This is a genomic window from Bradyrhizobium sp. SPXBL-04, from assembly GCF_051853035.1.
Lineage (GTDB): Bacteria > Pseudomonadota > Alphaproteobacteria > Rhizobiales > Xanthobacteraceae > Bradyrhizobium > Bradyrhizobium zhanjiangense.
In genome coordinates this window covers 623,128-680,798 of sequence record NZ_CP182472.1, presented here as the reverse complement: position 1 = coordinate 680,798, position 57,671 = coordinate 623,128, and the positions used below count along the sequence as shown (strand labels likewise).

At 64.7% G+C, this 57,671-nt stretch carries 45 protein-coding genes and 1 pseudogene (2 of these 46 only partly in view); 31 read left to right on the top strand and 15 right to left on the bottom strand.

The annotated features are described in order from the left end of the window. The 6 genes from ACNJX8_RS03085 to ugpB form a co-directional block, all read right to left on the bottom strand. On the bottom strand, positions 1–1,288 hold the 5' portion of the coding sequence (locus tag ACNJX8_RS03085) for a dipeptide ABC transporter ATP-binding protein (RefSeq protein WP_439362061.1). 551 nt of this gene lie to the left of the window's left edge; the window shows 1,288 of its 1,839 coding nt (coding positions 1–1,288); its start codon is at positions 1,286–1,288; the stop codon falls past the left edge of the window. Between the two features lie 103 nt (positions 1,289–1,391). Then, positions 1,392–2,291: an ABC transporter permease gene (locus ACNJX8_RS03080; RefSeq protein WP_439359578.1), complete on the bottom strand. Its 900-nt coding sequence runs from the start codon at positions 2,289–2,291 to the stop codon at positions 1,392–1,394. A 215-nt stretch (positions 2,292–2,506) separates the two neighbouring features. Further along, positions 2,507–3,520, bottom strand: coding sequence for an ABC transporter permease (locus ACNJX8_RS03075; protein WP_439359577.1), 1,014 nt, complete (start codon positions 3,518–3,520; stop codon positions 2,507–2,509). Positions 3,521–3,735: 215 nt separating this feature from the next. After that, positions 3,736–5,358 (bottom strand): ABC transporter substrate-binding protein, encoded by a 1,623-nt coding sequence (locus ACNJX8_RS03070; RefSeq protein ID WP_439359575.1) that lies wholly within the window; start codon positions 5,356–5,358, stop codon positions 3,736–3,738. Positions 5,359–5,659: 301 nt separating this feature from the next. Next, positions 5,660–6,619 (bottom strand): aminoglycoside phosphotransferase family protein, encoded by a 960-nt coding sequence (locus tag ACNJX8_RS03065; RefSeq protein WP_439362060.1) that lies wholly within the window; start codon positions 6,617–6,619, stop codon positions 5,660–5,662. A gap of 425 nt (positions 6,620–7,044) precedes the next feature. After that, complete coding sequence (ugpB, locus tag ACNJX8_RS03060; RefSeq protein WP_439362059.1) at positions 7,045–8,367, bottom strand: sn-glycerol-3-phosphate ABC transporter substrate-binding protein UgpB; 1,323 nt, start codon at positions 8,365–8,367, stop codon at positions 7,045–7,047. A 204-nt stretch (positions 8,368–8,571) separates the two neighbouring features. On the opposite strand from ugpB, the gene ACNJX8_RS03055 reads away from it, so the two are divergent. The 10 genes and pseudogenes from ACNJX8_RS03055 (at position 8,572) to ACNJX8_RS03010 (ending at position 20,155) form a co-directional block, all read left to right on the top strand. Continuing rightward, complete coding sequence (locus ACNJX8_RS03055; RefSeq protein WP_439359573.1) at positions 8,572–9,567, top strand: TRAP transporter substrate-binding protein; 996 nt, start codon at positions 8,572–8,574, stop codon at positions 9,565–9,567. Positions 9,568–9,573: 6 nt separating this feature from the next. Further along, the gene (locus ACNJX8_RS03050) at positions 9,574–11,649 is read left to right on the top strand and encodes a sensor histidine kinase (protein ID WP_245473418.1); all 2,076 of its coding nucleotides are present in this window, start codon (positions 9,574–9,576) and stop codon (positions 11,647–11,649) included. Further along, entirely contained in the window at positions 11,619–13,364 is a 1,746-nt protein-coding gene (locus tag ACNJX8_RS03045) for an ATP-binding response regulator (RefSeq protein ID WP_128940876.1), read from the top strand. Before ACNJX8_RS03050 ends, ACNJX8_RS03045 begins: the two co-directional genes overlap by 31 nt. 10 nt (positions 13,365–13,374) lie before the next feature. Next, positions 13,375–14,109, top strand: coding sequence for a response regulator (locus ACNJX8_RS03040; RefSeq protein WP_128930856.1), 735 nt, complete (start codon positions 13,375–13,377; stop codon positions 14,107–14,109). A gap of 498 nt (positions 14,110–14,607) precedes the next feature. After that, a pseudogene (locus tag ACNJX8_RS03035) lies at positions 14,608–15,218 on the top strand (sigma-70 family RNA polymerase sigma factor). A 490-nt stretch (positions 15,219–15,708) separates the two neighbouring features. Beyond that, complete coding sequence (locus tag ACNJX8_RS03030) at positions 15,709–16,407, top strand: cytochrome c biogenesis CcdA family protein (protein WP_439359568.1); 699 nt, start codon at positions 15,709–15,711, stop codon at positions 16,405–16,407. A gap of 31 nt (positions 16,408–16,438) precedes the next feature. Further along, entirely contained in the window at positions 16,439–17,002 is a 564-nt protein-coding gene (locus ACNJX8_RS03025) for a thioredoxin family protein (RefSeq protein WP_091887228.1), read from the top strand. A gap of 102 nt (positions 17,003–17,104) precedes the next feature. Continuing rightward, entirely contained in the window at positions 17,105–18,079 is a 975-nt protein-coding gene (locus ACNJX8_RS03020; RefSeq protein ID WP_439359566.1) for a hypothetical protein, read from the top strand. Between the two features lie 390 nt (positions 18,080–18,469). Further along, positions 18,470–19,063, top strand: coding sequence for a L,D-transpeptidase (locus ACNJX8_RS03015; RefSeq protein ID WP_128930850.1), 594 nt, complete (start codon positions 18,470–18,472; stop codon positions 19,061–19,063). 54 nt (positions 19,064–19,117) lie between these two features. Further along, a complete protein-coding gene (locus ACNJX8_RS03010; RefSeq protein WP_439362058.1) occupies positions 19,118–20,155 on the top strand; it encodes an amino acid ABC transporter substrate-binding protein in 1,038 nt (345 codons plus the stop codon). Positions 20,156–20,417: 262 nt separating this feature from the next. On the opposite strand, the gene ACNJX8_RS03005 is transcribed toward ACNJX8_RS03010, so the two are convergent. Continuing rightward, the gene (locus ACNJX8_RS03005) at positions 20,418–21,557 is read right to left on the bottom strand and encodes an acyl-CoA dehydrogenase family protein (RefSeq protein ID WP_439359564.1); all 1,140 of its coding nucleotides are present in this window, start codon (positions 21,555–21,557) and stop codon (positions 20,418–20,420) included. Positions 21,558–21,733: 176 nt separating this feature from the next. Beyond that, positions 21,734–22,933, bottom strand: a complete 1,200-nt coding sequence (locus ACNJX8_RS03000) for an acyl-CoA dehydrogenase family protein (RefSeq protein WP_439359562.1) — start codon at positions 22,931–22,933, stop codon at positions 21,734–21,736. A gap of 136 nt (positions 22,934–23,069) precedes the next feature. Here ACNJX8_RS03000 and ACNJX8_RS02995 point away from each other — a divergent pair, with 136 nt between their 5' ends. Beyond that, the gene (locus tag ACNJX8_RS02995; protein ID WP_439359561.1) at positions 23,070–23,615 is read left to right on the top strand and encodes a carboxymuconolactone decarboxylase family protein; all 546 of its coding nucleotides are present in this window, start codon (positions 23,070–23,072) and stop codon (positions 23,613–23,615) included. A gap of 90 nt (positions 23,616–23,705) precedes the next feature. Further along, a complete protein-coding gene (locus ACNJX8_RS02990; protein ID WP_439359559.1) occupies positions 23,706–24,200 on the top strand; it encodes a VOC family protein in 495 nt (164 codons plus the stop codon). Positions 24,201–24,445: 245 nt separating this feature from the next. Here ACNJX8_RS02990 and ACNJX8_RS02985 read toward each other — a convergent pair whose 3' ends face one another. Next, on the bottom strand, positions 24,446–25,702 hold the full coding sequence (locus ACNJX8_RS02985; protein WP_439359557.1) for an MFS transporter: 1,257 nt from the start codon (positions 25,700–25,702) through the stop codon (positions 24,446–24,448). A 144-nt stretch (positions 25,703–25,846) separates the two neighbouring features. Continuing rightward, the gene (locus tag ACNJX8_RS02980; protein ID WP_439359555.1) at positions 25,847–27,094 is read right to left on the bottom strand and encodes an MFS transporter; all 1,248 of its coding nucleotides are present in this window, start codon (positions 27,092–27,094) and stop codon (positions 25,847–25,849) included. A gap of 189 nt (positions 27,095–27,283) precedes the next feature. Here ACNJX8_RS02980 and ACNJX8_RS02975 point away from each other — a divergent pair, with 189 nt between their 5' ends. After that, the gene (locus ACNJX8_RS02975) at positions 27,284–29,353 is read left to right on the top strand and encodes a prolyl oligopeptidase family serine peptidase (protein WP_439359554.1); all 2,070 of its coding nucleotides are present in this window, start codon (positions 27,284–27,286) and stop codon (positions 29,351–29,353) included. Positions 29,354–29,364: 11 nt separating this feature from the next. Here ACNJX8_RS02975 and ACNJX8_RS02970 read toward each other — a convergent pair whose 3' ends face one another. Continuing rightward, positions 29,365–30,039 carry a DUF938 domain-containing protein gene (locus tag ACNJX8_RS02970; RefSeq protein ID WP_439359552.1) on the bottom strand — a complete coding sequence of 225 codons (675 nt, stop codon included), beginning with the start codon at positions 30,037–30,039 and terminating at the stop codon, positions 29,365–29,367. Positions 30,040–30,299: 260 nt separating this feature from the next. Here ACNJX8_RS02970 and soxX point away from each other — a divergent pair, with 260 nt between their 5' ends. The 11 genes from soxX (at position 30,300) to ACNJX8_RS02915 (ending at position 40,040) form a co-directional block, all read left to right on the top strand. Further along, on the top strand, positions 30,300–30,653 hold the full coding sequence (gene soxX / locus ACNJX8_RS02965; RefSeq protein ID WP_128930841.1) for a sulfur oxidation c-type cytochrome SoxX: 354 nt from the start codon (positions 30,300–30,302) through the stop codon (positions 30,651–30,653). Between the two features lie 22 nt (positions 30,654–30,675). After that, positions 30,676–31,167 carry a thiosulfate oxidation carrier protein SoxY gene (soxY, locus tag ACNJX8_RS02960; RefSeq protein WP_439359550.1) on the top strand — a complete coding sequence of 164 codons (492 nt, stop codon included), beginning with the start codon at positions 30,676–30,678 and terminating at the stop codon, positions 31,165–31,167. A gap of 11 nt (positions 31,168–31,178) precedes the next feature. Then, positions 31,179–31,490 (top strand): thiosulfate oxidation carrier complex protein SoxZ, encoded by a 312-nt coding sequence (soxZ, locus tag ACNJX8_RS02955; protein ID WP_128930839.1) that lies wholly within the window; start codon positions 31,179–31,181, stop codon positions 31,488–31,490. Then, the gene (soxA, locus tag ACNJX8_RS02950) at positions 31,490–32,353 is read left to right on the top strand and encodes a sulfur oxidation c-type cytochrome SoxA (RefSeq protein ID WP_164934866.1); all 864 of its coding nucleotides are present in this window, start codon (positions 31,490–31,492) and stop codon (positions 32,351–32,353) included. Before soxZ ends, soxA begins: the two co-directional genes overlap by 1 nt. Then, positions 32,350–32,658, top strand: coding sequence for a hypothetical protein (locus tag ACNJX8_RS02945; protein WP_439359549.1), 309 nt, complete (start codon positions 32,350–32,352; stop codon positions 32,656–32,658). Before soxA ends, ACNJX8_RS02945 begins: the two co-directional genes overlap by 4 nt. 141 nt (positions 32,659–32,799) lie before the next feature. Next, positions 32,800–34,551: a thiosulfohydrolase SoxB gene (soxB, locus tag ACNJX8_RS02940; RefSeq protein WP_439359547.1), complete on the top strand. Its 1,752-nt coding sequence runs from the start codon at positions 32,800–32,802 to the stop codon at positions 34,549–34,551. Continuing rightward, positions 34,548–35,006, top strand: a complete 459-nt coding sequence (locus ACNJX8_RS02935) for a DsrE family protein (protein ID WP_128956068.1) — start codon at positions 34,548–34,550, stop codon at positions 35,004–35,006. Before soxB ends, ACNJX8_RS02935 begins: the two co-directional genes overlap by 4 nt. Before the next feature lie 274 nt (positions 35,007–35,280). Continuing rightward, positions 35,281–36,318 (top strand): MBL fold metallo-hydrolase, encoded by a 1,038-nt coding sequence (locus tag ACNJX8_RS02930; protein ID WP_439359544.1) that lies wholly within the window; start codon positions 35,281–35,283, stop codon positions 36,316–36,318. Positions 36,319–36,403: 85 nt separating this feature from the next. Beyond that, positions 36,404–36,574 carry a hypothetical protein gene (locus tag ACNJX8_RS02925; RefSeq protein WP_439359542.1) on the top strand — a complete coding sequence of 57 codons (171 nt, stop codon included), beginning with the start codon at positions 36,404–36,406 and terminating at the stop codon, positions 36,572–36,574. A 332-nt stretch (positions 36,575–36,906) separates the two neighbouring features. Beyond that, positions 36,907–38,115 carry an MFS transporter gene (locus ACNJX8_RS02920; RefSeq protein ID WP_439359540.1) on the top strand — a complete coding sequence of 403 codons (1,209 nt, stop codon included), beginning with the start codon at positions 36,907–36,909 and terminating at the stop codon, positions 38,113–38,115. 206 nt (positions 38,116–38,321) lie between these two features. Beyond that, positions 38,322–40,040, top strand: coding sequence for an N-acyl-D-amino-acid deacylase family protein (locus ACNJX8_RS02915; RefSeq protein WP_439359538.1), 1,719 nt, complete (start codon positions 38,322–38,324; stop codon positions 40,038–40,040). 213 nt (positions 40,041–40,253) lie between these two features. Here the strand turns inward: ACNJX8_RS02915 and ACNJX8_RS02910 are convergent, their stop codons facing one another. After that, positions 40,254–41,579 carry an MFS transporter gene (locus tag ACNJX8_RS02910; protein WP_439359536.1) on the bottom strand — a complete coding sequence of 442 codons (1,326 nt, stop codon included), beginning with the start codon at positions 41,577–41,579 and terminating at the stop codon, positions 40,254–40,256. Between the two features lie 146 nt (positions 41,580–41,725). Between ACNJX8_RS02910 and ACNJX8_RS02905 the strand changes: the two genes are divergently transcribed. From ACNJX8_RS02905 to ACNJX8_RS02890, 4 genes are read left to right on the top strand one after another with little or no spacing between them, the layout of a single operon-like run. Then, positions 41,726–42,379, top strand: coding sequence for an ABC transporter ATP-binding protein (locus ACNJX8_RS02905; protein ID WP_439359534.1), 654 nt, complete (start codon positions 41,726–41,728; stop codon positions 42,377–42,379). Beyond that, entirely contained in the window at positions 42,376–44,838 is a 2,463-nt protein-coding gene (locus tag ACNJX8_RS02900) for an FtsX-like permease family protein (RefSeq protein ID WP_439359532.1), read from the top strand. The genes ACNJX8_RS02905 and ACNJX8_RS02900 overlap by 4 nt, the downstream gene beginning before the upstream one ends. Next, positions 44,828–45,910 carry a lipocalin-like domain-containing protein gene (locus ACNJX8_RS02895; protein ID WP_128930828.1) on the top strand — a complete coding sequence of 361 codons (1,083 nt, stop codon included), beginning with the start codon at positions 44,828–44,830 and terminating at the stop codon, positions 45,908–45,910. Before ACNJX8_RS02900 ends, ACNJX8_RS02895 begins: the two co-directional genes overlap by 11 nt. 27 nt (positions 45,911–45,937) lie before the next feature. After that, positions 45,938–46,324: an MAPEG family protein gene (locus ACNJX8_RS02890; RefSeq protein ID WP_128930827.1), complete on the top strand. Its 387-nt coding sequence runs from the start codon at positions 45,938–45,940 to the stop codon at positions 46,322–46,324. Positions 46,325–46,494: 170 nt separating this feature from the next. Here ACNJX8_RS02890 and ACNJX8_RS02885 read toward each other — a convergent pair whose 3' ends face one another. The 3 genes from ACNJX8_RS02885 to ACNJX8_RS02875 all read right to left on the bottom strand — a co-directional run bounded on the left by ACNJX8_RS02885 (position 46,495) and on the right by ACNJX8_RS02875 (position 52,351). After that, positions 46,495–47,685, bottom strand: a complete 1,191-nt coding sequence (locus ACNJX8_RS02885) for an ABC transporter substrate-binding protein (RefSeq protein ID WP_439410308.1) — start codon at positions 47,683–47,685, stop codon at positions 46,495–46,497. Positions 47,686–47,996: 311 nt separating this feature from the next. Further along, positions 47,997–51,155, bottom strand: coding sequence for an efflux RND transporter permease subunit (locus tag ACNJX8_RS02880; RefSeq protein ID WP_439359529.1), 3,159 nt, complete (start codon positions 51,153–51,155; stop codon positions 47,997–47,999). Continuing rightward, positions 51,152–52,351: an efflux RND transporter periplasmic adaptor subunit gene (locus ACNJX8_RS02875; RefSeq protein WP_164934868.1), complete on the bottom strand. Its 1,200-nt coding sequence runs from the start codon at positions 52,349–52,351 to the stop codon at positions 51,152–51,154. Before ACNJX8_RS02875 ends, ACNJX8_RS02880 begins: the two co-directional genes overlap by 4 nt. A 642-nt stretch (positions 52,352–52,993) precedes the next feature. On the opposite strand from ACNJX8_RS02875, the gene ACNJX8_RS02870 reads away from it, so the two are divergent. The 3 genes from ACNJX8_RS02870 to ACNJX8_RS02860 all read left to right on the top strand — a co-directional run. Beyond that, positions 52,994–54,148, top strand: a complete 1,155-nt coding sequence (locus tag ACNJX8_RS02870) for an iron-containing alcohol dehydrogenase (RefSeq protein ID WP_439359526.1) — start codon at positions 52,994–52,996, stop codon at positions 54,146–54,148. A 19-nt stretch (positions 54,149–54,167) separates the two neighbouring features. Then, a complete protein-coding gene (locus ACNJX8_RS02865; RefSeq protein ID WP_439359524.1) occupies positions 54,168–55,718 on the top strand; it encodes an AMP-binding protein in 1,551 nt (516 codons plus the stop codon). 387 nt (positions 55,719–56,105) lie between these two features. Continuing rightward, positions 56,106–57,671: the 5' portion of an ABC transporter substrate-binding protein gene (locus tag ACNJX8_RS02860; RefSeq protein WP_439359522.1), read on the top strand. Its footprint extends 33 nt past the window's final position; 1,566 of the gene's 1,599 nt are visible here — the first part of the coding sequence; the start codon lies at positions 56,106–56,108; its stop codon lies off the right edge, out of view.

The window sequence follows — 57,671 nt, the reverse complement described above, 5'->3', positions numbered from 1 at the left end:
AGCTGGCAGGCGCGATGCCGCCGATGTTCTCGCCGTCGAACTGGATCAGGCCCGAGGTTTGGTCCAGGAGGCGCATCACCATCATCGACGTCGTCGATTTGCCGCAACCGGACTCGCCGACGAGGCCAACGCTCTCGCCGACGCCAATCGAGAAGCTGATGCCGTCGACGGCGCGGAACACGTCCGGCTCCACGGGCGGCTTGCGGCCGAACAGTTTTCCGAGCAGGGCGGCCGCGCCCTGGCGGGGGTATTCCTTGACGAGCTTTTCGACGAGGAGGAGGGGCTTCTTCTCCCTCTCCCCGTTCTTCACGGGGAGAGGGTCGGGGTGAGGGGCTGCTTCCACGACCGCGGTGCTTGGAGAGTCCCCCTCACCCGCCACGCTCTGGCGCGCAATTGCGCTGCCGAGCGTGTCGGCCTCTCCCCGCACGCGGGGAGAGGCGAAGGACGCCGCCCCCGCGGCATCCTCTTCCGGCAGCAGATCCCGCAAGCTCACGCCGAGCCGCGGCGTCGCGCGCATCAGCTTCTTCGTATAGGGGTGCTGCGGATGGGCAAAGATCTCGGCAGCTTTCGCGGTCTCGACCACGCGGCCCTTCTCCATCACCACGACGCGATCGCAATAGGCGGCGGCCAAGCCGAGGTCGTGGGTGATCAGGATGGTCGACATCGCGCGGCGCTTGGTCAGCTCGACGATCAGATCCATCACCGCCTTCTGCGTAGTGACGTCGAGGCCGGTGGTCGGCTCGTCCGCGATCAGCAGTTGCGGATTGCAGGCGAGCGCGAGCGCGATTACGACGCGCTGGCACATGCCGCCTGACAGCTCGAACGGATAGGCGTGGTAGCGCTCGCGCGGGCGGACGATCTTGACCTGCTCCAACGCTTCGATCGCTTTCTCGCCATGATCGGCGACCTGGGCCTGCTGCACATGGGTGCGCAAGACGTCCTCGATCTGGTCGCCGACCTTGCGGATGGGATTGAGCGCTGCGCGCGGGTTCTGGAAGATCATCGAGACTTCGCGGCCGCGCAGATCGCGCATCTGGTCCTCGGTCGCGGCTTTGACGTCGATGCCCGAGAACATCACCGAGCCCTCGGCGATCCGTCCCGCGCGATCGAGGATGCGCATCACCGCATAGGAAGTCACCGATTTGCCGGAGCCGGACTCGCCGACGATCGCCAGCGTCTCGCCCTTGGCGACGGCGATGTCGACGTGCTGCACCGCCTTCACGATGCCGCGGCGGGTCGTGAATTCGACGGTGAGGTCCTGGATGTCGAGCAGGGGCTGGGCGGTCAGGGGTGCCTCCCAAACAAAAATGGCAAAAACAACCCCATGCACAGTAGAACGGGATTGATTTCATTGGGGAATTTCTGCGGCAAATTTGGACCTACGCTAGCCATCACGTCCTCCGCTGGGGATCGACGATGTCGCGCAGGCCGTCGCCGAGGAGGTTGAAGCAGAACACGGCGATCATCAGCGCGAGGCCGGGGAATAGCGCGATCCACCATTCGCCTGAGACCATGAAGCCCGCGCCTTCGGCGACCATGATGCCCCATTCGGCGGTGGGCGGGCGGACGCCGAGACCGATGAAGGAGAGGCCCGCGGCATTGAGGATGGCGTAGCCCATGGTCAGCGACATCTGCACGATCATGATCGGCATGATGTTGGGCAGGATATGCACCAAGAGGATGCGGAATTCGCCGTTGCCGGAGAGGCGCGCGGCCTGCACGAAGCCGGCATTGCGGCGGACATTGGCTTCGGCGCGCGCGACGCGGGCATAGAGCGGGAAGTTCACGATGGCGGTGGCCAGGATGATGTTCTGCACGGTGTTGCCGAGCGCGGCGACGATGCCCATCGCCAGCACGAACAGCGGGAAGGCCATGATGGTGTCGGCGATGCGGCCGACGATGCGGTCGGTCCAGCCGCCGAAATAGCCGGCCGCGATGCCGGCGAGCCCGCCCATCAGGAACACCAGCGCGACGGAGGCGATCGCGATGAAGGTGTCGAGCCGGGTCGCGACGATGACGCGGCAAAAAATGTCGCGTCCCAACTGATCGGTGCCGAACCAGTGCGCCGCCGACGGCGGCCGCAACGTCGCGGCGGTGTCGGAGGCCAGTGGATCGTAGGGTACCACATAGGGACCGAAGATCGCGGCGGCCAGGATCAGGATCAGCAGCGCAAAGGCAAAGCCCGTGACCTTGTTTTCGCTGAGGACATAGCGCGTCTGTTCGAGGATTGCCGATAGCCCCGAGGTACGCGCGGGACCGACCGGTTCAACAGCAGGCGCAACGGAGCTCATGAGATCACCCGGGTGTTGTTTGATCAAACCAGCAAGCCGCGGGAGCGCCTTATCTCTCCCGCTTGCGGGGGAGGTCGGCGCAACGCGCCGGGTGGGGGCTCTCTCCACATCGGGGCTCTCGCCCGCGGAGATACCCCCTCCCCAACCCTCCCCCGCAAGCGGGAGAGGGGGCGGACCTTCGTCGGAGTTTGCATAGGACGAAACCTCATCATGGTTCAGCCCTCCACCCGTACACGCGGATCGATCACGCCATAGAGGATATCGATCACGAGATTGAGCAGCACGTACATGACAGCCATGGTCAGCACGAAGCCCTGCACCGGCGCGAAGTCGGACGAGATCAGCGCTTCCACCGCATAGGAGCCGATGCCGGGCCATGCGAACACTTTTTCGACCAGCACGTTGGCGCCCAACAGGAACGAGAACACCATGCTGAGCGTGGTGATGACGGGCAGCATGGCGTTGCGGAAGGCGTAGGTGACGATAACGGTCGACGGCGACAGCCCGCTGGCGCGCGCGGTGCGGACAAACTCCGAGGCGAGCACCGCCAGCATCGAGGCGCGCGTCATGCGCGCGATCGGCGCCAGCGAGAAGATCGCGAGCGTCGTCGCCGGCAGGATGAGCTGGCTCAGCGCCGAGCGGAACGCCTCGACGTCCCGCGCGATCAGGGTGTCGATCAGATAGAAGCCTGTCACCGTCGGCGGCGCGCTGTAGAACACGTCGAGCCGGCCGAGAGGTGCCGGCGACCAGCCGAGCCGGAAATAGAAGACATAGACCAGCACGAGGCCCGTGAAGAACACCGGCAGCGACACGCCGGCCGTGGTCGTGACCCGGCAGAGATGGTCGACCCATGAGCCCGGCCGCGTCGCCGCCAGCACGCCGAGCGGGATAGCGATCACGATCGAGACGATGAGGCCGAGCAGCGTCAGCTCGGCGGAGGCCGGCAGGCGGTTGCGGATCTCGGTTGCGACCGGCTGGCCCGTGGTGAGCGAGTTGCCGAAATCGCCATGGGCGAGGTCGTTGGTATAGCGGAAGAACTGCTCGATCAGCGGCCGGTCGAGGCCAAGTTTTTTCCGGATCTGCTCGACGGCTTCCTTGGTTGCGGCGGGACCGGCGAAGTAGGCCGCGGGGTCCCCGGGCAGCGCGCGCGTCAGCAGGAAGGTGACGATGACGACGCCGATCAGCGAGGGAATCGCGAACATCAGGCGCTTGCCGATCATGGTCAGCATGGGGTGCTCCGCGGGCTTGCTTCGCCTCTCCCGCTTGCGGGAGAGGCCGACGCGCTCGCAGAGCGCGGCGGGTGAGGGCTCTGGCCGAGCGGGGACACCCTCCGCAATCGCTGCCAATCCCAAAGCGGAGACACCCTCTCCCCAACCCTCTCCCGCAAGCGGGAGAGGGAGCCCAGTGCCGATGCCGATGCGTCGCTGACGACCAGCATGCCCTCTCACCCCTTCGCCATCGCGCGATAATCCAGGCGGCGGTGGAACCAGTATTGGTAGCCGCTGATGTTCTTCTGCATCGCGACGTTGACGAAGGGCTGATACAGCGGGATGCGCGGGATGTCGGCGTAGGCGAGATCGACGAAGCCCTTCACGTCGGCGTCATAGGCTGCCTTGTCGCCAACAGCCGCAGCATTGCGCGCGCCGTCGATCAGCTTGTCCATCTCGGCCGACCTGTAGCTCATGGTGTTAAAGACGGAATTGTTGCCGTGATAGCACCAGTAGAAAAAGTACTCGGGGTAATCGAGCCAGCCCGAGAACACGTTGGTGAAGAGCGGCATCTCCTTCTTGTTGAGCTCGGTGCGCCAGTTGGCGCCGGGTACCTTGTTGATGGTGGTCTTGATGCCGAGCTGCGCGAGGCTCTCCTGCACCAGCACGCAGAGCGGCTCGTTGACGCCGGCAAAATTGAGGTCGAACGAGATCGTGGTCTCGAAACCGTTGGCATAGCCGGCTTCTGCCAATAGCGCCTTCGCCTTCTCCATGTCCGTGTTGTATTTGTGCGGCTGCGGCCAGGCGACTTCGGTCGGCTTGTCTTTGGCAGCGCCGAACATGCGATTGCCGAGGCCGAACAGCACGGCGTCCATGATCTTCTGGTAGGGCAGCGCGTAGGCGATGGCCTGCCGCACCTTCGGATTGTCGAACGGCGGCTTGGTCACGTTCATGCCGATATACTGGATGCCGTTGGAGAACGGCAGCGACACCACGTTGAGCTTGCCGTTCGCCTTCATCTCCTGGAAATCCCTGAACGGCAGCTCATAGGAGATGTCGGCATCGCCGCGTTCCAAGAGCGCGCGGCGATTGCCGGCCTGCGGCACCATGCGCCAGATCACGCGCTTGATCTTGGGCAGGGGACCGCCGACCCAATCCTCGTTGCGCTCCATCACCACTTCGGTGCCGGCGGTCCACTTCGTCACCTTGTAGGCGCCGGAGCCCGCGGTCTGCTGCTTGGTGAATTCGAGACCCCAGGGGTCCTTCTCGCTGGCGTTCTTCTTCACCAGCTCGGAATTGACGATGCAGGGCACGATGACCGCGAGATCGGGAATCGTCAGCCTGTCCTTCTTCAGGAAATCGACCCGCACGGTGTAGTCGTCGATCACGACGAACTGCTCGGGCTTGGTCAGTGAGCCCGCACTCATCTGGAAGGTCGGGAAGCCGCCGACACTGACGGCGCGGTCGAGCGACCATTTCACGTCCTTCGCCGTGACCGGCGCGCCGTCGTGGAATTTGGCGTTCTTCTTGAGCTTGAAGGTGACCGACATGTCGTCGATCCTAAAGTCCTCGGCGAGCTCGCCCTTGAACTTGTCGCGATCGTAATAGGGCACGCCGCCGGGACCGCTCTTCATCTCGTGGCTGATCAGGCGGTCGTAGCAATTCCACGACACCTCGTAGCCCGGCACGTTGGTGCCGACGCCATGGATGTCGAGATTGTTCGGGCCGCCTTCCGAGACGATCAGCAGCGTCTCCGAACGCGCATCGGCCTTGGCGGAGGAAACGACCTGCGGCATGGCCGGAAGCGCCGCGCCAGCGGCCAATCCGGAAACGGACTTAAGGAAATCGCGGCGCTTCATGAAATCGCTCCAACACAAAGTTTTTGGTTGGAACCGGATTCGCAAGGTTCGTGCCAAGGGTTAGTGGAGCGTTGCCCAGCGTGCTAATCCGCTGAAATCGCGGACGAAAGGTCGGATTTGCGGCCTGAAGGACGACAGCCCAAATCATTATCATTGCATACAAAGCGTGGCATTTGCTTATTATGTAGGCTATTCGATATAGCGGCTCATTTGGCGGGCACGCCTCCCTCTCCGCTGTCGTCCTGGCGAAAGCCAGGCGCTGCGCTTGTCCAGGACGACACCAGTGGTGGACGACCGGCGATCACCCCGGCCAGATCAGCTCCTGCAACTCGACCAGATCGCCCGCCATGTCCTGCCAGCCCTCGATGCAGATGTGGCTGTTGAGGTCACTGGCGCGGTGCAGCAGCATCAGGGCCATCAGGCGGCGCTTCAGATCGAAATCCAGCTTTGCATAGCCGAAGCCTTCGAGCAGGCTGTGCACCCGGCCCGGCCGGCCCGCCGCCATGAAGGCGCTGGGGCCGAGCAGATCGTAATCGCGCCATCCGGCCAGCACGTCGCCGAAATCGAACAACCCGGCGAGCGACCATTGATCGTTCCGGCAGGCGAGCAGGAAGTTTTCCGGAATGTATTCGCCGATCAGGATCACCGGCGGCGTATCCAACGGAATGAGCTTTGCGGCGTCGCGCAGGAGATCATCGAGGCCTTTGAGGAATTTCGGCGCAAGGCCGAGACGCGCGTGCCGCGCCTTGCAGCCCTGCATCTGCTGGCGCATGAAGCCGTCCCAGCGCGGCTCGATGTGCACGAGCTCTCCGAGCGGCGCGCGCTGCACGGCCGCGATGGTCTCGCCGATCTGGCGCAGCACGCGCTCCTTCTGGTCTTCCGCCAATTGCGGCCACACCTCCGAGCCGAGCATGCCGGCAAGGCGCGTGATGATCAGATAGGGCCAGCCGTCGCGCTCCCCTTCGGCGACGATCTCGGGAATCGGTAGACCGAGATGGCCTTTCAGTTGCGCCAGCGACCCACGCTCGGACACGAATTGCGCGCGCAAGAGCGGCGGGAAGATTTTCAGGATGAGGCCCTCGCCGAGCCCGACCACCAGATTGGTGCCGGTCGCAAACACCTGCGGCGCGCTGGCATCGAGGTCCTCGCCGCGCGCGATGTCGAGCGCGATTCCCAGCCATTGCGCCGGGTCGGAGCGCCAGGCGCGAAAGCTTTTAGCGTCGGCGAAGTGAGGCAGTTGTTGCGACGGCGTGAAGGTCATCTGCATTCGCGCATCGAAGGCAGGGTCAGCTTTGGTTGGCTCTGTGCAAGCCAAAGAGGTGCACCTCTCCCGCTTGCAGGAGAGGTCGGCACGTAGTGCCGGGTGAGGGCTTTCTCCTCTAGGTGATTGTCCCGATGCGGAGGCACCCTCTCCCCGACCCTCCCCCGCACGCGGGGGAGGGAGCGCACCTCGTTCTGCGCCACGGCCAAACTCACCGCTAGCATCGCATTGGCGCGATTGGCATAAGCCAGGAACGCGGTGCACCTCTCCCGCTTGCGGGAGAGGTCGGCACATAGTGCCGGGTGAGGGCTTTCTCCTCTAGGTGATTGTCCTGATGCGGAGGCACCCTCTCCCCAACCCTCCCCCGCACGCGGGGGAGGGAGCGCACCTCACGCGCGGTCGCAGCGATGTCTAATCGCGACATTCTACCGCTCGGGACTGGCGCGCTCGAACTGGCGCAGCAGCTTGTTGCCGCGCTCGACGGCGGAATCCAGCGCTGCTTGCGCGCTTTTGTGGCCGGCGAAGGCCTGCTCCAACTCGTCCTCGATCGCGCCGCGAATCAGCACGAAAGAGCCGAGCCGGACGCCCTTGGAGTTCTCCGTCGGCGGATGCAGCGTGATCTCCTCGAACGAGATCGCCGAACCAGGATTGCGCTCGTAGAATCCCTGCGACCGTGTCAGCTCAAAGGCGGCGCGGGTAACAGGCAGATAGCCGGTGTTCTGGTGCCAGGCAGCCTGCACGCCCGGCTGCGACAGATAGGCGAAGAACCGCGCCACGCCCTTGTACTCCTCGCGCGGCCGGTCGCGCAGCACCCACAGCGTGGCGCCGCCGATGATCGAATTCTGCGGCGCGCCCTTCACGTCGGGCCAGTACGGCATCATGCCGTAGCCGATCTCGAATTTCGAGTTCGCCTTGATGTCGGCCCGCGTCGCCGAGGAGCCGATGAAGATGCCGCATTCGCCTTTCTGGAAACGCGGCTCGGCCGCTTGTCCGCGGCCGCTATAGTCGAACAGTTTTGTCTTTTGCCACTCGCTGAGCTGAGCGATGTGTTTGACGAGAACCGGATTGTTGATGGTCAATTCCGCGTCCAGCCCGGCAAAGCCGTTCGCCCGCGTCGCCAGGACTAAATTGTGGAAGGCGGAGAAATTCTCGACGTGGATCCAGGACGGCCAGGAGGTGGTGAAGCCGCAGACCGCACCGCGTTCGCGCAGGCGCTTGGCAGCTAGTCCCAATTCCGGCCAGGTCTTCGGCGGCGTCTCCGGATCGAGGCCGGCATCGCGGAACATGGTCTTGTTATAATAGAGGATCGGCGTCGAGGAATTGAACGGGAACGACAATAGATTGCCGGCCGCATCGGTGTAGTAGCCGGAGACGGCGGGAAGGTAATCGCCCAGCGAGAATGGCTCGCCCTGGTCCCGCATCAGGCTGAACACGGGATAGATCGCACCCCTGGCCGCGGTCATCGTGGCGGTGGCGACCTCGTTGACCTGGACGATGGCAGGCTGGCTGCGCGAGCGGAAGGCGAAGATCGCTGCCGTCACCGTCTCGGTGTAATTGCCCTTGTAGCTGGGCACGATGCGGTAGTCGGACTGCGAGGCGTTGAAGTCGGCAGCGAGCTTGTCGAGCTGCCGGCCGAGCTCGCCGGACATGGCGTGCCACAGCGCGATGTCGGTGGCGGCACGCACTGGCGCGGCGATGGTGACAGCCGCAAGGACGGCGACGGCCTGCAAAAAGCGCAATGCTGAAATCACGATGGCTCTTCCCGTGTCGCACGACTAAAGGGCGGCTGCCTTGCTTAAGGCGCGGCATTGGCAGTTTCAACCGGGAATGCGCGGCGGCCGCGCCGCGCAATCGGCCCGACGCCCGGAGCGGGATGGCCTTCCCTTTACCATTTGCTAGATTGCGTTGAACCTTTTCCTTCCGCCATAGACTCCACCACTGAGGGGTTGAGTGTGCCAGTGTTGAGCCGTGCCGAACTCTCGCGGACCGGGGTGATCTTCGTCGCGCTTCTGCTTGCCGTCTGTACGACGGACGCGGTCGCACGCGAATTTCGCGCCGCCGACACCCAGACCGAGGATTACCCGACCGTCCAGGCGCTGCGCTACATGGGCGCCTTGATCGCCGAGCGCACCGGCGGCCGGCACGAGATCAAGGTGTTCCACTCCCGCCAGCTCGGTGAGGAGAAGGAGACCATCGAGCAGACCCGGGCCGGCGCCATCGACCTCAACCGGACCAACGTCGCCCTGATCGGCAATTTCGTCCCGGCGATGAACGTGCTGGCGATGCCGTTCCTGTTCCGGTCCATCGAGCACATGCAGAAGGTGCTGGACGGGCCGATCGGCAGCGAGATCTTGAACAGCTTCGAGCCCTATGGCTTCGTCGGGCTCGCCTTCTACGATTCCGGCGCGAGGTCGATCTACAACAGCGTCCGGCCCGTGAGGAGTGTCGCGGATCTCAGGGGATTGCGGATCCGGGTGCAGCAGTCGGAGTTGATGAACCAGATGATGCGCGCGCTCGGCGCCGAACCGGTCGAGCTGCCTTACGGGCAGGTGCTCACCGGGCTTGCCAACCACCTGATCGACGGCGCCGAAAACAACTGGCCATCCTTCGTGACGACAGACCATTACAAACTTGCCGGCCACTACGCGCTCACCGAGCACACGATGAGCCCGGAAGTGCTGGTGATCTCGCTGAAGGCCTGGAAAAGCCTCTCGGCGGAGGAGCAGACGATCTTCAAGGAGGCCGCGCAGCGCTCCAGCCTGTTCATGCGCGAGAAATGGCGCGACCTCGAGGAGCAGTCGCAGCGCAAGGCCCAGGAAGCCGGCGCCACCATCATCAAGGACATCGACCGCAAGCCGTTCGAGGAGGCGATGGCTCCAATCTATGCCAAGGCCGGGCGCGATCCGGCCGCGGCCGCGCTGATCGAACGCATTCGCACGGTGGAGTAGAGCCTCTTGGCCGGGCTTGGACACAGCGAGACCACAGAGAGGCCGCCCGGCCCGATCGGGCGGCTGCGCGCGCGTCTCGTCGGCGCGCTGCGGGCGGTGCCGATCCGCTGGCGCATCCTGTCGATCGCGGCGCTGAACTCCGCCGTCGTCGTGGTGCTGGTGGCGATGATCTGGAACGGCGCGCAGGTGCTGGGCTCGGCCTGGGACGACGTGCGCCAGGTGCGCGAGTCCGACCGGATTCTGGCGCTGCTCGAAAGCGAGACCGGGCGTCTGCAAAACCTGATCCATCGCTACATCAACCAGCCGAGCCCGGACCTGTTCGCCGAGATCCTGCTGCTGCGCGAGGCGGTGCTGGGCACGCTGACCAACCGCGCCACCAAGGATCCGATGTTGTCGGGCTCGGTGGAGGAGCTCGAGCGCACCACCGACCGCTTCCTCAACGGCTTTGGCGAGCTGCGCAGCGTGCAGGCCACCATCGCCAAGACCTATGAGGAGCAGGTGCAGGGCCCGGCCAAGGACATGGCGGGCCTCTATTCCATCATCGAAGGCGCCACCGGCCATCGCGACGCGCTGATCTGGCCTTCGCTGGGAAAATCCCGCGAAGCCTTCACCGCGATGCTGGTCGCGGCCAATTCCTACTATCTGTCGCTGTCACCGGGCGCGGCCGACGACGCGCGCCGCAACACCGAGACGATCGAGAAGACCATCCCGGTCATGATCGATCTCGCCGACAACGACCTCCAGCGCATGGCCTTGCGGCGGCTCGCGGACCGCACCGCATCCTTGCGCGAGGGCTTTGCAAAGCTCTCCGAGCAGCTGGCGAGCCGCACCGATCTGTTGCGCAACACCATCGACGCCAGTCAGGCTGAAGCGATCGGCGCCATCGACGACCTCTCGACCAAGATGCGCCAGCGCGAGCAGAAGGCGCAGGCGACTTTTGATCGCACGCTGGCCGATATTTCCCGCCGCGTGCTGTCGATCGCGGTGATCTTCCTCGGCGTCATCCTCACCGCCGGCGTGATGATCGCACTGTCGATCCGCCTGCCGCTCCAGCAGCTCATGGCGGCGATGCGCGCGATCACGCTCGGCGACCTCGACCGCGAGGTGCAGGGCACCAAGGCACGCGACGAGGTCGGCGCCATGGCGCGCGCCGTGGAAGTGTTCCGCGAGAACGCGATCGCCAAGCGCCAGACCGAGGACGAGCTGCGCGCGTCGAAGGAGAAGGCCGAGAGCGCGCTGCTCGAGCTCAACACCGCGCAGCAGAATCTGATCGACGCCGAACGGCTCGCCGCGCTCGGCGGCCTCGTTGCCGGCGTCGCCCACGAGGTCAACAACCCGATCGGCATCAGCCTGACCGTTGCATCGAGCTTTGCCCGGCGCAGCGAGATCTTCGAGGCTCAGCTCAAGGGCGACGGGGGCTTGCGCCGCTCGCAACTCGAGGAGTTCGTGCAGTCCTCGCGCGACGCCTCGCAGCAGCTCGTCGCCAACCTGCAGCGCGCCGGCGAGTTGATCCAGTCGTTCAAGCAGGTCGCGGTCGATCGCTCCCATGCCGAGCGGCGGCAGTTCTCGCTCAGTGAAGCCACCGACCAGATCATCGCCAGCCTGCGCCCGGTGCTGAAGCGCTCGCCGATCACGCTTCAGGTCGACGTGCCCGAAGGGCTGCTGCTCGACGGCTATCCCGGCTCCTACGGCCAGATCCTGACCAACCTCTTCCTCAACGCCGCCAACCACGCCTTCGCCGACGGCCGCGCAGGCACGATCGCGATCTCGGCCCGGCCGCGCGGGGCCGACGACATCGAGATCAGCTTCGCCGATGACGGGGCCGGCATGACCCCGGACGTGCAGCGCCAGGCCTTTGACCCTTTCTTTACCACCCGGCGTAATGAAGGTGGCACGGGACTTGGCCTGCATATCGTCTATAACCTCGTCACCCAGCAGCTCGGCGGCCGCATGATGCTGGAATCCAAGCTGGGACAAGGCACTACTTTTCGCATTATCATGCCCCGCATCGCCAAGGGCGCACAAAGCACAGAAAGTGACGGGACTTCTCAATGGCCGAACAGGACGATGTCCTCCACCTGATCGACGACACCGGTACCGCGTCGGAGGATGCCAACGCCCGGAAATGGAAGATCGCCGTCATCGACGACGATCCGGCCGTGCATGACGGCACCCGTTTCGCGCTGTCCGACTACAGCCTCAACGGCCAGAGCCTGGAGATCCTGTCGGCCTATTCGGCGGCGGAAGGTCGCAAGCTGATGGCCGAGCACGGCGACATCGCTGCCGTGCTGCTCGACGTCATCATGGAGACCGACGTCGCCGGCCTCGAGCTCGTCGAATTCATCCGCAACGAGATCAAGAACGAGACCGTCCGCATCATCCTGCGCACCGGTCAGCCCGGCCAGGCGCCGGAGCGGCGCGTGATCGTGCAGTACGACATCAACGACTACAAGGCCAAGACCGAGCTCACCGCCGACAAGCTGTTCACCTCGCTGACCGCCGCGCTGCGCTCCTATCAGCAGCTCGAGCGCATGGTGCAGACACGCCGCGGGCTCGAGATCATCATCGACGCCGCCTCGACGCTTTACGACTTCAAGTCGATGCAGCGGCTCGCCGAGGGCGTGCTGACCCAGCTCGCCTCGCTGCTCAATGTCGACTGCGCCGGCATCCTGGTCCTGCGCGACAATGGCGGGGTCGACCCCGAGCTCTCGGTGCTCGCCGGCAGCGGCTGCTACAGCCGCTTCATCGGCACCACCTCGTCGAAGGCACTCGACCCCGAATTGCGCGAGATGGTGGAGGCCGCGTTCCAGCGCCGCAAGAACGAATTCGCCGACCACCGCAGCGTGATCTATTTGCGCACCGGAAGCGGCCGTGAGGTGGTGGTGCTGCTGCAGGCCGAGCGCGAGCTGTCGGAGACCGATCGCTCGCTGGTCGAGATCTTCTCCAGCCGGCTCTCGATCGCCTTCGACAACGTCATCCTCTACCAGCAGCTCCAGGACGCCAACACGCAGCTGGAGGACCGTGTCGCCCAGCGCACCCGCGCGCTGATGCAGGCCAACCGCCGCCTCTCCGCGCAATGGCTGCGGCTGCAGCGCGCCAACGGCTTCAAGAACGAGATTTTGGGCACCGTCGCGCACGATCTGAAGAATCCGCTCGGCGTCATCCTCGGCCGCACCGAGATGCTGAAGGAGCTGATCTCGACCGGCGCCTCGCAAAGCGGCGTGGTCGCCCAGGTCGATCACATCCGCGACGCCACCAAGCGGCTGACCACGATGGTCGATCATTTGATCTCGGACGCGATGGCCGATGCCTTCGACATCACCATCCGCCGCGAACCGGTCGACGTCGCGGGCCTGGTCAAGGAGGTCGCCGAAGCCAACCAGCCGCTCGCCGTCAACAAGCAGCAGACGATCAGCGTCACCGCGCCGCCCAACATCGTCACCATGTGCGACACCGACCGCATCCGCGAGGCGATCGACAACCTCATCAGCAACGCCATCAAATACTCGCCGATCGGCGGCAAGATCGCCGTGGCCGTGACCCATGAGGGCAGCGAAACCATCGTCCGCGTCAGCGACGAAGGCGCCGGCCTGTCGCCGGAGGATCTCGGCCGCCTGTTCGGCCGGTTCCAGCGGCTGTCGGCAAAGCCGACCGCCGGCGAGAGCTCGACAGGGCTTGGGTTATCCATCGTGAAGCGTATTATCGACATGCATGGCGGCGAGGTGACGGCCGACAGCGACGGGCCCGGCACGGGCTCGACCTTCACCATCACGCTTCCCGCGACTGAAATGCCGTGATCTCAGGACCATGACCCAAAGCCAGCACATCATGATCGTCGACGATGAGGCTCCGGCCCGGGAGATGGTCGGCGATTATCTCAAGATGCACGGCTTCACCGTGACGCTGTGCGACGGCGGCAAGTCCTTGCGCGCCGCGATCCAGGGCAGCATGCCCGACCTCGTCGTGCTCGATCTCAACATGCCCGAGGAAGATGGGCTCTCGATCATCCGCGACCTCAAGAGCCGCATCAACGTGCCCGTGATCATGCTGACGGCGACCGCGAGCCCGATCGACCGCGTCGTCGGGCTCGAGCTCGGCGCCGATGATTACGTGGCAAAACCCTGCGAGCTGCGCGAGCTGATGGCGCGCATCCGTTCGGTGCTGCGGCGGAGCGGGCCGGCCAAGGCTGCCGCGCCGGACGCCGCCGCGAAGTCCGACAAGGATCAATTGGTGCGCTTCGGCACCAAATGGCTCGATCTCGAAGCGCAGGCGTTGCGCGACGACGAGGGCAACGAGCATCCGCTGACGGCGTCCGAGTTCGGTCTGCTCAAGGTGTTCGCCGCCAATCCGAAGCGCGTGCTGTCGCGCGAGCGCCTGCTGGAGCTCGCCAATGCACGCGACGCCGAAGCCTTCGATCGCGCCGTCGACCTCCGCATCATGCGCATCCGCCGCAAGATCGAGCCCGATCCCGCCAAGCCCGCCGTGATCCGCACCATCCGCGGCGGCGGCTATCTGTTCTCGCCGGCCGGCGAGAAGGCGTAGGCGGCGCGCGGAAGAGTTAGGTGCCGTAGGGTGGGCAAAGCGAGGCGTGCCCACCATTCTCACAGCGCTTGCAGAAAGATGGTGGGCACGGCGCGAAGCGCGCCTTTGCTCACCCTACGATGATGATCGTCCGGGTAAGCGGAGCGCCGACGGCGGCAGTGTGTTTGGCGCGACCGAACTGATAACCACGAGTCTTCGCCAAACCCAATCCTGTGGCTATGGGTCCTGGCTTTCGCCAGGACGACGCTTGAGGCGGCAGCGAACGCAACACCCCCAAATTCGTTCCTCACGCCGCCAATCCCCACCCCGTATTTCCCGTACATTGAAATTCCACGCTTTTTTGCTCCGAATGTTTCGTCGCACCCCTTTCGACGAAACAATTTGGCGGCGCACGAAACCATTTTCCGCTTTTCGTGCAGACGTCCCGAAACGTTGGCTGATTAACACTTTCCCTCAAGGAAACGCCGCTCGGTTGCGGCGCTACGGGGAGCTAATTTCATGCCGAACGTCATTGCCATCAACGCCCAGGCCAGCCAAAGCATCATTGCCGCTCAGGCGACTTCGGACGACATGCTTCTCGAAAGCATTGCCGGCGGCAACCGGACGGCCATGCACATCCTCTATTGCCGGCACAATGTGCGGGTTTACCGCTTCATCTTGCGCATCGTGCGCGATGCCACTACGGCGGAAGACCTCGTCAGCCAGGTGTTTTTGGACGTGTGGCGGACCGCCGGCCAATTCCAGGGCCGCTCGCAGGTCTCGACCTGGCTGCTCTCGATCGCCCGCTTCAAGGCGCTGACCGCGATGCGCCAGCGCCGTTTCGAGGACATCGACCAGGAGGATGTGCGTCAGATCCCCGACGATTCCGACACGCCGGAGACCTCGCTCGACCGCAGCGACACCAGCGCCATCCTGCGCGCCTGCGTGCAGAAGCTGTCGCCTGCGCATCGCGAGATCATCAACCTCGTCTACTATCACGAGAAGTCGGTGGAGGAGGTCGGGCAGATCATCGGCATCCCCAGAGCACGGTGAAAACGCGGATGTTTTACGCCCGCAAGCAGCTCGCCGATTTGCTTAAGGGCGCCGGCGTGGATCGCTTCGCCGCGTAAACCCAACGGATTCAATGGGATAGGGCCGCGCCTTTGGCCCTGTCCCCGGACACGGAAGTGTTACCGCCGACGAAACAATTGAAACAAAGCACAACATCAGGCGGAAAAACTTCCCTCCTATAAAGTTCGCATACGGTTTTGGTTAAACCTCCCAAGGACCTCCAACGACCCGGACGGGATGCCCCCCTCCGGGTCGTTTTGTGTTTGGCGGAAGGTGCGGCGGCAGGCTCGCGCCTCTCCCGCTTGCGGGAGAGGCCGACGCGCCTCGGGCGATGCGAAGCATCGTCCCGCGCGCGGCGGGTGAGGGTTCTTTCCTCTTGGGGAGTCTTCGTTGCCGAGGCACCCTCTCCCCAACCCTCCCCCGCGAGCGGGGGAGGGGGGCGCACCTTCGTCGTGGCCGACAGGGTAGCCCGTCACGAACGCGTGACGCTGCGTAACGACATCCCGCCTCCTCGCGAACTGGCCTCGTACCCCTCTCCACGAGTGCCCGATGCTCGAACTTCTCTTCGCCGTCCTTGCCGGCATCCTCACCATCGCCGCGCCGTGCACGCTGCCGATGCTGCCGATCCTGCTCGGCGCTTCGATCGGGCGCGCAGGGCACTTGCGGCCGGCGATGATCGCGCTCGGCTTCATCATCTCGTTCTCGGCGGCCGCGCTGCTGCTCGGTGCGATCACGCGGCTGTTCGACTTCGATCCGAACGTGCTGCGCGAAGCGGCATCCATCCTGCTGCTCGGCTTCGGCCTGTTGATGCTGTGGCCGGCGCCGTTCGAATGGCTGTCGATCCGGCTCAATGGCTGGCTCGATCTTGGCAATTCCAGCGCCACCCAGCGCGAGGGCGCGCTGGGTGGGCTCGTGCTCGGCACCACGCTCGGCCTGGTCTGGACGCCCTGCGCCGGTCCCGTGCTCGGCTCGATCCTGACGCTGGTTGCGACCTCGAAGAACTTAGGCTGGGCCGGGACGCTGCTGGTCGCCTACGCCATCGGTGCGGCAATTCCGATGCTGGCGATCGCCCATGGCGGCCAGGCCGCGACCACGCGGGTGCGCAGCCTCGCCCGCATCTCGCCGCGGCTGCAGCAGGGTTTTGGCATTGTCGTGATCGCGTTCGCGGTCGCCGCCTATTTCCAATACGACACGCTGCTCGTGGCGTGGCTCACCGGCTTCTATCCCACCGGCCAGATCGGCCTGTGATCATCGCGCATCGCAACCGGAGGACTCGTTCATGACTTTCAAACTGCTCACCGTGGCCGCCGCCCTGATCGGCATGGCCGGATCAGGCGCCGTCATCCCCGGCATCTGCGACGAGGCGGCGCGCGCTGCACCCATCGTCACCGCCGCCGCGAGCCAGCAGACCGCGCCCGACTTCACCGGCATCAACAACTGGTTCAACTCGAAACCTCTGAGCATGGCCGACCTGCGCGGCAAGGTCGTGCTGGTCGACTTCTGGACCTATGGCTGCGTCAACTGCGTCAACACACTGCCGCACGTCACTGACCTCTACGCCAAGTACAAGGACAAGGGCCTCGTCGTGGTCGGCGTGCACACGCCGGAATTCCCGTTCGAGCGTTCCGCCTCTAACGTGCAGGCTGCGCTGAAACGCCACGGCATCACCTATCCCGTGGCGCAGGACAATGATTCCAAAACCTGGAACGCCTACCGCAACCGATATTGGCCGGCGCAGTACATCATTGACCAGACCGGCAAGATCGTGTTCCAGCACGAAGGCGAAGGCAGCTACGACCAGATCGACGGAACGGTGGCGCGGCTCCTGAACGTGAACAGTTGATGCCGCGCCGACATCGCGCGGCCGGATTCATCTGTCGTCCTTGTTGCTTGACTCCACGGACCCGTCCGTGGAGTTTCGCATCGACGAAATCAGCCGCCCGTGATGGACGACGCGACCACCAGCAACGACATCCGCCTTCGTGAAGGCTCCTCGATCGCGCAGCGGCTGATCATGGCCGGCTCTGCGGCCGCGGTGGCGCTGTGCTTTACGCCCGGCCTGTTCACGCACGACACGCTGGAAGTGATCATCTCGGTAGCCGCTCTCCTCCTGGGTGCGGCATTCGTCTGCGGCATCATGCTGGCGCCGGCGGTAGTGTGGATCATCACCCCGAACGAGATCCTGATCGGGCAACAGCGCCCCTTCGGAAAGCTCCGTACGCGGGTCGTCGCCAAGGACGACATCAGGGAATTGCAAGTTCCCGGCAGCAAGCGGGCGAAAGCCCGTTTCCAGCTGGCTTTCACGCTGGCCTCCGGGGAACGCTTGACGTCTCCGCCGATCTCCGACGTCACGCATGTGCGCGGCACCGTCGCCCGGATCGCCGCGCAATTCGGCGTTCCCAATGTCGAGGCACCCAGCAATCCACTCGATGCCAGCAATCCCGAGATGCATCTCGGCGAACCTCTCGAGCCGTTTCCCGCGCGCGACATCCGCATCGTTGCATTGATCGCCGTCGCACTGTGCGCCGTTCCCTACGCCTACAAGCTCTGGCGCGGCCTGCCGCCCGGCCCGATCGACATCATGCTGCTGCCGGTTGGCGCGATCGCCGCGCTCGCCGTGCACAGATATGCCAATCTCGTGACCGGTGCCTTCTGGATCATCCGGCAAGGGGACATTCGCGTCGAACGCCTGTGGGGCGACGGCACGCCGCGCGCCGACCATATCGAGGGGCACGACGTGAAGACGATCACGGTCGAGCGCCGCGGCCGGTCCGAGGACGAGCATTGCATCGTGGTGATCCGGCTGCACTCCGGACGGCGCTTTCGCAGCCCCCGCATCGGATCGCGGCTCGAGGCCCGCGCCGTGGGCGCCGAAATCGTCCGGCGGCTCGGGATCGCGGCGGAGAGCAACCGGATCTGATTGGCGTCTAGCGCCAATTGTCGAAGTTGATCTCACCGCGAGTTCGGTCTGAGCTTCTCCCGCTTGCGGGAGAGGTCGGCGCGCCCCGGGCGATGCGCAGCATCGTCCCGCGCGCCGGGTGAGGGTTCTGCTCCACATCGGGATTGCTCCATCATGGAGACAGCCCTCTCCCGGCCCTCCCCCGCAAGCGGGGGAGGGAGCGCACCGAGCCGGGGCGCCACGATCACTGCTTTTCGCGCCATCCCCTGTTTGTGGCATTGCGCGGCGCGTCAAAAAACCAAAGCATTGTCGTGACATACCAGGGCGGCGCGCCATCAACTTGCCATGAACTTGCCCCTCAGGTTTGATGGTTCTGAATGATTTGCGCTGTGGCAGCGGGGAGAGCTTTACATGACGGATTTTCGTCGCCTGACCGGGATGCTTGTGGCTGCGATCGGCCTGATCCTTTGGGCGCCCCAAGCCTTCGCCCAGCAGCCTGATCGCGGCGACGAGCCGGGCCTGATCGCCGACGATGCCTACCAGCTCGATCCGGAATGGCAGAAGCAGGTGGTGTACTTCCGCACCACCGAGGCGCCCGGCACCATCATCATCTCGACCGCCGAACGTCATCTTTACCTGGTGCAGCCCGGCGGGCGCGCGATCCGCTACGGCATCGGCGTCGGCCGCGATGGTTTTCAGTGGCAGGGGCTGGTGAACATCACCAACAAGAAGGAGTGGCCGGACTGGACGCCGCCGCCGGAGATGATCCAGCGCCAGCCCTATCTGCCGCGCTTCATGGCCGGCGGCCCCGGCAATCCGCTAGGGGCCCGCGCCATGTATCTCGGCACCACCGTCTACCGCATCCACGGCACCAACCGTCCTGATACGATCGGCACCAAGGTGTCCTCGGGCTGCTTCCGTCTCGTCAACAATGACGTTGCCGATCTCTACGATCGCGTCCCGGTCGGGACCAAGGTCGTCATTCGGCAGAAGCCCGAGCTCTAATCTTCTTCGCCTTCGCGAATATTCCATTTCCCGATTTTTCGAGAGAGCAACATGATGCGCACTTTTCGAGGCGGCCTGCTGATCGGGCTCGCGGTCGCCGTGCTGGTCGCCGTTCTGGCCATCGTCTATGAATTCTACGACACCCGCACGCTGAAGCGCACCGTGCGCCGCGGCGAGGTGCTTTGCGGCGTCAACAAGGGCCTGCCCGGCTTCTCGATCCCCGACGACAGGGGCAACTGGACCGGATTCGACGTCGATTTCTGCCGTGCGGTGGCCGCGGCGATCTTCAACGATCCGGCCAAGGCGAAGTTCGTCGCACTCGACGCCAGCGAGCGCTTCAAGGAATTGCAGAGCCGGAAGGTCGACATCCTCTCGCGCAACTCGACCTGGAGCATGGCGCGCGAGCTCGACTACGACCTCTATTTCCCGGCCGTCGCCTATTATGACGGCGCAGGTTTCATGCTGCCGCGTTCGCGCAACAAGGAGACCTCGCTGGACCTGACCGGCAGCAAGGTCTGCGTCCAGTCCGGCACTACGACGGCACTCAACGTCGCCGATTACTTCCGTGCCAACAACATGAAGTATGACGAGGTGAAGTTCGACAAGCTCGACGACGTCGTGAAAGCCTACGACACCGGCAAGTGCGACACGCTGAGCGCCGACGTCTCCCAGCTCTATGCGCTGCGGCTGAACCTCGCAAAACCCGGCGACCAAATGATCCTACCGGACATGATCTCCAAAGAGCCGCTGGCCCCGGTCGTGCGCCAGCGCGACGACGACTGGATGATGATCGTGAAGTGGACGCTGTATGCGATGATCAACGCCGAGGAGCTCGGCGTCACCTCGGAGAACATCGACGAGGCCCTGAAGTCGAAGAAGCCGGAAGTGATGCGCCTCGTCGGCACCGAGGGCAATTACGGCGAGCAGCTCGGCCTCACCAAGGACTGGGCCGTCCGCATCATCCGACACGTCGGCAATTACGGCGAGATGTACGAGCGCAATATCGGCGAGAAGTCGAAGCTGAAGATCCCGCGCGGCATGAACCAGCTGTGGAACGCGGGTGGTGTGCAGTACGCACCGCCGATGCGGTAGGCCGCGGTCTCGCCGCGTCATTGCGAGCGAAGCGAAGCAATCCAGAATCTTTCCACGGCGGCAGTCTGGATTGCTTCGTCGCAAGAGCTCCTCGCAATGACGAGGTTGAGGCAAGCGCCGTCCACACTCTCAACTGTCATCGCCCGGCTTGACCGGGCGATCCAGTATTCCGAGACGCCAATCGTATGCGGAGAAGCCGCGGCGTACTGGATCGCCCGCCTTCGCGGGCGATGACAGCGGAGAACGAGGCGGCTGCCCCGTCTCAATACCCCCGCGCCCGCGCCAGGTGCTCGGTGTGATAGTTGGCGTCGCCGAACAGCTCCTCGCACACGCGCGCGCGCTTCATGAAGAAGCCGATGTCGAACTGGTCGGTCATGCCCATGCCGCCGTGCATCTGCACGCCTTCCTGCACCGCGCGCGTGGCGGTGGTGCCGGCGCGGGCTTTTGCCACGGCGACGCTTGATGCAGCCTTGGCGACATCAGCATCCAGTGCCTGGAGCGCCTTCATCACGGCAGCGCGGGTGATCTCGATGTCGACATAGAGCTCGGCGGCGCGGTGCTGCAGCGCCTGGAATTCGCCGATCAGCTTGCCGAATTGCTTGCGGCTCTTCAGGTACTCGACGGTGCGGCCAAAGACCTCGTCGCTGAGGCCGACCATTTCGGCAGCCACCGCGCCGCGGCCGATATCGAGCACGCCGTCGAGCTGGCTTGCGGCCTGATCGACCTCGCCGAGCACGCTGTCGGCAGTGACCTCGACATTGGCGAATTCGATCCGCGCCGCGTTATGTGCGTCGACCATGATGGTGCGCTCGACCGCGACGCCCTTCGCCTTGGGGTCCACCAGGAACAGCGTCAGGCCCTCACGCTCGCCGGCAGCACCCGTGGTGCGCGCGGCGACGATGAGCAGATCAGCAACGTGGCCGTCGATGACCAGCGCCTTGGCGCCGGAAAGCTTGAAGCCGTTACCGGCGCGCACGGCCTGGAGACTGGTCTGCAGCGGGCGATGTTTCGCGCCCTCGTCGATCGCGAGCGTCGCAAGCAGCGAGCCGCTCGCGATCTTCGGCAGATATTCCGATTTCTGCGCGGCGTTACCGCAGCGGTTCAGCGCAGAGGCCCCGACCACGCTGGTGGCGAGGAAGGGCGAGGGCATCAGCGTCCGGCCGATCTCCTCCATGACGATTCCGGCTTCGACATAGCCGAGGCCAGAGCCGCCGAACTCTTCAGGCACCAAGAGGCCGGCAAAGCCCATTTCGGCGAAGGAATGCCAAAACTCCTTGGAGAAGCCGGTGGGGTCTTTGGAATCGCGCAAGTGCCGCAGGTGCGACACCGGCGCCTTGTCGCTGATCAGCCCGCGCGCGCTGTCGCGGAGCATCGATTGTTCTTCGGTGAGGACGAGGGCCATGGTGTTGTTTCCGAATTCGAAGTCTATCTATGTTCGTCATTCCGGGATGGCCCGAAGGGCCAGGCCCGGATTCTATCAAGCGGCGGAATTGGTGGACGAATGGATTCTCAGATGCGCAATTGCGCATCGTAGCTCGCGCGTTGCGCGCCCCCGAATGACGATGGTGAGAGTGTGCCTCACGCCCCCGGCAGATCCAGGATGCGCTTGGCGACGATGCCGAGCATGACCTCGGACGTGCCGCCCTCGATCGAGTTGGCCTTGGTGCGCAACCAGGCGCGCGGGCGGGCGCCCTGCTTGGAGCGCTCGCTCTCCCATTCCAGCGCATCGACGCCGCCGGCCGACATCAAGATCTCGTAGCGGCGCTTGTTGAGCTCGGTGCCGTAGTACTTCATCGCGGACGAGAACGCCGGATGCGCTTGCCCCGCCTTGGCGAGATCGACTGCGCGCTCGGCACAGGCCGCAAGCGCGGCCTCATCCACGTCGAAGCGCGCGATCTGGCCGCGCAGCATGGCATCGTCGAGCCGCCCCAGCGCGTCGGTGCCGACGGAGTCGGCCGCGATCTGGCCGAGCGGACGGCCGACGCCGCGCTCGCCCATGCCCGAGATCATCGCGCGCTCGTGCTGGAGCAGATATTTTGCGACGTCCCAGCCGCGGTTGACGGTGCCGACCACGTGCGACTTCGGCACGCGGACATTGTCGAAAAAGGTTTCGCAGAACGGCGAATAGCCGGAGATCAACAGGATCGGCTTGGTCGAGACGCCCTTCGAGGTCATGTCGAACAGGATGAAGCTGATGCCGTCGTGCTTCTTGGCCGCGGGATCGGTGCGGACCAGGCAGAAGATCCAGTCGGCATAGTTGGCGTAGGACGTCCAGATCTTCTGGCCGGTAATGATGAAGTCGTCACCTTCACTCTCGGCGCGGGTCTGCAGCGAGGCGAGATCGGAGCCGGCGTTCGGCTCCGAATAACCCTGGCACCAGCGGATCTCGCCCGCGGCGATCTTCGGCAGATGCTCCTTCTTCTGGGCGTCGTTGCCGTATTTCAGCAGCGCCGGCCCGAGCATCCAGATGCCGAAGCTCGACAGCGGCGGACGCGCGCCGATTCTGGCCATCTCCGCGCGCAGCACCTTGTGCTCGGCGGCACTGAGGCCACCGCCGCCATACTCCTTCGGCCAATCAGGCACCGTCCAGCCCTTGTCGCGCATGCATTCGAACCAGATGCGCTGCGGCTCGGACGAGAATTTTGCGTTGCGCCCGCCCCAGAACACATCGGCGTCCGACGTCGCGGGCTTGCGCATCTCCGGCGGGCAATTGGCTTCCAGCCAAGCGCGCGTCTCGTTGCGGAATGTTTCGAGATCGGCAGTCTCAATGTCGCTCATGGTCGTTTCCATCAATCAAAATCGACTTGTTGCCGCCGACTCTGAGCCATCGCTCCGTGGAATTCAACCACTTCCGCAGCCCGCATTCGGCTATAGTCGCCCTTACGGCGAGCTTGAAAACAAAGAGGAAACGACAATGCGCCTAAAGCTTCTTTCGCCTGGCGAAATGAATGAGAGCCAGCGCCAGACCTATGACGGGTCGATTGCCGGCAAGCGCGGCAAGCCGCCGGCGCCGATGATGGCCTGGCTCAACAGCCCGGAGATGGCGCGCCACGCCACGCGGCTCGGCGAGGTGCTGCGCTTCGACACGATCTTTCCCGCAAAGCTCTCGGAGATCGCGATCCTGGTGACGGCGCGGCACTGGACCGCACATTACGAATGGTATGCGCATAAGCGCCTGGCGCTTGCGGGCGGCATGAAACTCGAGATCATCGAGGCGATCCGCGACCGCCGCACGCCTGAGTTCGATGATCCCAAGGGAAAGATGATCTACGACGTCGCAAAGTCGCTGCATGAGGGACACGGCGTCGAGAAGGGTTTGTATGACGAGGCGGTGAAGGTGCTTAGCGAACGCGGCGTGGTCGAGATCATCGGGCTGTGCGGCTATTACACGCTGGTGTCGATGACGCTGAACACGTTCGAGTTTGGCCTGCCGGAGGGCGAGGTGTCGGAGCTGGCTTAGTTCCCCATTCGGAAACGATAGGTTTCCAGATCGGCCAATAGCACTGTCCCGGGACCCGGCTTATGTGGAGTTCGACAACGGAGCATTCAGATGTCGCAAAGCCCAGCCGTCGCCGCCGGCACAAGGATCGGCCACGTTCACCTCAAGGTCGCCGATCTCGATCGCGCGCTCGGCTTCTATTGCGGCGTGCTCGGCTTCGAGCTGATGCAGCGCATGGGCTCCGGCGCGGCCTTCATCTCGGCCGGCGGCTATCACCACCACATCGGGCTCAACACCTGGGAGAGCAAGGGCGGCTCGCCGCCGCCGCCCGGCACGACTGGGCTCTATCACACCGCGATCCTCTATCCGACGCGGCCGGCACTCGCGGATGCGCTGCACCGGGTGCTGTCGGCCGGCATTGCGCTGGACGGCGCCAGCGATCACGGCGTCAGCGAGGCGCTGTACTTGCGCGACCCCGACCAGAATGGCGTCGAGCTGTATTGGGACAAGCCGAGGGAGCAATGGCCGTTCGGGCCGGACGGCAAGCTTGCGATGTTCACGAAGCGGCTGAACGTGGATGATTTGCTGAAGCAGCGGGAGGCGTGAGCTCCGCTGCATCCTCAAACACTGTCATTGCGAGCGCAGCGAAGCAATCCAGACTGTCACCGCGGAGACGATCTGGATTGCTTCGTCGCATCAGCGCAAAATTGCTCCGCAATTTTGTCGCGAGCTCCTCGCAATGACGGAGTATGTTGAAGCGGCGTCGCGTTATTGGGACATAGGTCCCGTAGGGTGGGCAAAGCGGAAGCAATTCTTGCGGCACGCGTGGAGAGACAGATGGTGGCACGGCGCTATGCGCCTTTGCCCACCCTACGAGAGCTTCGATTGCGGCCTCCCCGCACCATGATCAGCGCCGCCGCCGCCACCTCCAGCGCGATGCAGAGATAGAACGGCAACCCATAGCCGCCGGAGAGGTCGCGCAAAAAGCCGACGACGCCCGGGCCGAACGCATAGGTCACCTGATTGATTGCGGTGTTCAGGCTGATCAGCACGCCGAACGAGGCGGAATCGAACTCCTGCTGCACGATCAGCGACGGCAGCGTGATGAGGTTGCCGACGGAGAAGCCGAACACCGCGCAGGCCGCGATCAGCACATAGTCGTTGTGCAGGTTGATGACGACACACAACGCCGCGGCCTGGCTGAGGAACGACAGTGCCGAGGCCAGCCGCTGGTTGAGGCGGTCGATCACCAGCGAGAACAGCACGCGGCCGACCACCGCCATCGCCGTCAGCACGGCGACGGCGACCGCCGCGCGCTCGCGGCCGATCACGGGATCGAGGAACGAGATCAGGTGCACGATGAAGCCGACCTGCGCGAACAGCACCAGCGCGAAGGCAATCGTCACCGAGAGGAAGCCGACGTCGCGCAGCGCCTGCGCGCGGATCTGCGTCGACGATTGCGGCTTCGGCTTCGCCGCCGCATGCCAGCCGTGAAGATCAGGCGGCCGGCCGACGAGAATGAGGATGACCGGCAGGAGCAGCACCAGCATGGCGCCGGCGGCGGCGTACATCGCGCTGGCGAAGCCGACATGGCCGATCAACGCTACCAGCAGCGGCACGCCGACGATGCCGCCAAAACTGGCACCGTTCAGCGCGAGGCTGATCGCCATGCCGCGCTTGGCATCGAACCACAGGCTGATCGTGTTGGTGATCATGGCGAGACTGGTGCCGGCCCAGCCGAAGGCGAGCACCGCATTGGCGAGGTAGAGCTGCCAGGGCTCGCGCACCGCGCCGATCGCGACTGCGGCCGCTGCCATCGCCAGCGTGCCCGCAATCAGGCAGAGCCGCGGGCCGTATTTGTGGACGGCTTCTCCGACGAAGACGACCAGCAGCGCGCCGAACAGGTAGAAGAAGGTCGTGCCCGACGAGATCAGTGAGGCCGACCAGCCATGCGCGCGCTGGAGCTCGGCGACATAGACGCTCTGGCCGTAGAAGCCGAGCCCCCAGCCGAAGGTCGCGAGCAGGAAGCAGACCGCGACGATACGCCAGCCTTCGTAGCGGAGGGTGGATTCGTCGACGGGAGCGGTGTGACGGGGGTTGTCGAGCATTCGCGCTTCTCCTTGGTTTCCCCCGCGAGCGCTTGCCTGGCTACGCTCGTCCAATCGATGACGAGCATCATGTAACGATACTGGCTCCGAAAATCACTTCGACGGCGATCGAAACATCAACGCTGCTGACAGCCTCCTGCCAACTCAGATCGCGTCCGGGAACTCGCCCATCGCAGCGTCCAGGCGCGCCTTGCGGCGACGCGCCCAGGACGCCAGCGACAGCACGGCGAGGCCGAGCACCACCGGCGGGAACACCACCATGTTCACCGCGGACCAGCCGTAATTGGCGAGCAGCTGGCCGGAGGAGAACGAGCCGATCGCCATCATGCCGAACACCAGGAAATCGTTGAACGCCTGCACCTTGTTGCGCTCCTGCGGACGGTGTGTCTCCAGCACCAGCGCGGAGGCGCCGATGAAGGAGAAATTCCAGCCGACGCCGAGCACGATGAGCGTCGCCCAGAAATGCATCGCGGTGATCCCGGAAAGACCGATGCCGGCGGCGCCTGCCTCGAGCAGCAGGCCGGCCGCAACGACCTTCGGAGCACCGAAGCGCGCGATCAGCGCACCCGTAAAGAAGCTCGGTCCGTACATGGCGACGATGTGCCATTGAATGCCGAAATTGGAATCGGACACGCTGAGGCCGCACAGCTTCATGGCGAGCGGCGCCGAGGTCATCACCAGGTTCATCATGGGATAGGCGATGACGCCGCACAAAGCGGCCGCGATGAAGCGCGGCTGGGTCACGATGTCGAGCAGCGGCCGTCCGCCATGCAGATCGGCCGCCGCGGGTTTGGGCATGTCGACACCGGCGACGATGCCCATCGCGACCAGCGCCACCGCCGCCTGCACCAGGAAGCTGAAGGCGAACAGATAAGGCTGCCAGACGTCCATGGTCCATTGCACGAGCTGTGGACCGAGCACGCCGGCGAACACGCCGCCCGCCATCACCCAGGACACCGCCTTGGGCCGGTACGCCGCGCTGGCGCCGTCGGCGGCGGCGAAGCGATAGGATTGCGCCACCGCGCCATAGAGACCGCCGAGGAAGGTCGCGATGCAGAACAGCGCGAAGGAGGCGTGCAGGATCGCGAAACAGCCGGTGAGGCCGGTGAGCGTGCCGAGGCCCGTGCCGATGACGAAGGCGGCGCGGCGGCCGAAGCGGCGCGAGATCGCGCCGGTGGGCAGCGTGCCGGCGGCGAGCCCCAGCACGTACATCGACAGCGGCACGGTCGCGAGCGACATGTCGGGTGCGAGCGTGGCGCCGACGATCGAGCCGGTCGCGAAGATCACCGCCGAATTGGCGCCGGTCAGCGCCTGCGCGGCGGCAAGGCGCACCACATTGGCACGCGCGCGCGTGTCGTCGGCAATTTCGGCAGTCGCGGTCACATCTAACATCGGTATTTCCGCCCCAAAGGGCTCTCGTTGATTCCCGGCACTATGGAGGGGCGCTGATGGGCGGGCAACCGGCGCAAACGGACGCGGGCCATGCCCGTGACGCAATCGGACGGATGATAGCGGGCCGCGCCCTTGACGGCTTGCGCTCGATCAAATCCTATCCGCCGCGATCTTCCTGGAGTTTTGCTCATGACCGTCGACGACAGGCCTACGCTCAGCGCTCCCGACGACGATCCCTGGCTGTGGCTGGAGGAGATCGAGGGCACGCAGGCGCTCGATTTCGTCGAACGGCAGAATCAGCTGACGCTCAACGCGTTCGGCGGCAAAGCCTTCGAGCACGATCGCGACATCCTCGCGGCGATCTACGATCGGCCGGACAACATTCCCTATGTCAGCCGGCGCGGCAGCGATCTGCACAATCTCTGGAAGGACGCCACCAATCCGCGCGGCCTATGGCGACGGGCGACGCTGGCGGAGTTTCGCAAAGCGAACCCAGCGTGGGAGACCATGCTGGATATCGACCAGCTTGCGGCGAGCGAAGGCGAGGACTGGCTGCTGAGCCAGATCGTCACGATGCCGGGACGCTCGCGGGCGATTCTGAGCCTGTCGCGCGGCGGCAGCGATGCCGTGACGTTGCGCGAGTTCGACATGGACACCAAGAGCTTCGTCGCCGACGGGTTCACGCTGCCGGAAGCGAAGGGCGGCGTGGATTGGCTCGATACGGACACGCTGCTGCTGTCGAGCGCCCATGGCGAGGGCATGGCCACGAGCTCGGGATATGCGAGGACCGTGCGGCTGTGGCGGCGCGGGCAGCCTGTCGATCAGGCGCAAACAATCATCGAGACCGCCGCCGATCACATGATGATCTATGGCAGCGCCGATGACACCGGAGAGGAGCCGCGGGCCTGGCTCGTCGATCAGATCGACTTCTTCAATCACGCCATCTGGCTGCGCGATGCCGCCGGCACGACGACGAAGCTCGACCTGCCGACCGGCATCTGGATGCAGGCGCATGGCGACTGGTTCGCGATCAAGCTGCGCAAGGACTGGTCCATCGAAGGCCGGACCTATACCGCTGACACGGTGCTCGGCATCCCGCTGTCGGCGTTCCTCGCCGGCAGCCGCGATTTTTCAGTGCTGTTCGAACCGGCGCCGCGGCGCGCGTTGCAAGGTCTGTTCTGGGCGGCGGGCAAGCTCGTGCTGTCAATCCTCGACGAGCTGCGCCCGCGCTTCGAGATCTGCACGCCGTCCGCCGCCGGCTGGAGCCGCGACACACTTCCCGGCCTGCCGCAGATCGGCGTCGTCGACGTCTGGCCGCTCGATCGCCATCCGTCCGAAAGCAATGGCGACCTGCTCGCCAATGTGCAGGATCCGCTGACGCCGCCGTCGCTGCTGCTGATCGCACGCGGCGTCACCAACCCGACCGTGCTGAAGCAAGCGCCGAGGACGTTCACCGCCGATGGCCTCGTGGTGACGCAGCACGAGGCCATCTCGATCGACGGCGAGCGCATTCCCTATGTCCAGACCGGCCCCGCGGCGGAGGCCGGCGATGCGCCGGTCTATATGAGCGCCTATGGCGGCTTCGGACACTCGGTGAAGCCGTATTACAACCCTTCGCTCGGCAAGCTGTGGCTGGAGCGCGGCGGCACGACGGTGCAGGCCAATTTGCGCGGCGGCGGCGAGTTCGGCACGCGCTGGCACGATGCCGGTCGGCTCGCCGGCAAGAAGCTGTCGCATGACGATTTCGCAGCCGTTGCCGCCGATCTCGTCCGGCGCGGCGTGACGACGGCCAAGCGCATCGCCGCACAGGGTGGATCGAACGGCGGCATCCTCATCACCAACATGCTGGTGCGCTACCCCGAGCGTTTCAGCGCGCTGTTCTGCACCATCCCGCTGATCGACATGCGCCGCTACACGAAGTTGCTCGCGGGCGCGAGCTGGATCGCGGAATATGGCGACCCCGACAAGCCGGACGAATGGGCGTGGCTGAAGACCTATTCGGCCTATCACAATGTGAGGGATGGCCAGACCTATCCGCCGATCCTGATCGCCACCACGCGCCGCGACGACCGCGTTCATCCCGGCCACGCGCGCAAGATGGCCGCCAAGCTCCAGGCGATGGGCTATGAGGCCTGGTTGTACGAGCCCGCGGCAGGCGGCCACGGCTACGGCAAGGACAACAAGGAGCGCGCCGGCTTCGAGGTGCTGGGTTTCCGGTTCTTGAAGGAGAAGATCGGGTGGAAAGATGGCGAGGCCTGACGGCCTCGCGCTCAGTCCCGCGAAAACACCAGCGTGAGATTGTTCGCGGGCATATCGATGGTATCGACGAGGCGGAGGCCTGCGCCTTGCGCCAGCACCTCGACGTCGCCGATGTCGCGCACACCCCATTCGGGATTGCCCTCGCGCAAGGACGTGTCGAACACGGCGTTGCTGAGCGCGGTGTGCTTGCCGTGGCGCTTGAACGGACCGTAGAGGAACAGCTTGCCGTCGGCCCGCAGATAGCGGCCGGCGCCGGCGAACAGGCCCTCGGCCACGCTCCATGGCGCGATGTGAATCACGTTGGCGCAGAACACGGCGGCGAGGCTGGTCGGCCCCTGCCCGCTCTTCATCTCCGGACACCAATCGGGATCGGTCAGATCGACCCGTAAGGGCGAGCGGATGTTTGCGAGCCCCGAATGAACGCGCCAGGCCTCGATACTCTTAAGATGGCGCTGGTTGAGGTCGCTCGGCCACCAGATCAGGCCGGGCGTGTGACGGGCGAAATGAACCACGTGCTGCCCGGTTCCGCTGCCGAGCTCGACCACGTTCCCGGTCAAGCCGGCGAGATGTTTTTCCAATGCCGCCCAGATCGGCTCGTGATTGCGATGGAACGCCGGCGCATCGAGCCGGCCATCCGGTTCGACCCGTCCACCGTCCCTGCCAAATTCGACGAGATATTCGGTCAAGTGAGGTCCCCTTGAAAACACGAGAACGCGTTGAAAACAGGATGGGCACCAAAGCGCCCTGGAAAAAGCCGGCCCGCGCCAATTGTCCTAATTGTTGGGGCCAAATCGGCCGAACCAATAATCTCTTTAATTACAATGCGGAAGATATTAACTCCATTTTGCTCGGTGCATAGTCTCGATTGTCAGGCGATGCCCTTTATGCTTTGGAACGCCTTTATTTCCGCGATCAGATCATCGCCATAACGCCTCGGAATACCGCCTTGACTGCCTTGTCCCGGACGTCCGTCCTGTTCCTCCTGCTGGCCATTGCCGCCGGCCTCGCCAGCCCGGCGCGGGCGCAGTCCGCCGTGGCCGAGGGCCGGAAGCTCGCCTTCGAGCGCGGCAAGGGCAATTGCCTGACCTGCCACGTCATCCAGGGCGGCGACCTGCCGGGAACGATCGGGCCAGAGCTGAAGGACATCAAGGCAAAGTACCCCGACCGCAACGAGCTGGCCGCGATCATCTTCGACGAGACCAAGCGCAATCCGCAGACCATGATGCCGCCGTTCGGCCGGAACCGGATTTTGACCGAACAGGAGATCAACGCGATCGTTGATTTCCTGCAAACGCTGTAACGGCCGGCCAGGAGAACTTGAGATGACCACGACCACCGGCCCTCACCCGACGCGGCGCCTGATCCTTCAGGGCGCGGCCTCTGTCGCGCTGATCGGCCTTGGCAACCTGCCGTTCGAAGCCAGCCCTGCGTGCGCGGCGGCGAACGACAAATATCCGGAAGAGGCCTTCAAGCAGAAGAGCGAGGCCGACGCGATCAAGGCGCTCTACGGCAAGGCGGCCGAGCCGTCCGACAAGGTCAAGCTGGATGCGCCGGAGATCGCCGAGAACGGCGGCGTGGTGCCGGTCTCGGTGACGACGACGCTCGACAAGGTCACCTCGATCTCGTTCTTCGTGGCCGAGAACCCGTTTGCGCTCGCAGCGTCCTACAAGATCGCCGACGGCACGATTCCAGGCGTCGCCAACCGGCTGAAGATGGCCAAGACCACCAAATTGGTCGCCATCGTCGAGGCCGACGGCAAGCTCTACAGCGCGACCAAGGAAGTGAAGGTCACCGTCGGCGGCTGCGGCGGCTAAGGAGAACCGAGATGGCATCCAGCATTCGCGTACGCGCCACCGCCAACGGCGACATCACCGAGGTGCAGGCGCTGATTCAGCACCCCATGGATACCGGCCTGGTCAAGGATTCCAAGGGTGAGCTGATCCCCGCGCACTTCATCCAGGAGCTGAAGTTCGAATGTAACGGCAAGGACGTCTTCGTCGCCAATTGGGGCACTGCGGTCTCCAAGGACCCTTACGTCAAATTCAGCTTCAAGGGCGCCAAGAAGGGCGACGAGCTCAAGATCTCCTGGAGCGACAACAAGGGTGCGTCGGATACGACCACCGCGAAGATTTCGTGATGAAGACCCGATCTGCCCTCCTGCTTGGCTCGCTCAGCGCCGCGCTCGTTGCGTTCGCCCTCACCTCTCCGCGCGTCGTCGCGGCCGACAAGGTCGATCCCGTCGCCGATGCCAAGGCGTTCCAGAACTTCTTCTTCCAGAAGTTTCCGAATGTGAAGCACGAGGACTTCGTCAACGGTCCTTATTCCATGAACGAGGACATGAAGCGGCAGTGGCAGGAGAAGGAGGAATTTCCTCCTTATGAGTTCGCGCTCGACGCCGGCAAGGAAATGTTCGCCACCCCGTTCAAGAACGGCAAGACCTATGCCGATTGCTTCCCGAATGGCGGCATCGGCATCCGTCAGAACTATCCCTATTTCGACACGAAGGAAGGCAAGGTCGTCACGCTGGAGCTCGCGCTCAACCGCTGCCGCGAGGCCAATGGCGAAGCGCCCTATTCCTACGTCAAGGACGAGATGGCTTCGCTGACGGCCTACATGGCCTTCACCTCGCGCGGCAAGCCGATGGACATCAAGATCCCCGACGACCCCCGCGCGCTCGCCGCGTTCGAGAACGGCAAGCGCTACTTCTACACCCGCCGCGGCCAGATGAATTTCTCCTGTGCGAGCTGCCACGTGCAGAGCCCGGGCGAGCGCATCCGTGCCGAGACCCTGGCGCCGGCGCTCGGCATCCTCAACGCGATGCCGATCTACCGGTCCGAATGGAGCGGCATGGGCACGACCAGCCGCCGCTTCGTCACTTGCAACAGCCAGACCCGCGCGGTTCCGCTGGAGCCGCAATCGGACGAATATCGCGACGTCGAGTATTTCCTCTCCTACGTCGCCAACGGCCTGCCGATCTCGGGGCCGGGAGCGCGGCCATGAAGCGGACAGGTCTCCTCGCCATGTTGCTTGCGTTAACCATCGCGCTGCCCCCGGCGCACGCGGCAACGGAAGCGGACTACAAGGCCGCCTATGCCGCCGCGGAAGCCGCAGCCAAGGAGGCGGCCAGCCTGCGTCACCAATGGACCACGACGGTCTCGACCCTGGCGGCGGCGAAGAAGGCGGCTGAGGGCGGCGATTTCGACCGCGCATTCGCCGCAGCGAAAGAGGCCGAGGCGCTGGCGAAGGCGTCGATCTTTCAGGCAAATTCCGAAAAAGAAGCCTGGAAGGCGATGGAAATCCGCTAGACTGGGCCTGGCGCGCGAGAACATCGTGCTCCAGATCATTCTTTGAGCACGATCTTGTCGGAAAGCCGCACCACACTTTGCGCTAAAGCGGATCATGCTTGTGGAACAGTCGACAGCGTCGGGGGCGCGGAGAATTTTGAGATGGCTATCCGGCGCCGCGATTTCCTGAAGAGCGCAGGTCTTGCCGTCGCATGTGTTGGACTGCCGCGGCTCGCGCGCGGCGCCGACACCGCGAGCATCTATGACATCGAGCGCTTCGGCAATGCGCGCATTCTGCACATCACCGACACGCATGCGCAGCTCAACCCAGTCTTTTTTCGCGAGCCCAGCGTCAATATCGGCATCGGCGAGATGGCGGGGCGGCCGCCGCATCTGGTCGGGCGCGCCTTCCTGGAGCGCTTCGGCATCCGGTCCGACAGTGCGGATGCCTATGCCTTCACCTGCTTCGAGTTCGAGAAATCCGCGGGCCGCTTCGGCAAGCTCGGCGGCTTTGCCCATCTGAAGACGCTGGTCGACCGCTTGCGCGCCGACGCCGGGGAAAAGCATTCGGTGCTCGTCGACGGCGGCGACCTCTGGCAGGGCACGGGGCTCGCTAACGTCATGCAGGGCCGCGACATGGTCGAGGTCGCCAATCTGCTCGGCATCGAGGCGATGACCGGGCATTGGGAATTCACCTATGGCGAGCAGGCGCTGCGTGACAATCTCGAGCGCTTCAAGGGCGAGTTTCTGGCGCAGAACGTGTTCCTGAGCGAAGAGGCCGCGTTCAACGACGCCCCCGCCTTCGACAAGGCCAGCGGGCGCGTGTTCAAGCCGTCGATCATCAAGGAGCTCGGTGGCCATCGCGTCGCAATCGTCGGCCAGGCTTTCCCCTATGTGCCGATCGCGCATCCCAAGCGGTTCACGCCGGACTGGACCTTTGGCATCCGCGAGGAGGAGTTGCAGAAGCATGTCGATGCCTTGCGCGGCACCGACAAGGTCGATGCAGTCATCCTGCTGTCGCACAACGGCATGGACGTCGACCTCAAGCTCGCAAGCCGCGTCACCGGCATCGATGTCATCCTCGGCGGCCATACCCATGACGCGGTGCCGCAGCCGATTCCCGTGAAGAACGCCGGTGGCACCACGCTCGTCACCAATGCCGGTTCCAACGGAAAATTTCTGGCCGTGCTCGATCTCGCGATCGGCAAGGGCAAGGTCAGCGACATTCATTATCATCTGCTGCCGGTCTTCTCCGAGCTGCTGAAGCCGGATCCTGGGATGGCTGAGCTGATCGGCCGGCTGCGCGCGCCGCACGTGACCGACTGGTCGGAGAAGATTGCAACGCCCGATCGCCTGCTCTACCGCCGCGGCAATTTCTCCGGGCCCGTCGACGAACTGATCTGCACGGCGCTGCGCACCGAGCTCGATGCCGAGATCGCGCTGTCGCCGGGCTTCCGCTGGGGCGTCACCGCGCTGTCAGGCCAGGCGCTGACCATGGAGGATCTGCTCGCGGAAACCGCGATCAGCTATCCCGAGACCTATGTGCAGGAGATGACCGGCGCACAGATCAAGGACGTGCTGGAGGACATCTGCGACAACCTCTTCAACGCGGATCCCTATTACCAGCAGGGTGGCGACATGGTGCGCGCCGGCGGGCTCAGCTACACCTGCACGCCGGACGCCGCGATCGGCAGCCGCATCTCCGAGCTGAAGCTCAGTAGCGGCGCGGCGCTCAGCGCCAGCCATCGCTACAAGGTCGCAGGCTGGGCCTCGATCAACGGCCAGCAGGGTGCGCCGGTGTGGGACGTCGTCGGCAAATATCTGCGCTCGGGCCGGATGTTTCAGGAGCGGCTCGGCTCCGGCGTCGCGCTGAAAGGGGTCGAGGGCAATCCAGGCATTGCAGCAAAGGGATGATGCGGTCGCAACACTTATCCGCGATGCTTCTGGCAGTGCTCATCTGGGCAGCGATTCCACAGGCTTCTGCCCAGCAGGTGCCGCTGCAGGACAAGCCGTTCGCCGAGCACAAGGTCGTGCTTCAGCTCTCCGACGGCGATGCGAGGAAGCAGGCGCTGGTCTTGAGCGTCGCCAATAACTTGCTGAAGGCTTACGATCCCGACAAGATCGCGATCGAGGTGGTGGCGTTCGGTCCCGGCATCGATTTGCTGCTATCCGGCAGCGAGCGCCGCAAGCAGGTCGAGAGCCTGATCGCACAGGGCGTGCGCTTCGACATCTGCCTCAACACTGTCGACACGCTCGAGCGGGAGACCGGCAAGCGGCCGGAGTTCATCCAAGCTGCCACGCCGGTGCAGGTCGGAGTCGGGCAGATCCTGTTTTTGGCGGAGAACGGGTACACGGTGGTGCGGCCGTAGGGGCGGCTGTCCGGAGTTTGTGGCACGCCGCCGCAGCGCCCTCGCTGTCATTCCCTGCGCAGGCGGGGAATCCAGTACGCCGCGGCCCCTCCGTACCCTTCGCCGTCTCGGAGTACTGGATCGCCCGCCTTCGCGGGCGATGACAGCGAGCGTAGGGTTGCCCGCACCCGCAATAAAAATCTTCCAAATTTTCTTCTCTACACAGTGAATTGCTTCTCTTCCTGGCCTCCGACGTAGTAGAATCCTCGAAATCAGTTCCACGCCGGGTCCTGCCATGATCTTCCGCCAGCTCTTCGACAGCGTTTCAGGCACCTACAGCTATCTCGTTGCGAGCCGTCCAGGCGGCGAGGCGCTGATCCTCGATCCCGTGCTGGAGAAGGTCGATCGCTACTGCCAGCTGCTGCGCGAGCTCGACCTCAAGCTGGTCAAGGCGGTCGACACCCATCTGCACGCCGACCACGTCACCGGCCTCGGTGAGCTGCGCGACCGCACCCATTGCATGACCGTGATGGGCGATCAGACCAAGGCCGACGTCGTGGCGATGCGCGTCGCCGACGGCGACAAGGTGACGATCGAGGGCCTGTCGCTCGACGTGATGTACACGCCCGGCCATACCGACGATTCCTACTCCTATCTGATGGGCGACCGCGTCTTCACCGGCGATACGCTCCTGATCCGCGGCACCGGCCGCACCGATTTCCAGAACGGCTCATCGCGCGCGCAATACGACTCGATCTTCAACCGCCTGCTCAAGCTGCCGGACGAGACGATGGTGTTCCCGGCGCATGACTACAAGGGCGACACCGTCTCCACCATCGGCGAGGAGAAGCGCTACAATCCGCGGCTCCAGGTGCGCTCGGTCGACGAATATATCGAGCTGATGGCCAATCTGAAGCTGCCCAATCCGAAGATGATGGATGTGGCGGTCCCCGCCAACATGCATGTCGGCCTGCATCAGGAGGAGCTCGAGAAAGAGGGCCGCGCGCTCAGCGCGATCGAAGCGATCCGCATCCTCGGCCGTCCCGACGTCCTGCTGGTCGATCTGCGCGAGAGCAACGAGCGGATGAAGCACGGCATGCTCGAAGGCGCGCTGCACACGCCCTATCAATCCGTGGAGGAGAGCCTCAAGCCCGGCGGCATGCTGCGCGAAGTCGCGGCCGCCACCGGCCGCCGCGTCGTGTTTTTCTGCGCCTTCGGCGAACGCTCGGCGATGGCGGTGACCGCCGCCAAGGAGGCCGGCCTTTCCAACACCGCCCATATCGCCGGCGGCCTGGATGCCTGGAAGAAGGCGGGCGGCCCGGTGATGCACTGAACGGCCGCCCCTTCTTGCGATAGGTCAGGTACCGCACATATTGTCCGGATAGGATCGGGTGCAGCATCACCATCCGGAACCAGCCATGGCCAAGACCGGCAAGCCGAGCCAGCCGCCCAAAATCGCGGACAACAGAGCGCCGAGCGACAAGGCAAAAAAGCCGCTGCCGCCGCGCGAGATCGACGACGACCACGAGGACGGCGACATCGCGACGCCGAAGCGCGACCGCTACGGGCCGGACGACGAGCCGTTGTGAGGCGGTGCCAGGTTGAGTTTGACGGCGCACTGGCGTCACACCCTCCGCCGTCGTCCTGGCGAAAACCAGGACCCATTACCCCAGCGCGGAATGGTGGGACGAGCAAGCAACTCCGAATCTTCGCCAAACTGCTCCTGGGGAATGGGTCCTGGATCGGCGCTCCGCCCCAGACAACGCTGCGCGTTGTCTGGGGCTGCGCTTGTCCAGGACGACGTAGGGAGGCGTTCTCACGTCCACCGCCCGCGCTACCTGCCATGCGCCTGCGTTCATGGACAAATAACCGCTCTGCCCGATAGTTTGCGCCTCCCTTTCGGACGCAAGACGGAACTGCAATGGTCGACGTTCTCGCCGCAGCGCAGCAAGGCAAGGCGGACAGCGCGCTGCGCACGCTGACGGGGATTTCGATCGCGCATTGGGTCAGCCATTTCCATCTGCTGGTGCTGCCGATGCTGTTCCCGTTCCTCAAGAGCCAGCTCGGCGTCGGCTATATCGAGCTCGGCTTCGCGCTCACCGTGTTTGCGGTGGTGTCGGGATTGACGCAGGCGCCGACCGGCTATCTCGTCGACCATTTTGGCGCGCGGCGAATTCTACTGGCCGGGCTCGGGCTTGGCGGCGTCGCGCTGATCTTGCTTGGCCTGCACCTCAGCTACGCCTCGCTGATCGCCTGCGCCGTGCTGCTGGGCCTCGCCAACAGCGTCTATCATCCCGCCGATTACGCGATCCTGGCCGAGCACATGGACGAGGCGCGGATGGGCCGCGCCTTTTCGATCCATACCTTTGCCGGCTTTCTCGGCGGCGCCGTCGCACCGGCCATCGTGGCGGCGCTCGTCACATTGTCCGGCGGCACTGGGGCGCTGATCGCCTCGGGCGCGATCGGCGTCGCGGTGGCGCTGCTGCTGATCGCCATGAACATTCCCGACGCCGGCGCACATAAGAAGAAGCCGGGCAGCGCGAACGCGCCAAAACAGGCCGTCATCACGCCGGCGCTGATCACGCTGACCGCGCTGTTCATGCTGCTGAGCCTGTCGGTCGCCGGCATCAACAATTTCGGCGTGGTGGCGCTGATGAGCGGCTACGGCGCCTCCTACTCCGCCGCCAATGTCGCGCTGACGGCATTCCTCGGCGCCAGCGCCATCGGCGTGCTCGCGGGCGGCTTCCTCGCCGACCGGACTGAGCGCCACGGCCAGGTCGCCGCGGCCTGCTTTGCCGCGAATGCGGCGATCGTCCTGCTGATCGCACTCGCCACGCTGCCCAGCTGGGCTCTCACCACTGCCATGACGGCCGCGGGCTTCCTCAGCGGCGTGATCGCACCCTCGCGTGACATGCTGGTCCGCAATGCCGCACCTCCGGGCGCTGCCGGCCGCGCCTTCGGCATCGTCTCCACCGGATTCAATCTCGGCGGCATCGTCAGCCCGCTGCTGTTCGGCTGGATCATGGACCAGAGCGCGCCGCATTGGGTGTTCGGCGCCTCCGTGATCTTCATGGTGGCGACGGTGGTGCTGTCACCGTTCACGGAGCGGAAGCGGCAAGCCGCGGCGTAGCCACGAATTCATCTGTCGTCCTGGCGAACGCCAGGACCCATTACCCCAGGAAGGAGTCGTCGCGCGAGACTGGTCACTCCAAGTCTTCGCCAAACACAATTCGGTGGTTATGGGTCCCGGATCTGCGCGCGCTTGAGGCGCGCTTGTCCGGGACGACGAGTAGAGAGAATTGCGCAAACAACAACAAAACAGACGGGAAGAAACGCATGACCAATCCTGATCTCGTGATCCGCGGCGGCACCGTTGCGGATGGGCGCGGGGGCGAATTGTTCGAGGCCGACGTTGCCATCACCGGCGGCAGGATCAGCGAGGTCGGAAAGGTTTCGGCCAAGGGCAAGGAGGAGATCGACGCGCGCGGCAAACTGGTGACGCCGGGTTTCGTCGACGTGCACACCCATTACGACGGGCAGGTGACCTGGAGCCAGGACATCACGCCGTCGTCGCAGAACGGCGTCACCACCGCGATCATGGGCAATTGCGGCGTCGGTTTTGCGCCGTGCAGGCCTGCCGACCACACCCGCCTGATCCAGCTGATGGAAGGTGTCGAAGACATTCCCGAGCCGGTGCTGAGCGCCGGGATTCCCTGGGCCTGGGAGAGCTTTCCGGACTACATGGACTGGCTCTCCAAGCGCGATTTCGACATCGACGTCGGCGCCCAACTGCCGCATGCGGCGCTGCGCGTCTATGTCATGGGCGAGCGCGGCGCGCGCCGCGATCCCTCGACCGCCGAGGACAACGCGGCGATGGCGAGGCTCGCGGGCGAGGCGGTGCGCTCCGGCGCGCTCGGCTTCTCGACCTCGCGCACCCTCAACCATCGCACCTCGACCGGCGATTTCACGCCGACCCTGAAGGCGGGCGAGGACGAGCTCACCGCGATCGCCGGCGCGATGCATCGGCAGGGCCGCAGCGTGCTGCAATTCGTGCTCGATCTCTCCACCATCCACGAAGACCTGCCGATGATGCTGCGGGTGGCGGATGCCACCAAATGCCCGATCTCATTCTCGATCACCCAGAACGACAAGGCGCCGCAGCGCTGGCGCCAGACGCTGGACGAGATCAATGCGGCCGCACAGCGAGGCCTCTCCATCACCGCGCAGATCGCGGCGCGCCCGGTGGGCCTGTTGCTCGGGCTCGAGCTGTCGCGCAACCCGTTCCAGACCCATCCGAGCTACAAGGCGATCGCGCATCTGCCGCTGCAGGAGCGCCTCGCGCGGCTGCATCAGTCCGATGTGCGCAAGGCGATCCTGAGCGAGACGGCGACCGCGACCGACGATCAGCTGTTCTTCCGGCCCAACTACGACAAGATGTTTTTGCTCGGCGATCCCCCCGACTATGAGCAGCCGCCGGAGAACGCACTCGGGCCGCAGGCGCGCAGGCAGGGCCGGCAGCCGGAGGAGCTCGCCTACGATGCGATGCTGTCGGACGAGGGCCGCGGCATGCTCTACGTGCCCTTCCTCAACTATTCCGACGGCAACTTGGATGCGACGCGCGAGATGCTGATCGATCCGCAATCGGTGCCCGGCCTGTCCGACGGCGGCGCGCATTGCGGCATCATCTGCGATGCCAGCTTCCCGACCTATCTGCTGACGCACTGGACGCGGGACCGCAAGCGCGGCGAGAAACTGTCGATCCCGTTCGTGGTCGCGGCGCAGTCGCGCAAGACCGCGCTCTCGGTCGGCCTCACCGATCGCGGATTGATTGCGCCCGGCTACAAGGCCGACGTCAATGTGATCGACTACGACCGCCTGCATCTGCATCCGCCGAAGGTGCATTACGACCTGCCGGTCGGCGGCCGACGGCTATTGCAGGATGTCGACGGTTACGAGGCGACGATCGTGTCCGGCGTGGTGACGCGGCGGCAGGGCGAGGCCACCGGGCGCCGGCCGGGGAAGCTGATTCGGGGCGCGCAGGGGGTGGTGAGTTAGCGGAGACTGCATCTGAGACGCGAAGACCGCGCCTCAATCTCCGTGTCGTCCTGGCGAAAGCCAGGACCCATTACCCCAAGAAGAAGTTGTGGCACGAAGCTGGTGACCACAATTCTTCGCAAAACTACTTCCTGGGGTAGTGGGTCCTGGATCAGCGCTCGCTACGCTCGCTTGTCCAGGACGACAGCCTTGGTTGACAGGCAGCGTACCCCCTTACGTCGGCGACACCGCGCTCTTCAGCGCGCTCGCCTGCGAGGCGGCACCACCGGTCAGCCTGGCGCGTTCGGTGTTCGGCCACAGCAGGAGCAGACCGAGCAGGCCGGAGCCGACCATGATCGCGGCGTTGATGGTGAAGCCGGTCATGTAGCCGTCGAGCATGCTGCCGGCATGCTGGATCACGGTGCCCATCACGGCGGGTGCGATGATGCCCGAGAGCGTATAGAGCGCGCCGTAGATCGCGAGGATGGCGCCGCGCTGCGAGGTCGGCGTGAACTCGCCGAGCATGGGCGGGCAGACGACATAGATCGCGCCGCACAGGCCCGTTCCGATCACGAGCAAGGCGAGCTGAAGGCCGGCGCCCTGGACATGCGGCATCGACGCCAGGATCAGGCCGCCGACGATCAGCGGCACGGAGCCGAGCACGCCGCGGGCGACGCGCGTGGTCGAGCCGCGGGCCATCATCAATTGCGAGATCCAGCCGGTCAGGATCACGATGGTGGCGCCGAAGATCCAGGGCAGGGTCGAGATCCAGCCAGCCTGGCTCTGCGAGAAGCCGAGGCCCTTGATGATGAACGGCGTGAACCAGGTCAGCCCGAGCGACAGCGCCCAATAGGCGCCGAAGGTCGCGGCGACGCAGCCGAGGAAGGTGCGCGAGGTGAGAAGCTGAATGTAGGGAATCTTCGTTTCGGTGGCCGCGAGGGCCTGCGTGTCCTCCAGCGGGCCTTCCTTGCCGAGCGCGAGCCAGGCACAGACCCAGATCAGGCCGATGACGCCGAGCGCGCCGAAGGCATAGTGCCAGGAATGATTGACGATGATCCAGTTCAGCGCCGGCACCGCGATGATCACGCCGAAGGCCGAGCCTTGCGACAGGATCGCGGTCGGCAGCGTGCGCTTCTCGTCGGGGAACCATTTGTAGACGGCGTGCGCGGCGACCGAGAAGGCCGGGCCTTCGCCGGCGCCCAGCACGATGCGGCAGATCAGGAGCGTGGTGAAGGAGACGGTGCCGACCATCGGAAACTGCGCCAACGCCCAGACCACCGCGAGCGCCAACAGCACCCAGCGCGTCGGCACCTTGTTGACGATGAAGCCGACCACGATGGCCGAGATCGAGAACAGGAAGAAGAACGAGGAGCCGAGCAGGCCGAATTGCTCCGGCGTGAGCTTGAGGTCCGCCATGATCGGTACGCCGGCGAGGCCGACGACGATCTTGTCGGCGAAGTTCACCAGCATGAACAGGAACAGGAGAAAGGTGATGGTCCAGGCGCCCTTCGGCGTCCCGGTCGGCTTGCTCGCCGCGGACGGCGTTCCCTGAGCGCTCATGAATCTCCCCGTTTATGTCTTTTCGGCAGTTTTTTGATTTGGCCGTCTTGGGAGCTAACAACGGGTTCGAGACCAACGCAACCCGGCATTTCCGCAGCAAGTGTGCTACGCAGCATTTCCGTTAATTCCGTCCGGCGCCATTGATCGTGCTGAGCATCAAAAATCTATCCAAGACCTTCTTCTCGGCCGGCGAGCCGGTCCACGTGCTGCGTGGCGTCGATCTCGACCTCCGGGCCGGCGAGCGGGTCGCGCTGACGGGAGAATCAGGCAGCGGCAAGAGCACGCTGCTGCACCTGATCGCCGGGCTCGATGCTGCCGATAGCGGTTCGATCCGGCTGGCGGATATCGAGGTCACCAAGCTGTCGGATGCGGGACGCGCGGAGCTGCGACGCGACCGGATCGGCCTGGTGTTCCAGCAGTTCAACCTGATCCCGAGCCTGTCGGTCGCGGACAATCTCGCCTTCCAGGCCCGGATCGCCGGCCGACATGATGCGGTCTGGACGAAAGAGCTGGTCGAAAGGCTCGGACTTGGCAGCCTGCTCAAGCGTTATCCAGAGCAATTATCAGGCGGACAGCAGCAGCGGGTCGCGATCGGCCGGGCCTTGGCGACAAAGCCCTCGCTGCTGCTGGCGGACGAGCCGACCGGCAATCTGGACGAAACCACCGCCGAGGACGTGCTGGCGCTGACGCGCGATCTCGTGGCGCGCACCGGCTGCGGCTTCCTGATGGTGACGCACAGCCTGCATCTGGCAGCGACGCTCGACCGCCACCTCACTTTGCATGGGGGGCGCATCGCATGAGGCGCGTACTGTGGGTCCTCGCCGTACTGCTGAGCCATTGGCGGCGCCACAGGATGCAGTTCGCAACGCTGTTGATCGGGCTGATCGCGGCGACCGCGCTGTGGAGCGGCGTGCAGGCGATCAACCAGCAGGCCCGCAGCGCCTATGACCGCGCCGCCGCGACATTCGGCGGCGCGCGCACCGCGATGCTGGTGGCGCCTGATACCGCGACCTTTTCCCAAGAGCTGTTCATAAGACTCCGCCGCGCGGGCTGGCCGGTCTCCCCGGTGCTGGAGGGAAGGGTCCAGATCAATGGACACACAATGCGACTGCTCGGCATCGAGCCGGTGACGCTGCCGGCCGACGTTGGCAATGCACCGCGCCTTGGTGCATCTGATTTGAGCAGCTTTGTTTCGCCGCCAGGCCAGACGCTGGTGGCGCGGGAGACGCTGACCGATTTGCAGGAGCCGGAAGGCGCGGCGCCGGCGATCAGCAGCGGCGCGAAGTTGCCGCCACTGCGCGTGCTGCCGCAGCTCGTGTCCGACGTGCTCGTGGTCGATATCGGCGTGGCGCAGCGGCTACTCAACAAGCCGGCCCAGGTGTCGCGGCTCCTGCTCGGCAAGGCGAAGGGCAAGCCCGCGCCACTGCAAAGCGTCGTCGGCGATCAATTGCAGCGGGTCGAGTCGAATGCGGAGACGGAGCTGGAGCGCCTCACCGACAGTTTTCACCTCAATCTCACCGCCTTCGGTCTGCTGTCGTTCTTCGTCGGGCTCTTCATCGTCAACTCAGCCGTCGGCCTCGCCTTCGAGCAGCGGCTGCCGATGCTGCGCACGTTGCGCGCCTGCGGCGCCTCGGCGCGGCTGGTCAACACGGTGCTGGTGGTCGAGCTGGTCGTATTGGCGCTGGTCGCCGGGCTGATCGGGCTCGTCTGCGGCTATTTCATCGCGGCCGCGCTGTTGCCCGACGTCGCAGCGTCGTTGCGCGGGCTCTATGGCGCGCAGATCCCGGGGCAGCTCACGCTGCGTCCCGAATGGTGGCTGGCCGGTATCGGCATCAGCGTTGCCGGCGCGCTGGTGGCGGCCGCAACCAGCCTGATCAAGGCGATCAGGATGCCGGTGCTGGCAACGGCGCAGCCGCGCGCCTGGCAGCAGCGGCAACGCCGCTGGCTGATCCTGCAAAGTGCTGCGGCGTGCATGGTGTTCGCGGTCGCGCTGCTGCTGCTTCACTATGGGCAATCGCTGATCGCCGGCTTTGGCGTGCTGGCGGCGCTGATGTTCGGCGCGGCGCTGATCCTGCCGGCATTTCTCGAGATCATCCTGCTCCTCGGCCAGCGCCTCGCACGAAGGCCGCTCGCACTGTGGTTCTGGGCCGACAGCCGGCAACAACTCTCCGGATTATCGCTGGCGCTGATGGCGCTGCTGCTCGCGCTCGCCGTCAATGTCGGGGTGTCCACCATGGTGGAGACGTTCAGCCGGACCTTCATCGGCTGGCTCAATGGACGGCTGGCGGCCGACGTCTACATCAGCGCGTCCGACAACACGCAAGGTGTTGCGATCCGCAACTGGCTGCGCGAGCGTAGCGATGTCCAGGCGATCCTCTCGGGCGGACGTGCGGAGGCGCAAGTTCAGGGGCAATCGGTGGAATTGCTTGGCCTGCCCGATCACGCGCTCTATCGCGAGCGCTGGCCGCTCTTGGAAGCCGCGCCGCGTGCCTGGACCCGGCTCGTGCCGGGCAATGCCGCCTTCATCAGCGAGCAGCTGAGCCGCCGCCTCAACGTCCGCGTCGGCGACGTCTTAGAGGTACCGGCACCGGGCGGGACCTGGGAGCTCGACATCGTCGGCATCTATGCCGATTACGGCAACCCCAAGGGGCAGCTCGCGGTCAACGTCGCGGCGCTGATCCGGCATTTTCCGCAGACGCCGCAGACGCGGATCGGGCTCATCGTCGCGAAGGAGAATATCTCCGGCCTGATCGCGGCCTTGCAGAAGCAGTTTTCGCTCGACGATCGCAGCGTCGCCGACCAGGCCACGGTGAAGGCGGAATCGATCCGCATCTTCAACCGCACCTTTGCGGTGACCTCCGCGCTGAACGCCTTTACGCTCGGCGTCGCCGGCATCGCGCTGCTCACGAGCCTGCTCACGCTGGCGAACTCCCGCCTGCCGCAGCTCGCGCCGCTGTGGGCGATCGGGCTCACCCGGCCGCGCCTTGCCGCGATCGAATTGACCAAGACGCTGTCGGTTGCGCTGTTCACATCGCTGCTGGCGGTGCCGCTCGGCCTGTTGGTGGCGTGGTGCCTGATCGCGATCGTCAATGTGAAGGCGTTCGGCTGGCGGCTGCCGTTCCATGTGTTTCCGCTGCAACTGGTCGAACTGGTCGCGGTCGCGCTGCTCGCCTCGCTGATTGCCGCACTGCTGCCGATGCTACGGCTGGCGCGGATGCAGCCAGCGAACCTCGTCAAGGTGTTCGCCAATGAGCGCTGATCGGATCTCACGGCGCGCCTTCGCCGGCGGCGTTGCCGCGCTGGCGCTCGCGCGCCGCGCACGCGCGCAGGGCTATGCCGGGCTCGGCGAGACCGCTGATGGCTTTGCCAAGGTGACGCCGGGGAAGGTCTTCACCTTTCCGAGCGATCACGGGCCGCATCCGGAATTTCGCATCGAGTGGTGGTATCTCACGGCGAACCTCGTCGATAGCAGCGGCGCGGCTTGCGGCCTGCAATGGACGCTGTTCCGCCAGGCGGCGCAGCCGGGCCCGCAAGCCGAGGGCTGGGGCAATCAGCAGGTGTGGATGGGACATGCGGCGGTGACGCGCGCCGACACCCATCGCTTCAACGAGACGTTTTCACGCGGTGGCGTTGGGCAGGCCGGCGTCACGGCCAAGCCTTTCGATGCCTGGATCGACGATTGGGAGATGAAGGGTCTTGAGCGCACCGACGATCGCACGCTGGCGCCGCTGACGCTGAAGGCGTCCGGCATCGACTTCAGCTACGCACTGACGCTGGAGGCCGACCGTCCGGTGGCGTTGCAGGGCGACGGCGGCTACAGCCGCAAGTCGGAGCGCGGGCAGGCGTCCTACTATTACAGCCAGCCGTTCTACCGCGCGCGCGGCACGCTCACCATCGATAACAAGCAGGTCGAGGTGTCAGGCCAGGCCTGGATGGACCGGGAATGGAGCAGCCAGCCCCTCGATGCCGACCAGACCGGCTGGGACTGGCTGTCGCTGCATCTCGCATCCGGCGACAAGCTGATGCTGTACCGGCTGCGGCAGAAGGACGGCCAAAACTATCCGTTCGGCAATTGGATCAGCGCCGCCGGCGAGACGCAGATGATTGCAGGGGGCGAGATCCAGATGATTCCGAAGGCAACCGCGGACGTTGCGGGACGCAAGCTGCCGGTGGAATGGCAGATCGCAATCCCCTCGCGATCGTTCTCGATCCTGTGCAAGCCACTCAATCCAAGGGCTTGGATGGGGACCGGCTTCTCCTATTGGGAGGGACCGATCAGCTTTTCCGGCACGCATGACGGCGTTGGCTATCTCGAGCTGACCGGCTATTGAAGCGCGATCTCTGCGAAGGAACTAACGATGTATCATCTCACCGCCCTCGTCACGCTTCTAGCGATCGCATTTTATTTCTTCACCTGTATCAACGTCGCGCGGTCGCGCGACAAGACCGGCGTCAAGGTGCCGGCGATGTCGGGCCATCCGGATTTCGAACGCGCCTTCCGCATCCAGATGAACACGCTGGAATGGATGCCGATCTTCCTGCCGGCACTGTGGCTGTTCGCGACCTATATCAGCGACGCCATCGCAGCCGGCATCGGCGTGGTCTGGATCATCGGCCGCATCGTCTATTTCATCGGCTATTCCAAGGCGGCGGCAAAGCGCAGCCCGGGCTTCGCGATCCAAGCCCTCGCCGCCATGGCGCTGTGGGCGGCGGCGCTGGGGGCCGTGGTGTTGCGGATGACGTGAAGCCGAGGGCGACACCACACACTCGGTGTCGTCCTGGCGAAGGCCAGGACCCATAACCACAGGACGTGGTTATGGGCACGATGTGGCCACAGCTTGTTTCAACATTTAGGAGCCGGGGTAATGGGTCCTGGCTTTCGCCAGGACGACATTGTGCTTGTTGAACCTCCGCCTCACTTCGTCAGCGGGCAGCCGCTTTCCTTCGCGGTGAAGAAAGCCTTGTCGCCGGGGACGGTGGCGAGCAGCTTGTAATAGTCCCAGGGCTTCTTCGATTCCGAGGGCTTCTTGACCTCGAACAGATACATGTCGTGGATCATGCGGCCGTTCTCGAGCACCTTGCCGCCTTGCGCGAAGTCGTCGTTGACCGGCAGCTCCTTCAGCTTCTTGGCGACCGCGTCCGGATCCTTGGTGCCGGCAGCCTTGACCGCCTTGAGATAGCTCAGCGTCGCCGAATAGGTGCCGGCGTGGATCATGCTTGGCATCCGCCCGGTGCGCTTGAAGAAGCGTTCGCCGAGATTGCGGGTCTTATCGTTGAGATCCCAGTAATAGCCCTCGGTCAGCACCAGGCCTTGCGCGGCCTGAAGCCCGAGGCCGTTCACCTCGGCGAGCGTCATCAGCAGGCCCGCGAGCTTCTGGCCACTGGCGACGATGCCGAACTCAGACGCCTGCTTGATCGAGTTGGTGGTATCGAGGCCGGCATTGGCGAGGCCGACGATCTTCGCCTTGGAGCTCTGCGCCTGGAGCAGGAAGGAGGAGAAGTCCGACGAGTTGAGCGGCACGCGCACCGAGCCGACCACCTTGCCGCCATTGGCGGTGACGATCTCGCTGGTGTCCTTTTCCAGCGCGTAGCCGAAGGCATAGTCCGCGGTGAGGAAGAACCAGGTGTCGCCGCCGGCCTTGGTCAGCGCACCGCCGGTGCCGACGCCGAGCGCGCGGGTGTCGTAGGCCCAGTGGAAGCCATAGGGCTGGCAGGCATCGCCGGTAAGGCGCGAGGTCGCGGCGCCAACGACGATGTCGATCTTCTTCTTTTCTTTGGAGAGCTCATGGATCGCGAGCGCGACCGAGGAGGTCGTCAGCTCCGTGATCATGTCGACGTTCTCGACGTCGTACCAGCGCCGCGCGATCGAGCTGGCGAGATCCGGCTTGTTCTGGTGGTCGGCGGTGACGAGCTCAATCTTGTGGCCGAGCACCTCGCCGCCAAAATCCTCGATCGCCATCTTGGCGGCCTCGACCGACCATTTGCCGCCGTAGTCGGCATAGACGCCGGACTGGTCGTTGAGGATGCCGATCTTGACGCCCTGCGCCGAGGCAGGCACCGCCAACAATACGACCGAGGCCGCGGCGGCCAAGAATGCTGATTTCATATGTTATCTCCCGACAGTCTTCTGTTGTGAAATCGCGCGGATAGTAGTGAAGAACCCCACGCGTGCCCATCCATTTCGCCGTAGGCCGTTAGTTTGGGCGCGCGCTCCACAAGAATGGCGTCGTCCCGGCCTAGTGCGCAATTGCGCACGGGGGCCGGGACCCATAACCCCAGGGAGCAGTTATCGCGCGCAGCTGGTCACCGCGAGTCTTCGCCAAACTCGATCCTGTGGCTATGGGTCCCGGATCTGCGCTCGCGCTTGTCCGGGACGACAGCGTGATTGTGGCTACGCTGATGGACTCCCGACGATGGTCAGCCCGCGACCTCCGCCTTCTTATCCCGCCGCCCCTCCGCCAGGTTCCTCACCACCACGTAGAAGATCGGCGTGAACAGAAGTCCGAACAGGGTGACGCCGATCATGCCGAAGAACACGGCGACGCCGACGGCCTGCCGCATCTCCGAGCCGGAGCCGCTCGAGATCACCAGCGGCAAGACACCGAGGATGAAGGCGAAGGACGTCATCAGGATCGGCCGCAAGCGCAGTCGGCAGGCCTCAATGACAGCCTCGAGCCGCGGCTTGCCTTCGTTCTCGATATCGCGTGCAAACTCGACGATCAGGATCGCGTTCTTTGCCGCCAATCCCACCAGCACCACGAAGCCGATCTGGGTGAGGATGTTGACGTCCTGCCCCATGATGCGCACGCCGATGGTGGCAGCGAGCAGGCACATCGGCACGATCAGGATCACCGCGAACGGCAGCGTCCAGCTGCCATATTGGGCGGCGAGCACGAGATAAACGAACAGCACGCAGATCGGAAACACGTAGAGACCGGCATTGCCGCCGGTGACCTGCTGATAGGACAGGTCGGTCCATTCGAAGCTGAAGCCACTCGGCAGCGTGTCGTCCGCGAGCTTCTTGATGGTGTTGAGTGCGGTGGTCGAGCTGGTGCCCGGCGCCGGCTCGCCCTGCAATTCGGACGCCGCGTAAAGATTATAGCGCGCGACGCGGTCGGGACCCGAGACATCCCTAAACTCGACCACACTGCCGAGCATCACCATGTCGCCGGAGGCGTTGCGCGTGCGCAGGCGTGCGAGATCGCTGGGCTCCTTGCGGTAGGGGAAATCGGCCTGCGCGGTGACGTGGTAGGTGCGGCCGAACAGATTGAAGTCGTTGACATAGGTCGATCCGAAATAGGTCTGGATCGTGTCGTTGATGTTGGAGATGGGAACACCGAGCTTCTGCGCCTTGGTGCGGTCGATGTCGACGAAGAGCTGCGGCGTATTGGCCGTGAACGGCGAGAACACCGAGGTGAGACTTGGTGCCTTGCGCGCGGCGGCGACCAGCTCGTCGGTCGCGGCGGCGAGCATTTCGGGCCCGCGACCCTGGCGGTCCTGGACGCGGATGGTGAAGCCGCCGCCGGTGCCGATGCCCGGCACAGCCGGTGGCGGAATCACGATGATGAACGCGCCCTGGATCGCGGACAGGCGCTTGCGCAGCTCGGCCGTGATGGCGTTGGCGGACAGTCCCTTCTTCAGCCGCGCCTCGGGTTCGTCGAACACTGGAAACAGCGCCGCCGCATTGCCGGCTTGGGTGCGGGTGGCGCCGGAGAAGCCGGCGAAGGCCGCAACGCGGACGATGCCCGGCGTATCCAGCGAGATCCGCTCGATCTCGCGCACGACCTCGGTGGTACGTGCCAGTGACGCCGCACCCGGCAATTGCACGGATACGATGACGTAGCCGCGATCCTGCGCCGGAATGAAGCCCTGCGGCGTGGTCACGATCAGCCAGCCGGCGCTGCCGATGAGCACGACGTAGATCAGGAGCATCGCAACGGAGTGGCGGATCACGAAATTGGCAAGACCGGCATAACCATGCGCCAGCCGCTCAAACACGCGGTTGAACACGCCAGTGAAGGCATCCCAGCCCCGCGCAATGACATTCCAGGCAGCCGGCGGCTTCTTCTCCTCGTGCGGCACCAGGATCTGCGAGGCCAGCGCCGGCGACAGCGTCAGCGAGCAGAAGCAGGAAATCGCAGTCGCGACCGCGATGGTGACCGCGAATTGCTGGAAGAACTGGCCGGAAATGCCGCCCAGGAACGCGGTCGGAACAAACACCGCGCACAGCACCAGCGCGATCGAGACCAGCGCGCCGCCAACCTCTTCCATCGTCTTCAGCGCCGCATCGCGCCGGCTCATGCCGTGCTCGAGATGCCGCTCGACATTCTCGACCACGACGATGGCGTCGTCGACCACGATGCCGACGGCGAGCACGAGGCCGAACAGCGTGAGATTGTTGATGGAGAAGCCCAGCGCCGCCATTACCGCGAAGGTGCCGACCAGCGACACCGGTATCGCGATGATCGGAATGATCGCGGGCCGCCATCCTTGCAGGAACACCAGCACCACGACGACCACGAGCAGCATGGCCTCGTAGATGGTCTTGATCAACTCGTGGACCGACTGCGCGATGAATTCGGTCGGATTGTAGCCGATATTGTAGTCGAGACCGCGAGGGAAGCTCGCCTTGAGCTTCGTCATCGTGTCGGAGATGTTTTTCGCCGTCGCGAGCGCGTTTGATCCGGGCCGCTGGGTCACCAGCATGGCCACCGCCGATTTGCGCAGCAGGAAGCTGTTGGTGGAATACGCCAATGCCCCTAGCTCGATGCGGGCAACGTCGCGCAGACGAACGACCCGGCCGTCGGAGCCGGCCTTGATCAGGATGTCCTCGAACTGCTTCTGGTCCTTCAGGCGTCCCGTGAAGGTCAGATTCGGCTGGAAGGCGCGGTCGGCGATCGGCGGCTCGGCGATCTGGCCGCCGGCGATCTGCAGGTTCTGGGCGCGGATCGCCGCGAGCACCTCGGCCGAGGTCAGGCCGAGATTGGCGATCCGGTCAGGATCGAGCCACAGTCGCATCGAATAGTCGCGTGCGCCAAAGATCTGGATGTCGCCAACGCCGTCGAGACGCAGCAGCTGGTCGCGGACCTGGAGCAGCGCGTAGTTCGAGATGTAGAGCTGGTCGAACGTGTCGTCCGGCGACAGCATGAACACGACCATCAGGATGTCGGGCGAGTTCTTGCGCGTGGTGACGCCGTTGCGCTGCACTTCCTCCGGCAGGCGCGGCTGCGCGATCGCGACGCGGTTCTGCACCAGCACCTGGGCCTTGTCGAGATCGGTGCCGAGCTTGAAAGTGACGGTGATGGTGAGCTGGCCGTTCGAGGTCGCCTGGCTGTAGAGATACAGCATGTCCTCGACGCCGTTGATCTCCTGCTCGATCGGCGCTGCGACCGTGTCGGACACAGTCTGCGCGGAGGCGCCGGGATATTGCGTGGTGACGACCACGGTGGGCGGCACCACTTGCGGATATTCGGAGACCGGCAGCGTTGTGTAGGCGATCGCGCCCACGATCAGCAGCACGATCGACAGCACCATCGCCAGGATGGGCTGGTTGATGGAAAGACGGCCAAGATTCATGACTTGCCACCGGCCGGGGCTTGCGCGGTCTGCGGGGCGACCTTGGCGCCGACGCGGGCGCGCTGGATGCCATTGACGATGACGCGGTCCTCCGCCTTCAACCCTTCGCGGATCACGCGCAGGCCGTCATCGAGCGGCCCGAGCACCACGGGACGCGCCTCGACCGTGTCATCGGGCTTCACCACGAACACGATCTTGCGGGACTGGTCGGTCGCGATAGCGACGTCCGGAATCAGCAGCGCCTCATAGGGCGCGCTGCCGATCAGGCGGACACGCCCGAACTGGCCGGGCAGGATCGACAGGTCGGTGTTCTTGACCACCGCGCGGCTGCGCAGCGTGCCGGTCGAGACATCGAGGCGATTGTCGAGGAAGTTCACGGTGCCCTCATGCGACGGCTTGGTTTCACCGGCCAGCGTCACCTGCACCGGGTTCGCGGTGTCGCGCGAACTTGGGCGCCGCCCCTCGAACCATAATTTGCTGTATTTGATGAAGGTCGCCTCATCCATGTCGAAATAGATGTAGATCGGATCCAGCGTGACGATCGAGGTCAGCAGCGTCGAAGCGCCGTTGTCGCTGCCCTGCACGAGATTGCCGGGACTGACGAGGTGGCGGCTGACGCGACCGGTCAGCGGCGCCGTCACATGCGTGAACTCGATGTTGAGCTTGGCGGCCTTCAGCGCGCCCTCGGCCTGCGTCTCGGCCGCATGTGCGGCCTGCAAGGCCTGGCGGCGCTGATCGACGACCTGCTCCGAGACCGCGCTGGTCTGCACCAGGTTGAGACCGCGGTCGAGCTCGCGCTTGGCAAGCTCCACTTTGGCCCGCGCGTCCGACAGCTGACCCTCTGCCTGCGCAGCCACCGCCTCGAACGGACGGGAATCGATCACGTAGAGCAGATCGCCCTGACGCACGATGGCGCCGTCCTGGAACTCAACCGAGTTGACGAAGCCGCCGACGCGAGGGCGCACCTGCACCTCCTCGACCGCCTCGAAGCGACCGGTGAACTCGTCCCAATCAGTGACAGTGCGCTTGACCGGTTGGGCGACCGTCACCGGCGCCGGCGGCGGGGCAGCGGCCTGCGACGCCGGCTTGTCGCAGCCGGACAGGGCGAATGCCGCGGCGAGAAGCCCGGCAATTGCGCTGTGCTGAACGAAATCGTGCTTTTTGACAATCTGCTCGCTTCCGTCCGGTCCAGTCATCCCAGGTCCTCGCATAAAAGCCGCGGAAAATGCGGGATAGGCGCCCACTCGCGGGGGACACAACATGGGCGGCAATGATGAACTCTTCAAGACCAATGCACGCGCAATGCCCGGCCGCATGCCCTGACCGGATGGCGGGTTGACAGGGGGATTAGCCGGCCGCGCACGCGATGATTAGCGGGCGGAATTCAATTGGACTTATTCACGGGGCACATGAATGCAGGAGGCGAGGTCCACGCTCCGTTCACCCTCCCCTGGAGGGGTAGGGCTATCGCATATGCATTTCGCGGGGACCGCCCGCGGTTTGCTCCGCCTCTCCCGCTTGCGGGAGAGGCCGACGCGTCCCGGGCGATGCGAAGCATCGTCCCGAGCGCGGCGGGTGAGGGCTCTCACCGCACTGGGATCGCCTCCGCAATTCTCGACAATCCCGACGCGGAGGCACCCCCCACCCCAGCCCTCCCCCGCAAGCGGGAGAGGGAGCCCACTGCCGATGCCGAAGCATTGTTCACGCCATATGCGATAGCCCTGCCCTGGAGGGGGGAGGGTTAAGAAGAGGCCCAGCGTCTTCGCGCATGACGGGCCGCAACTGCTCGTCTAGACTACCCCTACAAAAACAAGACGAATTGTCCGGGGAGGACAAGCGTGCACCAGGGACGTGTCGTTTATGGCGCGATCGAGGAGGTCGTGTTCGGCCATCCCGCAGCCGAAGCCATCGTCGCGCAGATGGACCGGCTGGGAACGCGCCGCACCTTCCTGATGGTCTCGGGCACGCTCAACCGGCAGACCGACGAGATCACGAAGATCAGGGAGGCGCTCGGCGAGCGCTGCGCCGGCCTGTTCGACGCCATGCCGGCGCATACGCCGCGCGAGGCGGTGATCGCCGCCACCCATGAGGCGCGCGAGGTGAACGCCGATCTGATCGTCACCGTCGGTGGCGGCTCCATCACCGACGGCGCCAAGGCGGTGCAGCTGTGCCTCGCCAACGGCATCGACGATATCGGCGGCATCGAGCGCATCCGCGTGCACAAGGGCGTCGCACCCGAGATGACCGCGCCGACAGTGCGCCAGATCAGCGTGCCGACCACGATCGCCGGCGGCGAGTTCAGCGCGATCGCGGGCGTGACCGACCGCAGCACGAATGTGAAGCAGATGCTGCGGCATCCGCTCATGGTGCCGCGCGCGACCATCCTCGATCCCGCGATCACCGTGCACACGCCGGAATGGCTGTTTCTCTCCACCGGCGTCCGCGCCGTCGACCATTGCGTGGAAGCGATCTGCTCGCGCGAGACTCACCCTTATGCCGACGCGCAATCGATGAAGGGCCTCGCCATGCTCGCCGACGCGCTGCCGCGGGTGAAGGCCGATCCTGCCGATCTCGACGCGCGGATGGATGCGCAGATCGGTACCTGGCTGTCGATGGGCGCACTCGCAGCGGGCGTGCCGATGGGTGCGAGCCACGGCATCGGCTACGCGCTGGGTGCGGCCTTCGACGTGCCGCACGGTTACACCTCCTGCGTCATGCTGCCGGCGGTGATGCGCTGGAATGCGCCCGACAATGCCGAGCGCCAGATGATCGTCGCGGCCGCCATGGGCTTTCCTGGCCGAGATGCCGCCGACGTGCTCGATGCCTTCATTCGCTCGCTCGGCATGCCGCGCAGCCTCGCCGAGGTGCGCGTGTCGCCGGAGCATTTCGACGCCATCGCCGCACAGGCGATGCGCACGAATTGGATCCCGCACAATCCGCGCAGGATCGACAGCCCGGCGCAAGTGCGTGAAATCCTGCTTCTTGCCGCATGATCCAAAAGCCGGAGGACTGATGTACCCAGGTCAGCATGCCCGCCTACGTCCGCTCCAGCCTGCCTTCATCATGGCGGCGACGGGCGAGACCGTTACCTATCGCGAGCTGGAGGCACGCAGCAACCGCCTCGCGCATCTGTTTCGCAGGCACGGCCTGAAGCGGCTCGATCATTATTCGATCTTCATGGAGAACAATTCGCGCTATCTCGAGGCCTGCGGCGCAGGCGAGCGCTCCGGCCTCTACTACACCTGCATCAACTCCTTCCTGACACCGGGCGAGCTCGCCTATCTCCTCGTCAACAGCCAATCCAAGATCCTGATCACGTCGGTGGCGAAGCTCAACATCGCGCGCGAGGCGATCCCGGCCTGCCCCGACGTCAAGCTCTGCATCGTCGCCGATGGCCCGGGCGAGAGCGACCGCATCGTCGGTCTTGCGGAGGTGACCGCCGATCTGCCGACGACGCCGATCGCAGACGAGTGGCTCGGCACCGCGATGCTGTATTCGTCGGGCACGACCGGACGGCCCAAGGGCATCCTGCGGCCGCTGCCGGAGGAGCCGCCAAAGCACAATCTGCCGCTGTTCGATTTCCTGACGAAACTTTGGCACTACCGCGAGGGCATGGTCTATCTGTCGCCGGCGCCGCTCTATCACTCGGCGCCGCAGGCGGCAGTCAATCTCACGATCCGCATGGGCGGCACCGTCATCATCATGGAGAGCTTCGATCCGGAGCGTTACCTTGAGCTCGTCGAGCAATGGGGCATCACCCACACCCAGCTGGTGCCGACGATGTTCTCGCGCATGCTGAAGTTGCCGGAGGAGGTGCGCAGCCGCTACGATCTGTCGTCGCTGGAGATCGCGATCCACGCCGCGGCGCCCTGCCCGGCCCTCGTCAAGGACGACATGATCAAATGGTGGGGCCCGATCATCCATGAATATTACGGCGCCACCGAGGGCCTCGGCTTCACCGCCTGCAACAGCGAGGAGTGGCTCGCCCATCGCGGCACCGTCGGCAAGGTTCTGCTCGGCGATCTCCACATCCTCGACGAGAACATGAGGGAATGCCCGACCGGCACGCCGGGCCAGGTCTGGTTCAAGACCGCCTCGCCGTTCGAATATTTCAACGACCCGGAGAAGACCCGGGAGGCGCGCTCGGCGGACGGCAGCATGAGCACAGTCGGCGACGTCGGCTATGTCGACAAGGACCGCTTCCTCTACCTCACCGATCGCGCGACCTTCATGATCATCTCCGGTGGCGTGAACATCTACCCGCAGGAGTGCGAAAATCTGCTGATCACCCACCCAAAGGTCGCCGACGCCGCGGTGTTCGGCGTGCCCAATGCCGATCTCGGCGAAGAGGTGAAGGCAGTGGTGCAACCGATGCCGGGCGTGGTGCCGGGCCCTGCGCTGGCGGAAGAGCTGATCGCGTTCTGCGCAAAATCGCTGTCGCGGCAGAAGGTGCCGCGCTCGGTCGATTTCGAAAAGGAATTGCCGCGGCTGCCGACGGGGAAGCTGTACAAGCGGCTGCTGCGGGATAGGTACTGGGGGAACAAGGCATCGCGGATCGTGTGAGGCGCAGCCACACTCAGCCATCGTCCCGGGCGCGACGAGGTCGCGAACCGGGGACCCATAGCCAAAGGGAACAATCGTCGCGCGAGCAGGCAACTCCGAGTCTTCGCCAAACCACTCCCTCTGGCTATGGGTCCCGGATCGGCGCGCGCTTGGGGCGCGCTTGTCCGGGACGACACCGGAGTTTGTTGATGTGGCTTGCGCCCCAACATCGATACAGGAACCGTCCCTTCGCACCTGCACTCTCGCATCGTGAGAGAATGAAGCCCTGCGGCCTTCCGTCATCCGAATTGTCGAGAGCGTGGGCGGCCTTGCCGGTTGCCTCCCTCCACGCCCATCGCTATCGTCCCCTCAAACAGGCCAAAAGGCCGATGTCCAGGGAGGACGAGGATGCGGAGCGTGCGGGCGCTCGCCGCGACGGCGGCGCTATCTTTGCTGGCGTTTTCGACCATTGCGCTTGCCGGCGAGCCCAAGCAGGGCGGGATCCTGCGGATGTATCATCGCGATAGCCCGGCCAATGCGTCCATCCTCGAGGGCGCGACCTATTCGATCAACGTGCCCTTCATGGGGGTGTTCAACAATCTGGTCATCTATGACCAGCACATCGCGCAGAACAGCCCTGATACCCTGAGGCCAGAGCTGGCCGAGAGCTGGTCCTGGAGCGGCGACAACAAGAAGCTGACCTTCAAACTGCGCCAGGGCGTCAAATGGCATGACGGCAAGCCGTTCACGTCGGCCGACGTCAAATGCACTTTCGATCTCCTGATGGGCAAATCGCAGCAGAAGCTGCGGCAGAATCCGCGCAAGGCCTGGTACAATGAGGTCAACGACGTCACGCCGAACGGCGATTTCGAGGTCTCCTTCGACCTGAAGCGGCCGCAACCGTCGTTGCTGGCAATGCTCGCATCCGGTTATACGCCGATCTACCCCTGTCACGTCTCGCCGGCCGACATGCGCACCCATCCGGTCGGAACCGGCCCGTTCAAGTTCGTCGAGTTCAAGGCCAATGAATCGATCAAGCTGACGCGAAACCCGGACTACTGGAAGAAGGGCCTGCCCTATCTCGACGGCATCGAGTACACGATCATCACGAACCGCTCGACCGCGATCCTCGCCTTCGTCGCCGGCAAGTTCGACATGACCTTCCCGACGCACATCACGATCCCGCTCCTCAAGGATATCAAGTCACAGGCGCCAAACGCGATCTGCGCAGTCGAGCCCACCAACGTTTCGACCAACATCATCGTCAATTCGACTTCCGCGCCGTTCGACAACATCGACATCCGCCGGGCGATGGCGATGGCGCTCGACCGCAAAGCCTTCGTCGACATCCTGTTCGAGGGCCAAGCCGATATCGGCGGCACCATGCTGCCGCCGCCGCAGGGCATCTGGGGCATGCCCAAGGACAAGCTGGAGACCATCCCAGGCTATGGCTCGAACGTGAACGCGAGCCGGGAGGAGGCCAGAAAGCTGATGCAGAAGGCCGGCTACGGCCCCGACAAGCACCTCGCCGTGAAGGTCTCGACACGCAATCTCGCGGAATATCGCGATCCCGCGGTGATCCTGATCGACCAGCTCAAGAGCATCTATATCGACGGCGAGCTCGACGTCGTGGAGACTGCAAACTGGTTCCCGAAGGTCGCACGCAAGGATTACATGCTCGGCCTGAACCTGACCGGAAATTCCGTCGACGATCCCGACCAGTCCTTCTACGAGAACTACTCTTGCGGCTCGGAGCGGAACTACACCAATTATTGCAACAAGGAGATCGAGAAGCTGTTCGACGTGCAGTCGCAGGAGATCGATGTTGGCAAGCGCAAGCAACTGGTCTGGGACATCGACAAGAAGCTGCAGGAGGATGTTGCCCGTCCGATCATCTTCCACGCGCGGGCCGGCACCTGCTGGCAGCCCTATGTCAAGGGGATCACGATCATGTCGAACAGCTCTTATAACGGC

Excerpts from the sequence above, each read along its gene's own strand:
- ACNJX8_RS03015 (WP_128930850.1), top strand. The coding sequence starts at position 18,470 with ATGACGGATTTTCGTCGCCTGACCGGGATGCTTGTGGCTGCGATCGGC.
- ACNJX8_RS02995 (WP_439359561.1), top strand. The coding sequence starts at position 23,070 with ATGCGCCTAAAGCTTCTTTCGCCTGGCGAAATGAATGAGAGCCAGCGC.
- ACNJX8_RS02925 (WP_439359542.1), top strand. The coding sequence starts at position 36,404 with ATGGCCAAGACCGGCAAGCCGAGCCAGCCGCCCAAAATCGCGGACAAC.
- ACNJX8_RS02890 (WP_128930827.1), top strand. The coding sequence starts at position 45,938 with ATGTATCATCTCACCGCCCTCGTCACGCTTCTAGCGATCGCATTTTAT.
- ACNJX8_RS03000 (WP_439359562.1), bottom strand. The coding sequence starts at position 22,933 with ATGAGCGACATTGAGACTGCCGATCTCGAAACATTCCGCAACGAGACG.
- ACNJX8_RS03025 (WP_091887228.1), top strand. The coding sequence starts at position 16,439 with ATGACTTTCAAACTGCTCACCGTGGCCGCCGCCCTGATCGGCATGGCC.
- ACNJX8_RS03010 (WP_439362058.1), top strand. The coding sequence starts at position 19,118 with ATGCGCACTTTTCGAGGCGGCCTGCTGATCGGGCTCGCGGTCGCCGTG.
- ACNJX8_RS02920 (WP_439359540.1), top strand. The coding sequence starts at position 36,907 with ATGGTCGACGTTCTCGCCGCAGCGCAGCAAGGCAAGGCGGACAGCGCG.
- ACNJX8_RS02985 (WP_439359557.1), bottom strand. The coding sequence starts at position 25,702 with ATGCTCGACAACCCCCGTCACACCGCTCCCGTCGACGAATCCACCCTC.
- ACNJX8_RS03005 (WP_439359564.1), bottom strand. The coding sequence starts at position 21,557 with ATGGCCCTCGTCCTCACCGAAGAACAATCGATGCTCCGCGACAGCGCG.
- soxZ (WP_128930839.1), top strand. The coding sequence starts at position 31,179 with ATGGCATCCAGCATTCGCGTACGCGCCACCGCCAACGGCGACATCACC.
- ACNJX8_RS02880 (WP_439359529.1), bottom strand. The coding sequence starts at position 51,155 with ATGAATCTTGGCCGTCTTTCCATCAACCAGCCCATCCTGGCGATGGTG.
- ACNJX8_RS03070 (WP_439359575.1), bottom strand. The coding sequence starts at position 5,358 with ATGAAGCGCCGCGATTTCCTTAAGTCCGTTTCCGGATTGGCCGCTGGC.
- ACNJX8_RS02875 (WP_164934868.1), bottom strand. The coding sequence starts at position 52,351 with ATGACTGGACCGGACGGAAGCGAGCAGATTGTCAAAAAGCACGATTTC.
- ACNJX8_RS03075 (WP_439359577.1), bottom strand. The coding sequence starts at position 3,520 with ATGCTGACCATGATCGGCAAGCGCCTGATGTTCGCGATTCCCTCGCTG.
- soxY (WP_439359550.1), top strand. The coding sequence starts at position 30,676 with ATGACCACGACCACCGGCCCTCACCCGACGCGGCGCCTGATCCTTCAG.
- ACNJX8_RS02975 (WP_439359554.1), top strand. The coding sequence starts at position 27,284 with ATGACCGTCGACGACAGGCCTACGCTCAGCGCTCCCGACGACGATCCC.
- ACNJX8_RS02990 (WP_439359559.1), top strand. The coding sequence starts at position 23,706 with ATGTCGCAAAGCCCAGCCGTCGCCGCCGGCACAAGGATCGGCCACGTT.
- ACNJX8_RS02915 (WP_439359538.1), top strand. The coding sequence starts at position 38,322 with ATGACCAATCCTGATCTCGTGATCCGCGGCGGCACCGTTGCGGATGGG.
- ACNJX8_RS03020 (WP_439359566.1), top strand. The coding sequence starts at position 17,105 with ATGGACGACGCGACCACCAGCAACGACATCCGCCTTCGTGAAGGCTCC.
- ACNJX8_RS02935 (WP_128956068.1), top strand. The coding sequence starts at position 34,548 with ATGATGCGGTCGCAACACTTATCCGCGATGCTTCTGGCAGTGCTCATC.
- ACNJX8_RS02930 (WP_439359544.1), top strand. The coding sequence starts at position 35,281 with ATGATCTTCCGCCAGCTCTTCGACAGCGTTTCAGGCACCTACAGCTAT.
- ACNJX8_RS02980 (WP_439359555.1), bottom strand. The coding sequence starts at position 27,094 with ATGTTAGATGTGACCGCGACTGCCGAAATTGCCGACGACACGCGCGCG.
- ACNJX8_RS03080 (WP_439359578.1), bottom strand. The coding sequence starts at position 2,291 with ATGAGCTCCGTTGCGCCTGCTGTTGAACCGGTCGGTCCCGCGCGTACC.
- ACNJX8_RS03065 (WP_439362060.1), bottom strand. The coding sequence starts at position 6,619 with ATGACCTTCACGCCGTCGCAACAACTGCCTCACTTCGCCGACGCTAAA.
- ACNJX8_RS02900 (WP_439359532.1), top strand. The coding sequence starts at position 42,376 with ATGAGGCGCGTACTGTGGGTCCTCGCCGTACTGCTGAGCCATTGGCGG.
- ACNJX8_RS03030 (WP_439359568.1), top strand. The coding sequence starts at position 15,709 with ATGCTCGAACTTCTCTTCGCCGTCCTTGCCGGCATCCTCACCATCGCC.
- ACNJX8_RS03045 (WP_128940876.1), top strand. The coding sequence starts at position 11,619 with ATGGCCGAACAGGACGATGTCCTCCACCTGATCGACGACACCGGTACC.
- ACNJX8_RS02885 (WP_439410308.1), bottom strand. The coding sequence starts at position 47,685 with ATGAAATCAGCATTCTTGGCCGCCGCGGCCTCGGTCGTATTGTTGGCG.
- soxB (WP_439359547.1), top strand. The coding sequence starts at position 32,800 with ATGGCTATCCGGCGCCGCGATTTCCTGAAGAGCGCAGGTCTTGCCGTC.
- ACNJX8_RS02910 (WP_439359536.1), bottom strand. The coding sequence starts at position 41,579 with ATGAGCGCTCAGGGAACGCCGTCCGCGGCGAGCAAGCCGACCGGGACG.
- ACNJX8_RS03040 (WP_128930856.1), top strand. The coding sequence starts at position 13,375 with ATGACCCAAAGCCAGCACATCATGATCGTCGACGATGAGGCTCCGGCC.
- soxA (WP_164934866.1), top strand. The coding sequence starts at position 31,490 with ATGAAGACCCGATCTGCCCTCCTGCTTGGCTCGCTCAGCGCCGCGCTC.
- ACNJX8_RS02895 (WP_128930828.1), top strand. The coding sequence starts at position 44,828 with ATGAGCGCTGATCGGATCTCACGGCGCGCCTTCGCCGGCGGCGTTGCC.
- ACNJX8_RS02865 (WP_439359524.1), top strand. The coding sequence starts at position 54,168 with ATGTACCCAGGTCAGCATGCCCGCCTACGTCCGCTCCAGCCTGCCTTC.
- ACNJX8_RS02945 (WP_439359549.1), top strand. The coding sequence starts at position 32,350 with ATGAAGCGGACAGGTCTCCTCGCCATGTTGCTTGCGTTAACCATCGCG.